This is a genomic window from Dactylosporangium sp. CA-139114, assembly GCF_050955725.1.
Classification (GTDB): domain Bacteria; phylum Actinomycetota; class Actinomycetes; order Mycobacteriales; family Micromonosporaceae; genus Dactylosporangium.
This window is the reverse complement of sequence record NZ_CP192080.1, coordinates 457,270-512,969: the sequence shown is the minus strand read 5'-3', so window position 1 is coordinate 512,969 and position 55,700 is coordinate 457,270. Positions and strand designations below refer to the sequence as shown.

Below are 55,700 nucleotides of genomic sequence, written 5' to 3'. Positions count from 1 at the left end.
CGGCACCTGGACAGGAGTTAGCTGGAGGTCAGCAGGGGAGACGTTCGGCAGGAGGTTGTGATGGAGTCCACGTTCGAAGCGGTCCGCGCCGAGGCGCTCTTCGCTTCCTCGCTGCAGATGTCCGAGTTCCCGGCGGACCCGGCCGTCCGCGCGGCGGTCACCAGCACCTTGCGCCGCATCGGCGCGAAGGGCTGCGCGGCCAACGTGGCGACGGAATTCGGTGACCACCCCGAGTGCGCCACCAACCGCATGGGCTGGGCCCTGCGGATGATCCGCCACGCGTACGCCGAATCCTGCACCCCCGAGGTCTTCGCCCGCCCGAAGAAGGCGGCCATGGCGTAGAGCCAAGGCGAAGAGCCCGAAGAAGCCGGCCAAGGCCAAGTGCCGCGCCAAGACGGCCAAGACGGCCAAGGCGAAGAGCCCGAAGAAGGCGGCCGGCGAGAAAGTCCGAAACGCCAAGAGCTGCGACATTCGTGAAACTCTCACGACCGCGAACCGCCGGCGAACCGGCAGTGAACCGTCAGCCATGAACTGCAAAGCCCCCGCCGAGTGTGCTCGGACGGGGGCTTGCTACTCCTTCGGCCGTGAAGCGGGTCTCGGCCTACGACTTGGGGTGTGTGTCAGACCGCGCGGATGTTGTCGGCCTGCGGCCCCTTCTGGCCCTGCGTGATCTCGAACTCGACCTTCTGACCCTCGGTCAGCTCGCGGTAGCCGGTGGCCTGGATCGCCGAGTAGTGCGCGAACACATCGGGTCCACCGTTGTCCTGCGAGATGAAGCCGTAGCCCTTCTCCGAGTTGAACCACTTCACCGTGCCTGATGCCACGTGTAACTCCTTAGCGACGCCGCCCCGATCCGCACCTCACGGATCAAATTGAAACAGGCACACGCCACGGATGAGACGGTAGCTTGCGCGCTGCAAAAACGCAGCCCCGGTATCGGCATGCGGACCAGATCGACTGTCAAACCGAAATGCACATCCGGCACTTCTGGATACTCAGCGTATTGCACTACTCGACAGTCAGTGATAGAGCGACCAACTTCAACGCCTGACACTCGCGCATGGCGCGACGATCTAGTACAGTCGGGTCAGCTCATCTCGGCCGAACGGACAGTTCGGCGGTGGGGTGCCGTCCAGCAGCGGCGGCGTGACCCCCGGTGGGCGACGCAGGTCTTGCACCGGCGCTCAAGAAACGGGTGCCGAGTAGCGATTCCCGACCGGCGTGGCGGCGTATGCCTTTCTTCCTTCCCGGGCGCAGCACGAGTCTGCGCACAGGCAGCCGACCACGGAAACCGCCGGTCAAGCACCAGAAGGGCCACCAACCCCATGACCACCATCTCCGTCGATCGTGCCATCGACCGCGCCCTCGCCGAGGCCCGTCCCAGCACGCAGGCCGCCGGCGGCGCCGACAACGCCACGAGCACCCGCGCCACCGACGCGCAGGCCCGCGCACTGCTGTCGCTGATGGCCGACCTTCCGGCCGGCGCCGACCGCGACCGCGTCCGGGCCCGGCTCATCGAGCTCTACATCCCGCTCGCCGAATACCTCGCCCGCCGCTTCCGCAACCGCGGCGAGCAGTTCGACGACCTCGTCCAGGTCGCCAACCTCGGGCTGATCAAGTCCGTGGACGGCTACGACCCGTCCCGCGGGGCGGCGTTCACCAGCTACGCGATCCCGATGATCGTCGGCGAGCTCAAGCGGCACTTCCGCGACAAGGGCTGGGACGTGCGCGTCCCGCGCCGGCTGCAGGAGCTGCGCCTGGAGATCAGCAAGGTCTCCGGCGACCTCGCCCAGGACCTCGGCCGCTCGCCGACCGTCGCCGACCTCGCCAACCGGCTCGGGGTCAGCGAGGAGGAGATCATCGAGGGCCTCGACTGCGGGCAGGCGTACCGCGCGCTCTCCCTCGACGCCCCGGCGGGCGAGGGCAGCGACCCGGGCGCGGCCGGCCTCGGCGACATGCTCGGCTCCGAGGACCCGGACATGCAGAACGTGGAGAACCGCGAGGCCCTGCGTCCGCTGCTGGCGAAGCTGCCGGAGCGCGAGCAGAAGATCATCGCGATGCGCTTCCACGGCAACCTGACCCAGTCGCAGATCGCGGCCGAGCTCGGCATCTCCCAGATGCACGTGTCCCGGCTGCTGGCCGCGGCCCTGCGCACGCTGCGCACCGAGCTCAGCGCCGTCGCGGAATAGAGCCGATAGGGGGGATGGAGAGCGGGTGCCCGTCGGGGGGAAATCGACGGGCACCCGCTGCAACTCCATGTCGCCGCGGCTATGAGGAACCGACGATCCCCTGGTGGCTCTGCACGAACTCGGGGACCGTCCTGGAGCGCACGGCCGCCAGCAGGTCGAGCGTGGTCTGATCCAGCGCCTCGGCGCCCGGGTTCTCGCTGGACTGGTGGAACCCGCCGTTGTTCGTCTTGAGCGTCAGCAGCCGGTCGCCGTCGATCCCGCGCATCGCGAAGATCCAGTCGTCCAGGCCGAAGGGGCCGGTGTCGATCGTCATCGCGCGGCCCACGACCTCGAGGACCTTGTTGAGCTTGCCCGGGTTGCCGAGCACCTCCTTGCTGGCGATCTTCTTCAGCAGCGCCTTGATGAACTGCTGCTGGTGGCGCTGCCGGTCGTAGTCGCTGTTGGGCAGCGTCTCGCGCTGGCGCACGAAGTCCAGCGCCTGCCAGGCGTCGAGGTGCTGGTACCCGACCTCGTACACCACCGGCGTCACGCCCTTGATCGGGATCAGCTGGGTGCCGCCGCCCGGCGCGTCGCGCTGCTCGAACGGCGTCTTGGTGTTGCCCTGCGCGTCGTGGCCGATGTGGACCGAGACCGTGCGCTGGTCGACGTACATGTCGACGCCCTCCAGCACCTTGACCACGTCCTGGAATCCGACGAAGTCGACGATCGCGGCCGCGTCGAACGTCACGCCCCAGTTCTGCTTGATGGTCGAGGCGAGCAGCGTGGTGCCGTGCTTGCGCTGGTCCTTGCCGGTCAGCCCGTAGCCGCCCTCGGCGAAAGCGCCGTTGATCTTGTCCTTGCCACCCTTGTAGACGCGTTTGCCGTTGTCGTACCGCGGAATCGAGACCCACGTGTCGCGCGGAATCGAAATCAGGAACGCCATGTCGTGCGAGGCGGGAATGTGCAGGATCAGGATCGAATCGGAGCGGATCGCATCGGTCGGATTCTGGTTCGGCCGCGGGTCGATGCCGATGAGCAGCAGATTCTTCGCGCCGCTGATGGACGCGTGCCGCCCCTGGTTCTCCACCGGCAGCAGGTCCTCGTTGTGCACGCTGCGTGTCGCGAACCCGAACACGGTGTCCTTGACCACGAACGTGCCGCCCGCGACGATCATCATGAGGGCGCCGGCGATGACCAGCGTGCGGGCCCAGACCGGATCCCGCCGACGTTTCTTGCGTTTCTTCGGACGCACCGCGCCGGGCGAAGCCAAGACACCTCCATCACCATCAGTCACTGAGATGACGCCGGAACCGACGGTACCGGTGCGACGCGATATCGTCACCTCCCAGCGGCCGACGCGAATCGACTGACGGGCCAGTAACGGAGCGTGTTTGTGGTGACGGTGATGCGGCCCGAAACCGAGCGGGCGCCGGCGCGGACCAGCCCGAAGACGGTTGCGCTCGCCCTCGTCCTCGCCTGGGTCGTCCCCCTGGCCGCCCACCCGCTGCGCCTCGACGCGCTGCTGCCGCTGCTCGCACTCGCCGGCACGATTGCCGTCCAGCGGGGCGCGACCGGGCTCATCGACCGGTTCGTGCTCGCCTGCGCCCAGCTCTTCGGCGCCGCGTGCGTCTTCGGCCTCGGGCTGACCCTCTGGCCCGGGCACCTGCACCCGACGCTGGTCGCGGGCGTCGCCTTCACCGTGCTCGTGATCATCGCGGCCGTCACCGGCCGCCTGCAGCGCCCGGGCCGGGCCCGCCTCGACGGGTTGCTCGCGCTCGCCGTGGCCGGGGTCAGCGCGGTGTCGCTCATCCCGTACGCCGCGCGCGACCTCGGCGGCCGCCTGGGCCTGCCGCTGGCGGGCGAGGACATCGCCCGGCACTACCTGATCTACGACGTGATCGGGCGCAACGGGGGGTACCTCTTCCTGCGCCCGGAGGCCCTGCGCCCCTTCGTGCCGGACGAGGAGCTCACCGGCATCGCGAACTACCCCCAGGGCCTGCACTTCGCGTACGCGGTGCTGTTCAAGTTCATCTCCTCGACCACCGGGCGCACCTCGGCCGCGGCGAGCGCCGACGCCATGGTGTGGCTGCTCGTCGGCACCTTCCTGCTGCTGGCGCTGGCCGTGCTGTGGGCCGTGCGCCGGCTGGCCGGCCCGGGCACCACGAACGCGCGGCTGCTGCCCGTCCTGCTCGTCGCGGCCGCCTGGCTGGTGCTGGGCGACCCGGTGACCGTGCTGTCCCGGGGGTACCCGAACGAACTGGCCGGCCTCGCCTGCAGCGCGGTGCTGACGGCGATCGTGGTCCGGCCCCTGCACCGCCTCGGCGAGCAGACCGTGACCGTGGCCCTGCTGCTGGTCGGCATCTCGTTCAGCTACCCGCTGTTCCTGCCCTTCGGCGGCCTGGCCGCGCTGTGGTGGATCCGGCGGGCCCGGCTGTGGCGGTTCTGGTGGGGCTGGCTGACCGCGGCGCTGGTCGCGCTCGTGAGCGCGATCGGCCCGCTGACGGCGATGGCCGCCTCCAGCGGCACGCAGCTGCTGCTCAACGGCACGGCCCGGGTGGTGGACCGGCCGGCCACGGCGGCGCTGACCGGGCTCGCGGTCCTCGCCGTGCTCGTGCGCCGGGGACTACGCGCGCCGAGCCACCGGGCCGCCCTGTTCTGCGTCGCGGTGGCGTTCACGCTGGCCGCCGGGCTGGGGCTGTACCAGACCGCCACGATCGGCCGCCCGGTGTACTACTTCGACAAGCTGCTGCACCTGCTGATCGTGGTCTGCCTGTGCGCGCTCGGCGGCCTGGTCCGGTTCCTTCCCGGCCTGTCGGTCGCGGCGCGCGTGGCCGTGGCCCTGCCCGTCGTCGCCGCGCTGGCCGTCGCGGGCGGCGAGTGGCACGCCGAGCCCGTCGCGCCCGGCGTGAAGCTCGCGCTCGGCAAGGACCGCGGCTCCCCCGAGGCCGCCCGCGACGCCCTGCTCATGGCCCGCATGTTCCCCGACGGCGGCGGCGCGGTGAACGTCGATCTCATGGGCAGCCCGTGGCGCAACTGGTCCGCGACGCTGGGCGCGGCGGCGCTGCAGCATCAGTACCGCTACTTCCCGGCCTGGTCCGGGCTGCTGTACCCGGGATCGGCCGGGAAGGCGAGCACGATGGACGATCTGGACCGGCTGGTGGCCCAGAGCCCGGTGCCCGTGCGCTTCTTCGTGCACGACCCGGCGGCGAGCCTGCTCGTTGTCGATGCGCAGCGCCCGCATCGGCCGAACGTGAAGCCTGGTCAGCCGCTCCCGGTGGCGTTCGGCGACCCGGCCGCGCCGACCAATGTCGCGGCGGCCCGTGCGCTGGCTGCGAAATATCCGACGAAAGTGCAGGTCGTGTACGCTACGCCAGCGAACCCATAGGACTCCGTGTGGTGGCGCAGCACCGCAACCGAGACGGATTGGTCATCGTGCAAAGACCCGAGGTCAGCGTCGTTATCCCCACGCGCAACCGGCCTGAGCTGGTGGTGCGTGCCGTGCGCAGTGCGCTGGCCCAGACCCTCACCGACATCGAGATCGTGGTCGTCGTCGACGGCCCGGACCCGGCGACGATCGCGGCGCTGGAGGCGGTCGGCGACGATCGCATCCGCCCGGTCGAGCTGCCCGAGTCCGGGGGCGCGCCGAACGCGCGCAACCGCGGCGTGGACAACGCCCGGGCCGACTGGGTCGCGTTCCTCGACGACGACGACGAGTGGCTGCCGGAGAAGCTCGCCACGCAGCTGGAGCGCGCCCGCGCCTCGGGTGTGGCCCAGCCCATCGTGGGTAGCCGGCTCTACATGCGCACGCCACGGGCCGAGCTGATCATGCCCCGCCGGGTGCCGGCGCCGGGCGAGCCGATCAGCGAGTATCTGGCGGTGCGCCACGGCCTGTTCCACGGCGACGGCTTCATCCAGACCTCGACGATCCTGGCCCCGGCGGCGCTGCTGCGCAAGGTGCCGTTCGCCGACGGGCTGCGACGGCTGCAGGAGCTGGACTGGACCCTGCGCAGCCTGCAGGAGGACGGCGTGGATCTGATCTACGCCGAGGAGCCGCTCGTCATCTGGTACGCCGACGAGAACCGCCCCCGCATCAGCTTCGACGCCCCGTGGAAGCAGTCGCTGGAGTGGCTGCGCCAGACCCGCCCGCGCGTGACCCCGCGCGCCTACGCCGCGCTGGCGATGAGCGTCGTCGGCTCGATGGCCGCGGCCAGCCGCAGCCCGCGGGTCTTCTTCGACCTGCTGCACGAGGCGCGCAAGCACGGCAAGCCGAGCTTCACCGACTACGTCACCTTCCTGCAGGTCTGGCTGGTGCCGGCCGGGCCGCGCCGGGTGGTGCGCGACTTCTTCCTGAGCCGCCGACGAGCAGGAACCAACGCCTGATGATCACCGCCAGGGGACGTGCGGCCTTCGCCGTGGTTGCCGTCGTCGTCGCGCTCCTCGCGGGCGCGCTGGAGTTCACCCGGACCGACTCGATCGGTCAGTCGGCGGCGGCGTTCGCGGGCGGCCTGCTCGCGATGGCCGTGGCCGGCATCGCCCTGAGCCTGCCCGGGATCACGCGGCAGGGGCTGCTGCTCGGCGGGCTCTTCGTGCTCGCGGGCATCCTCACCTGGACGGCGACGAAGCGCCCCGGCATCATCTGGGCCGTCCTCGCGGTCGAGGTGGTCGTCTTCGCGGTGTGGGCGTGGCCGTGGCTGCGCTCGCTGCGCTCCCTGTCGCGGCTCGGCACCGCATGGCTCGGGCTGGCGTACTGGTTCCTCGGCATCGTCGGCGCCGTTCTCGTGGCGCAGTGGAAGGTGGCGGGGCAGCGGGTCGCCTACGCCGGCGTCTTCACCCTCGCCGTGCTCGCGCTCATCGCCCTGAACACCGCCGCCAAGCGCCGCGGCGGCGCGCATGGCAAGGACCTCTCGGTCGGCATGGCCGCCGCGATCCTGCTCGGCATCGCCGCGCTGCTGCTCGTCGGCTCCGGCAGCCTCTTCGACAAGGTCCACGCCATCCCCGACAACGCCTCGGCGAAGATGATGACGGACCGCTTCTGGGGCGGGCCGGGCCTGTTCTACCACCCGAACTCGCTGGCCGGGCTGATGGCCGTGGCCGGCATCCGGATCGGCTTCGACCGCGCGATGGCGTGGTGGCAGCGGCTCGGCGTGGCCGCGCTGGCCGCGTTCGTGCTGTCGATCTGCGAGTCCCGCACCGGCTTCGTCTTCGCCGCCGCGGCCGCGGTCGTGCACCTCGGCGTGGCTCTGTGGAAGCGCCACGAGCACGCCGAGGGCCTCGACCGGCGGTGGCCCGCGCTGGCCGTCCCGTTCGCGGTGATCGCGATCGTGCTGACGCTCGGCGGCGGCTACCAGTGGGTGCTCAAGGACCGCTTCGCCGACAACCCGGGTGACGTGACCAGCGGCCGCACCGACACCTGGCGCCAGGTCTGGGTGGACTGGAAGCACGCCGGGTGGGCCGAGAAGACCTTCGGCGACGCGCGGACCTCCCGGGCCGTGGTCAAGCGCCTCGACGACGGCAACCCGATCGAGGGCCCGCGGCGCCAGCTCAACACCGACAACGCCGCCGTGGGCGCCTTCCGCCGCGGCGGCGTCCTGGGCGCGGTCGCCTTCCTGCTCGGCCTCGCCCTGCTGCTCTGGCACGCGATCCGCCGCCGCCCGGACGGGTCGCTCCCGGCCGCCTGGTTCACCGTCGGCGCCCTGGCGGTGGTCCCGACCATCGCGACCGAGGACTGGCTCATCGGCGGCACGAACGGCGCCATCTGGCTCCTGCTCGCCGCGGGCGAGGCGCGGACGCTGCTGCGCCGCGACGAGCCGGCCGAACTGGCCCCGGAGCCTCAGCCCGCGCCCGCCGTCTAGGCCGGCGGGCCGAGGACGAACGGCGGGGCGAGGTCCGGGTCCTGCACGGGCCACTCGGACACCCGGTTGCCGTCCGGGCGCAGCACCGCCACCGCGTTGCCCACGGGGGCCAGCAGCGTGTTGTCGTCGACCCACACGGCCTCGGTACTCGTGCTGAACGTCTCGGACCGGCCGGTCGTCAGGTCGACGCGCCGGTACTGCCCGGTGCCCCGGTCGCTCGGGGCGACCAGGTAGCGGCCGTCCGGCGAGAAGGCGTACGCGCTCGCCGCGGTCCACACCCGGGCCGGGACCGAGCGGGTCGGGGCGCCCGTCGCGGCGTCGAAGAACTGCAGGCCTCCGGGCAGGTCCCCGGCCTCGCCGAGGGAGCGGTCGGCGACGGTCATGTAGACCTCCCGGCCGTCGCGGGTGAACGCGAGCTCGCACTGGCTGCAGTCGTACTTCGTGTGGTCGAACGCGTGCCGGGTCGCCTGGCCGGTGCGGGCGTCGAAGATCGCGAAGCCGGACTCGCCGGTGTCCTTCACGAGGTAGGCGGAGACCAGGCGGTCGCCGGTCGGGGACCAGCGGATCAGGCCGCCGACGAGGTCGGCGGCCCCGAGCTGCGCCGGCTGGTCGCCGTTGACGTCGACGACCACCGGCGGGTCGGCCGGGTCGTCCTGGCGCAGCGCGCGGTAGCCGGCCGGGGCCACCACCGGCGGCCGCGAACCGGACCCCAGCTGGACGTAGGCGCCCTGGGCGTTGAGGGCCTGGCGACCCGCGCCCATCAGCCGCCAGCCGCCGGGCAAGGCGTGCACGGGCCCCGCGGAGGCGACGGCCGGGGGATGCGCACGCCGGTCGGTGTCGTGGCGCAGCGCGAACGGCAGCAGGATCCCGACCACGGCCGCGAGCGCGCCCGCACCGGCGGCGACGCGCCGGCGGCGGCGGATGCGCCGGCCGCGGGCCATGGCGACGCCGGCGAAGTCGGCGGGAAGGGGGTGCAGGCCGCCGGTCATCTCCTCGACGGTCTCGTGCAACGCGCGGTCGAATCGCATCAGGACCGTCCTCCCACCAGGTCGCCGGACCAGTCCAGCTGCGGCACCAGCTCGCGCAGTTTGGTCAACGCGCGCGCGGACTGGCTGGCCACCGTGCCGGGGCGGCAGGACAGCACCGCGGCGGTCTCCTCGACGGTCAGGTCCTCGAAGTACCGCAGGATGACGACGGCCCGCTGACGCGGCGGCAGCCGTCTGAGGGCGTCGCGCAGCAGCAGCCGCAGCGCGGTGTCGGACTGCATGACCGGCGCCCCGGCCGGCTCCGGGGGCTCGGCGACGATCACCTCGCGGCGGCGGCGCGGGCTGCGCCAGGCCGAGACGAAGTCGTTGTAGATCATGCGGCGCAGGTACGGCTCCGGCTCCTCGATCCGGTGCCAGCGCGCGAACGCCTTGGCCAGCGCCGACTGGACGAGATCCTCGGCCGCGTGCCGGTCGCCGGTCAGCGCGTAGGCGGTCCTGAGCAGCGCGTGGGCGCGCTCGGCCACGAACGCCGAGAACTCTTCCTCCACCGCGGGCACCTCCCTCGCGCACTACACGCGTGGGGGGCCCGAGACCTTTGCATCAGCGGGGACGAATGGCGTAGGTCACCGCGCCCCGGGTCTGCGGGTTCCAGCTCGCCGGGATGTGGAAGCCGCAGCCGTTGGGCGGGTCCACGCAGACGACCGCGTCGACGGACTCGATCGGCGGGGGCGGCAGGTCCGGCTGCAGCGACTGCAGCGACACCAGGTCGTCGCCCTTGAGCAGGATCCACCAGGGGTACTCCCAGGTGTTGTAGCCCTGGAGGATGCCGACGTGCCGGGCCCCCGAGGCGTTGACCGCGTCCGCCGCCCACCGGTAGTCGCGGCCCCAGTCCGGGCGGCGGATGAACCGCTCGTCCATCGTGTCGGTGGTGAACACCGAGCCGGACCCGACCAGCCGCCGCGGCCACCCGACGGTCGCGGCCGCGGCCCCGGCCAGGGCGCCGACCACGAGCAGCCCGGCCATGAGGCGGGCCACCGCTCGGCGGCGGTACACCAGCAGCGGCTCGATCCAGAGCGCGGCCAGGGGCGTGCCCAGCAGGATCAGGAAGACGATGAGCCGGTTGCCCCACGGCTGCCACTTGACCAGCACGACGTAGGCGAGCATGGCCAGCCAGAAGAGGGACGCGTAGACCCGCGCCGGGCCGCGCCGCCACAGCAGGACGGCCGCGCCGATCAGGATCAGGGCGCCCTGCACCGGCAGGGAGACCCGGTCCTCGTCGGGGGGCCATGAGGTGTACGGGTAGGTCGCGCCCCAGTACGTGATGTCGCGCGCGTCCGGGTCGACGCCGATCGCGTGGGCCAGGCCCCGGATCGCGTCCGCGCCCACGGGCCCGGCCGGCGTCTGCAGGGCCGTCTCGGCGATCCGCAGCGCGTTGATCAGCACCGAGGCGGGGTCGTGGCGCTGCATGGAGATCGACTCGCGCAGGTGGCCCGGGCCGAGCGGGTTGCTGTACGTCGTCTCGACGCGCCACAGGTACGGACCGGCGACGAGCGCCATCATGGCCACGACGATGGCGGTGCCGGCCCCGGCCCGCAGCCACTCGCGGCGGCGCACCTGCTCGGCGAACCACCACACGAGCAGGGGACCCGCGGCGAGCAGGCCGGTCGCCTTGGTGAGCAGGGTCAGGCCCGCGGCCGCGCCGAGCAGGACCACCGCCGGCCAGGGGGTCGCGCGCCCGCGCTCGTCGAGCACCAGGGTCGCGACCGCGCCGACCCAGAGGGCCACGACCAGGTCGGTCTGGGTGCTGGTCGCCTCGAGCACGACGATCGGGGTCGTGCCGAAGATCAGCGCGGCGACGAGCTGGGCCCGGCGGTTGCCGCCGAGCTGGGCGGCGATCCGGGACGCGATCAGCGCGCCGGACACGCCCGCCGCGAGCTGGACGAGGTTGTAGAGCGCGTCGCCGCCGGTGAGCAGGCGCAGGTGCAGCAGGATGTACTCCGCGCCGGGCGCCATGGCGAGCTGCCGGTCGATGATCGTGGGGTAGAACTCCACCCCGCCCTGGGCCACCCAGTGCTCGATCTTGGGCAGGTGGTAGGTCTGCGAGTCGAAGTTGTTCGGCGGCGCCATCAGCGCGATGACGAGATCGGCCAGGAACAGCCCGCCGAGCGCGACCGCGACCACGCGCTCGAGCCGGTCGGCGCCTCCCCAGAAGTCCCGCAACTTCGGGTGGAACCCGGCGAGGCGGTGCCGCCCGAGCCGGCCGACGGCCAGGGCGGCGACCGCCCACAGCGCGATGACCACGGGCCGGTTCAGCCAGCCGAGCGCCGAGAGGAGCTCGACCAGCACGACCGCCGCGGTGCCGAAGACGACGCCGGCGCGAATGAGCAGGAGTCGGGTCGGCGCAACGGGCACCGGCGCAGGCTACCGAACTTTCCTGAGAGCACTACAACCGCTCGACGACGCGGCCCCGGCAGCGGTTGCGGGTGTCGAAGATGTACTGCGCGTGCTCCTCGACGAGCGAGTAGTCGAAGTCGTCGTGGTCGGTGAGCAGCACCACCGCGTCCGCGGCCATCACCTCGACCGGGGTGAGATCGACCAGCGTCACCCCGCCGAGGCTGCCCACGTCGCGGGGCAGGGCGTGCGGCTCGACCGCGCGCACGTCGGCGCCCAGGTCCACGAGCAGCTCCGCGACCGCCCGGGCCGGGGACTCGCGCAGGTCGCCGACGTTGCTCTTGTACGCCAGCCCCAGCAGGAGGATCCGGCTGCCGTTGACGGGTTTGCAGCGGGTGTTGAGCCCGGCGGCGATCCGCTGCACCACGTAGCGGGGCATGCCCTCGTTGACGTCGTTGGCCAGCTCGATGAACCGGAACCGCTGCCCGACCTCCCGCTTCACCTGCCACGACAGGTACGAGGGATCGATCGGCAGGCAGTGCCCGCCGACGCCGGGGCCGGGGTCGAAGGCCATGAAGCCGAAGGGCTTGGTCGCGGCCGCCTCGATGGCCTCGCGCACGTCGACGCCGAGCTGGTTGGCGACGATCGCGAGCTCGTTGACCAGCGCGATGTTGATGTGCCGGAACGTGTTCTCGAAGAGCTTCGTGAGCTCGGCGGTGCGCGGGGCCGACACCGGTACCGTGCGATCCACGAACCGCTCGTAGAACGCCTTGGTGGCCGCGAGCGAGCTCTCGTCGATGCCGGAGACGAGCTTCGGCGTGTTCTCCAGGTGCCACGTCGGGTTGCCCGGGTCGATGCGCTCGGGGCTGTAGCCGAGGTGGAAGTCGTCGGGGGTGCGCAGCCCGCTGGCGTGCTCCAGCAGCGGCCGCAGCACCTGCTCGGTGGTGCCCGGATACGTGGTCGACTCGAGGATCACCGTGCAGCCGGGGCGCAGGTACGGCGCGATCTGCAGCGCCGCGTGCTCGATGTGGCTGATGTCGGGCACCCCGTCGGTGAGCGGGGTGGGCACGGTGATCGCGCAGGTGTCGAAGCCGGCCGCGTCCGCGTAGTCGTCGGTCGGGCGGTAGCGCCCGGTCTCCAGCGCCCGGGCGAGGCGCTCGTCGGAGATGTCCTCGACGAACGAGAGCCCGGCGCCGAGCGACTTGATGCGGTCCGTGTCGACGTCGAGCCCGACGACGTCGTCGCCCGCCTCGACGGCGCGGATGGCCAGCGGCAGGCCGACGTACCCCTGCCCGATGATGACGACTTTGCCCATGATCATCCTATCCGGGAAGCACTCGGCCCGCCGGGCGAGCAACACCCGACGGGCCATGGAGGCACTGCAGAAAGCGTCAGTTCGTGCGGCGGCGGCGCAGCGAGATCCAGCCGCTGCCCACCAGCGCGGTGAGCCCGAGGATGCCCGGGATCAGGTCCGCACCGTAGGTCTTGTGCTGCTGCGGGGCGGCGAGGGTGGTCTCGTTCGCCTGGAGCTTGAACGGCGACCAGCCGCTGCGGAACGGCCCGTAGAAGCCGACCGGGCGGTCGTGGCCGTCCCAGTGCCCGCGCACGCGGCTGGAGGCCAGCGGCGTGCCGTCGAAGATGTCGTCCGGCCAGCCGCCCCAGTTGAAGTGCTGGAGGTCCTTGACGCGCACGGTGGCCTTGAGCGTCTTGTGCGACTTCTTGCCGGTCACCTTGATGACCGCGTATCCGGGCGCCTCGAATCGGATGCGGGCCGAGAAGCGGCCCTCGTCGTCCGCGCGGCGGTCGCCGTTGATGAGGACGTCGCAGGGCTCCCCGTCGGCGTTGCGGTAGTGCACGTTGATGCCGATCGGCTCGCCGGCCATGAAGCTGCGCCCCTGGAGCCGGACCGCGTCACCGACGGAGATCGACGCGGCGCTCACCCGGATCTGCGGCGCGGGCGCCGGGTACGAAGCCTCCGGGGCGGCCTGGGCGCTGGTCGGCGCGCCGAGCACGGCCGCCGCGACGACGGCACCGGCAAGGCCGGCCAGTGTTGACAGCGACGTTCTTGTTCGGGCTCGCATGACTCTCCCTTTCCTCTCCCCGGGAATTACGGTAAACCCGCATTAGGTGTGAACCGGACTATTTCTCGCAACTCGGGCCAGGTTGCAACCGAGTCGTCCACGGCGAGACGCCCGGCGTCGTGATGAGCCGCGGCTCCACGGCCCCCTTCGTCCCCGTCGGACCCGAGACCAGATCCACGACGAGGGTGCTCTTCGCCCCGGGCGCGAGGTCCACGGCCAGCACTGCGACCTCGCGGCCCTTCTCGTAGCCGGTGCCGAAGTCGACCTCGGCGCCGTCCTGCTTCGCCGCGATGGGCGAGCCGCCGCTCGGGGCGTAGACGAGCACGTTGGTGCGCAGGACGCCCTCCCCGGCCAGGCCGAGGCCGAGCACGCTGCGCGGCAGGCCGCTGCCGGGCGCGGTGGAGCCGAGCTCGACGGTCAGCCGCAGCGGGCGGGTGCCGTCGTCGAGGCAGCGACCGGCCTCCAGCGTGACCGAGTGGGTCAGGTAGTAGCCGAGCTTCGCGCCGGTGCCGTCGTTGAGGAACACGCCCACCGTGGGGTGTTCGCCGTCGTCGGCCGGCAGGGTGCCCGCGAACGGGGTCCGGGCGATCTCGGCCTGCTCCTCGGGGTGCGCGCTCCAGGCCAGCAGCCGCCGCTCGTCCGTCGCCCGGGTCAGGGCCTGCACGACGCTCCGGCTCATCGGCACGCCGGCCATGAGCTTGTCGAGCACCGCCTTGGCCGCCCCGGCGAAGAAGGCGTCCTGGTCCGGCTCGGCGGCTATCTTGAGGTACACGTCGGACAGCAGCTGCCGCACCGCCGTCGCCCCGGTCAGCTGCGCGCCGCCGGGCAGGTTCACCGGGCCGGTCGCGCCGAGCAGGTAGGCCAGCGCCACCGGGTCCGTGGCGAGCACACCGTCGACGGCGCGGCCGGAGCGCCGGCGGTACATCTCCCGGATCAGCGCGGCCGCGGTCGGGAAGTCGGGGGTCAGGTTCACGTCGGCCGGGTAGGTGCCGAGCCGGTTGGTGAACAGGTCCTCCTGGTCGGGGTCGAGCGGCAGCACCGGCGCGTCGAAGTCGCGCAGCGTCTTGGCCGCGGTGCCCTGCTCCACGAGGGAGATCCGGCCGTGGTCGGTCTGCACGACGGCGAAGGCGCCGGGCATGCCGCCGGTGGCGCGGGCCTCGGCGAGGTTCTGGAACAGCACGAGGTAGGTCCGCGGCCCGTCGGCCCCGAGCAGCGCCGGCAGCAGCTTGGCGGCCTGGGCGGCCGGGTCGAGCATCGGCACGACGCGGTCCAGGCCCGCGTCGACCTGGTGCAGCGCGGTGCGCACCCGGGCGTCGAGGCCGTCGCGGTCGAGCCCGGCGAGCCGGTGCCGGGCGGCCCTGGCGACGACGGCCGCCTCGGCGATCCGCGGCGCGGTGCCCGCCACCGACTTGAGCCGGGTGGCGTCGCCGTCCATGGCGGCGCTCATGCCGTCGGCGGCGTCCAGCAGCGGCGGCAGCACCTCCCGGGCGAGCGCGTCGATCGCGTCGGCGACCGCCCCCACCGCGGTGAGGTCGTCCCCGGCCACGGGCAGGCGGCTGCCCAGCCACCAGCTCGGGCCGTGCGCGTCGGCCCGGGCCGCGCCGGTCTGCCGTTGCAGATCCGCCGTGGTGCGCCGGGCCGCGGCCAGATCCCCGGCGCGCAGCTGCGCCTCGAGGTCCCCGACCAGCGTCGCGGCCCGCCGCAGATGCCCGGCCGCGTCCGCGCCCACCGTCGCCAGGCGCAGCCCGAACCCGGCGAGCACCACCAGCACGACCACGGCCGCGGCGACGATGCGCCTTCTCCGGGTCCGCAGCAGGCGCTTGAGCTGTTCAATCGGCACCGCTGACCACCTCCTCGACTCGATCGGGGGCGGTGAGGACACGCAGGGCGCGGTAGAAGTCCGCGCGCCGTCGTTCGAGGGTCTCGGCGGCGTAGGCGCGGGCCCGGCCGAGGTTGCGGGCCGAGGCGGCGGCCATCGCGGCGGGGTCGGCCGCGAGCGCGGTGATCGCGCGGGCCAGCGCCACCGGGTCCCCGGGCGGGACCAGGCGGGCGCCGCTGAGCAGCTCGGGCACGCCGCCGACGGCGGAGGCGACGGCGGGCAGGCCGCGGGCCATCGCCTCGATCAGGGCCCGGGGCAGGCCCTCGGTGCGCGAGGGGAGCACGAAGAGGTCGGCGTCGTCGAGGAACAGGCGCACGGGCGCGCCGGGCGGGACGGCCCCGGCGAAGGAGACCCGGCCGCCGAGCCGGCGCTCGCGCACCAGCCGCTCCAGGTCGGCCCGGCACCGGCCGTCGCCGACGTGCACCAGGCTCGCCTCGATGCCGGAGGCGGCCAGCAGCGGCAGCGCCTCGATGAGCGTGTCGATCCCCTTGTACGGCTGCTCCAGCGAGCCGACGGTGACCAGCCGCAGCGCGACGCGCGCCGAGCCGGTGTCCCGCCGGGGCGCCTCGGCGAACGCGGCCTGCTCCAGCTGGATGCTCGAGTAGGCGGCGGTGACGGCGCCGGGCGCGGCCGGGTAGCGGGCCTGCAGCGCGCGCTCGGTGACGTAGGCGACCGCGGACGCGGCCCGGCACTGGGCGCGCAGGCGGCGCGTGAACCACCAGCGCAGCAGCGGCCGCAGCGGGTGCCGGGAGGCGCCGGGGGCGAAGACGTCGTGCGGGTCGCCGACGACCTCGAGCCCGAAGGGCGCCGCCCGCAGGCGCTTGCGCAGCAGCGTGCCGATCGCCGAGGGCACCCGCAGCAGCACGGCGTCGCCGGGCGCCACGGCGTCGCGCAGCGCACGCCTGATGCGCGGCAGCCGCAGCAGGTAGCGCCCCGGGCCGACGTAGTGCGGGAGCGGGTGCACCTCGACCCCGTTGCCGTCGACGCGCCGGGCCTCGGGCGGGTGGCCGGGGCGCTCCTCGCAGCGGGCCACCACCCGCACCTCGCCGAAGACGGCCCGGTACCGCTGCCAGAAGTCGTTGGGCGCGCCCGTCGTGGACCAGACGGCGCCGTCCGGGGTGCGCAGATACCGCTGCTCGGTCGTCACGACGAGACGCATGCGGGCTCCTCATCGTCGTGCGCCGCATCATGGGCACGAGCCGAGTCATGGGCACGAGCCGAAACCATCCGGATCACGCCGAAGAAGAGCGCGCCGTAGACGACCGTCTTGAGCAGCGACTGGCTCTCGCCGCGGAAGCCGTACATCCAGGCGACCGTGAACAGGATGCTGGCGTAGGCGTAGACCGGCGCGCGGTCCACGCGGTTGACGAGCCAGCGGTGCACGGCGGTGAGCAGCGTGAAGAGCACCGGGATGCCGGCCAGCCCGAAGTTCGCGTACGCCTCCCCGGTGAGCGAGAACCCGTAGCCGGAGTCGCTGCCGGGCGCGTACCGGTCCACGAGCCACTGCGCGAGCGGGGTCTGGCGCTGGCCCGGGATCAGGTTCACCAGCGCGTGCAGGTAGCTGGCGCCGTGCATGTAGGGCTCCGTCGACGGCACGTGCCCCATCACCCAGGTGTCGACGAACAGCACCGAGCCCTGGTTGAGGATCGCGCTCGCGTCCGAGCCGCCCGGCGAGGCGCTCCCCCGCAGCGCGAAGATGGCGGTCGCGCCGAGCAGCAGCCCCGCGCCCCACAGCACCGAGCGCGGCACCAGGCGCTCGGTGCGCACCAGCTCCCGGTGCAGGACCAGGGCGAAGAGCACGAAGACGAAGTCGCGCTCGCCGGTGGCCAGGCAGTAGGCGATGTAGGCGCCCAGGTTGACCCGGTAGGCGAACCGGCCGGTCGAGCTCTCCTGCGCGACGAAGTACAGAGCGCAGGCGCACATCTCCAGCAGCAGGTAGTCGTAGTGCAACGGGCCGGCGACGGCGATGCGCTCCAGCTTGTTGCCGGCCAGGAACGCGGGGCCGCCCCAGGCCAGGACCCCGAGCGCGTAGAGCGCCAGCAGCGCCAGCACCGCGGGCACGAGCGGCATGCGCCGGCCGGTCTCCAGCTGCTGGATGGGGTCGCGGATGTCGCGGCGCTGGCGCAGCAGCAGCCCGGCCGCGGCGACCCCGGCGAAGGCGAGCAGGAGCCCGAGCGCGGCCCGGCCGATGAGCAGCGTGTTCGTGCCGAAGTAGATGGCGCCGCCGAGCAGGTGGCTCACCACCGGGCCGAAGCCGAAGAGCAGGAAGTACGCGGCGAGGTAGGGCAGCATGTCCCGCCGGCCCCCCGCGAACAGCAGCACCGGCACGACCAGGGCGGCGAGCCCGGCCGACCACCAGGGCTGCGCCGCGAGGTCAAAGGGCACGCCGCAGCACCTCCCACTTCAGCGCGCAGTGCACGAGCGCGGCGACCGCGGTGGCCCACGCCGCCCCGAGCACCCCGTAGCGGGGCACCAGCAGCAGCGCGCCCAGCCCGGCGGCGAGGAGCACGGCCGCGTTCACGGCGAGCTGGCCGGTGAAGCGGCGGGCGGCGGAGAGGCCGGCGTCGAGCACGAAGCAGAGACCGCCGAGCACGGTGGCCAGGGTCAGCACCGTCAGCACCCGGCCGCCCTGACCGGATGCGCCGGCGTACTGCTCGCCGTACAGCCGCCGCAGGATCTCGGAGCCGAAGAGCCACGCGGCCCACACGCCCAGCCCGCCGGCCACCCCGACGCCGAGCAGCGACTGCCACAGCAGGCCGCGGAAGCCGGCCGGGGTGCCGTGGACGCGCAGCTCGGTCAGGCGGGGCAGCAGGGTCTGGGCGATCGCGGAGAAGAACACGTTGCCGGTGAGCACGAGGTACCCGGCCGCGGCGAACACGCCGAGCGCGGTGGCGCCGAGGCGGTGCTCGAGGGCGTACCGCGGCACGTTGACGGTCAGCGAGGAGAGCCCGGAGGCCAGGCCCAGCGGCAGCGCGGTCCACAGCAGCTCGGCGACCCCGCCCGCGGCGCGGTGGGTGTGCTGCCGGACCCGCGGGTCCGGGCGGTTGCGGAAGCGGCCCGCGAACGGCGCGCAGCACATGAGCCAGGTCAGCGCGGACGCGGCCGCGGAGCCGGCGGCGGCCCACGCGATGCTGCTGGTGCCCCAGAGCAGGGCCGCGACCAGCGCGACGGTCAGGCCGCCGTTGACGAGCTGGGCCGCCGCGATGCTGCGCTGGTCGTGGTGGCGCTGGAGCAGGCCCAGGTAGATGTCGCCGATGCCGTCGAAGGCCTTGGCCGCACCCACCAGGAGTACGACCGCCGGGGACAGGCCGAAGGCGATCACGATCGCCGAGATCACGCCCATGGCCACGCCCATGCCGACCAGCCGGACGCTCAGGTAGCGGCGGAACGGGTGCTCGCCGTTGGGGTCCGTCACCAGGACCGTGCGCAGCGACAGGTTGGCCAGCAGCACGACCGGCGCCCCGATCGCGAGACCCAGCGCGTAGTCTCCGACCATGGCGGGCGTGCCCAGGCGGGCGACCACCACGAGCACGAACCACTGACACAGCGCGTAGCCGCCGTTGCCGGCCATGCTCCAGGCCAGGTTGCCCGTGAAGGACGGCCGCCGGACGGGGCTGGTGCGGTGCCTGGTCGTCGTCATCGCGCGGCGTTCTCCAGGACGTCCGCGACCGCGCGGGCGGCGGGGCGCTGGGCGAACAGGCGCTCGGCCCGCTCCCGGGCCAGCTCGCCGCGGCGGGCCAGGGTGCCGGCGCGGAAGTCGGCGTACGCCTCCCGCAGCGCGCCCAGCAGCGCCTCGGGGTCGTCGCGGGGCACCACCCAGCCCGACGCCGGATCGACGGTCTCCGGCAGCGCGCCGGCGTCGGAGACGATGCTCGGCACCCCCATGGCGGCGGCCTCGACCGCGGCGCCGTGGTTCTCCGACAGCGACGGGCTCACGCTGAGGTCCGCGGCCGCGTAGCAGTCGCGCACGTCGAGGACGGACTCGTGCCAGTCGATGCTCGGGTCGCCCGCGACGTCGAAGCGGGCCAGCAGCTCGCGCCGGTGCGCCGCGCCGGCCGCGTCGAAGCCGCCGCCGAGCAGCACCAGCCGCGCGTCCGGGCGGTCCCGCGCGAACGCCTTCCAGGCGGTCAGGAGCACGTCGTGGCCCTTCACCCCGCGCCCGGGGCGGATCAGGCGCTTCGGGGCGTAGACGTAGGCGACCATGCCCACCACGAACGTGTCGTCGCCGGCGCCGAGGGCCTCGCGGGACGCGGCCCGGTAGGCGGGCGAGGGCGGGGTGAACTCGTCGGTGTCGACGCCGTACGGGATCGCCGGGGTGCGCTCCTCGGCCAGGCCGATCCCGCGGTACAGGCGGGCGATGTGCTCGCTGCCGCCGATGACCACGTCGTCGAGCCGGCACAGGAAGCGCTCCACCGACCGGATCAGCGGCGACTCCAGGAACAGTGGGCCGGGGACCATGTGCACCTTGGCCGCACCGAGGCCGAGGGCGGCCAGGCGGCAGGCCAGCGCGGAGGCGTACAGGTGGTAGTGCAGCACGTCGGGGTCGATCCCGCGCAGCTGGCGGCGCAGCCCGAGCAGGCCGTTCAGGGTGGCGGGTGACGGGCGGAAGCGGAAGTCGAACGCGGACTGCACCACGTCGACGCCCCGGTCGTGCAGCGCCTTGCGCAGCCGCCCCTCGTGCCCCGGCGGCAGCACCGCGACCACCTCGTGGCCGCGCTCGCGCAGCTCGTCGACGTGCGGCAGGGTCCAGCGCCCGCCCTCGTCCGTCTTGAGGACCAGAGCCACCTTCATGTCGCGGGTACCCCCTTGACGGTCGTCTTCGCGTCGACGTCCCGGGTCACGCAGGCCCCGGCGCCGACGGTCGCGTCCGCGCCCACCCGCAGCCCCTGCAGCACGCACGCGGTGGTGCCGATGAGCACCCCGGGGCCGATGTGGCAGTCGCCGGAGATCGCCGCGAGCGGATTGACCTGGACGAAGTCCTCCAGCACCGAGTCGTGCCCGACGGTGCAGTTCTGGTTGAGGTGCACGTGGCGGCCGACGGTGACGTTGGTGGTCACCCGGGCGCCCGCGAACGCCACGAACCCCTCGCCGAGCACCGCGTCGGCGCCGATCGTCGCCGCCGGGTGCACCAGGGTCGCCGCGGCCAGCCCGTGCAGGCGCAGGTCGTCGTCGATGCGGGCGCGGATGCGCGGGTCGCCGATGCCGATGACGTAGCCGATCGAGGGCCGCTCGTCGCTGAGCCGGGAGCTGGGGCCCAGGAACGGCACCCCGAGCGCGGCGATGCGGTCGAGGTTGCGCTGGCTCGGCCCGTCGTCGACGAAGCCGCGCACGGGCATCCCGGCCGCCCGGGCGATCATGAGCAGCTCCCGCCCGTGCCCGCCGCAGCCGACGATGACCAGACCGTTCTTCATCGCGGGAGACCTTCGAACTCGTGGGCGGTGGCCGCCCCCTGCGCGGTGATGCCGTCGCGGCGCAGCACCGTGCGCACGGTCTCGGCGAGGATGCGCAGGTCCAGCCCGAGCGACCGGTTGCGCACGTATTCGAGGTCGTAGGCGAACTTCTGCTCCCAGCTCAGCGCGTTGCGCCCGCGCACCTGGGCCAGGCCGGTGATCCCGGGGCGCACGTCGTGGCGGCGAAGCTGCTCGGCGGAGTAGCGCTCGAGGTACGCCATCGGCAGCGGCCGCGGCCCGACCAGGCTCATGTCCCCGCGCAGCACGTTCCACAAGGTCGGCAGCTCGTCGAGGCTGGACGCGCGCAGGAACCGCCCGGCCGCCGTGAGCCGCTCGGCGTCCGGGCCCGCCCCCTCCCGCATCGAGCGGAACTTGACCAGCGTGAACGGCTCGCCGTGGCGCCCGGCCCGCTCCTGGCGGAACAGCACCGGACCGCCCAGGGTGGCGCGGACGAACAGCGCGGTGGCCGCGATGACCGGGGCCAGCACGAGCGCGGCGGCCGCGGCGGCGAGCAGGTCGAGCGGGCGCCTCATCGCGCGTCCAGGAAGTCGCCGATCGCGTCGAAGACCCGCCGCTGGGCGTCGTCGCGCATCCCGGAGCCGCTGGGCAGGTTGAGGCCGGTGGCGAAGAGCCGGTCGGCGACGCCGGTGAGGGCGGCCCGGTGGCCGCGGAACACCGGCTGGGCGTGCATCGGCTTCCACACCGGCCGCGTCTCGATGTCGCGGGCGGCCAGCCACGCGCCGAGGTCGGCGGCGGACCAGCCGGCCCGCTCGGGCTCGACGATCAGGGTGGTGAGCCAGCAGTTCGCGTTGGGGTCGTGCTCACCCAGCAGGCGGGTGCCGTCCGTTGCCGCGAAGATCTTGGCGTACCGCTCCCGCAGTGCCCTGCGCCGCCCGATCATCTCGTCCAGGCGGGACAGCTGGGCCCGGCCGAGCGCGGCGAGCAGGTTCGACAGGCGGTAGTTGTAGCCGATGTCGCGGTGCTCGTAGTGCGCGACGGGCTCGCGGGCCTGGGTGGCCAGGTGCCGGCAGCGGGCCGCGAGGTCCTTGTCGCCGGTGACGACCATGCCGCCGCCCGAGCTCGTGATGATCTTGTTGCCGTTGAACGACAGCGCGGCCGCGCGGCCGAAGGAGCCCGCCGGCCGCCCGTCCCGGCTCGCCCCGAGCGCCTCCGCGGCGTCCTCGATCACGGGCACCCCGAGGTCGGTCAGCGACGCGTACTCCGCGACCGAGCCGAACAGGTCCACCGGCACGATCGCGCTCACGATCCGCCCCTCGCGCCGCAGCTCGGCGACGGTGGCCGCGGTGAGATCGGGGTCGAGGTTGCCGTCGCCGGGCAGGCTGTCCACGAAGACCGGCTCGGCACCGGTGTAGACGACCGCGTTGGCCGTGGCCGCGAACGTCAGCGTCGGCACGATCACCGCGTCGCCCGGCCCGACGCCGATCGCGAGCAGGGCCAGGTGCAGGGCCGCGGTGCCCGAGCTGACCCCGACGGCGTACGCGGTGCCGCACCGGCGGGCGATCTCGGCCTCGAAAGCGTCGAGATCCGGGCCGACGGGCGCGACCCACCCGGACCTCAGCGCGTTGACCAGATAGCGCTCCTCGACCCCCGAGACGTCGGGCGCCGAGAGAAAGATCCGCGTGTTCACCACACACCCCCGCTGGAGTCGGCCCTGATGCTGTTCGTCTGCCGGGCCAACCGGTGCCGCTCCGCGATGGCCGAGCGGCTGGCCCGCGCGCTCGGCCTGGACGCCACGAGCGCCGGCACCCACGCCGTGCCGGGCCTCGAGATGCCCGAGCACGCCGAGACCGTCCTGCGCGAGCACGGCGCGGACCCGTCGGACTTCGTGAGCCGCCGCGTGGTGCCGTCGCTGCTGCTGGCCGCGCCGCTGGTGCTGACCGCGTCGCGGGCCGAGCGCGCGCACTGCGTGAGCATGGCCCCGGCCACCGCGGGCCGGACGTTCACGCTGCGGCAGTACGCGCGATACGTCTCGGCGCTGCCGCCCGGGCCGGTGTCGCTGCGGGACCTCTCCGCGGTTCGCGGTCGGCTGCAGCCCGGCACCCCCGCCGACGACGACCTCGAGGATCCCTTCGGCGGCCCGATCGAGGGCTTTCGCGAGTGCGCCGCGACGATCGAGGGCATCCTCAGGCTCCCCGCGTTCCGGCCTTGACCGGCTGGGGCTCCTCGTCGACCGGCTTCACCGGGCCCGCGGGCAGGGCGCGCGGGGGCCGGTGGGCGCCCTCGTGGGGGCCGTAGTACGCGTAGGTGTAGCCGTCCCCGTTGCCGCCCTTGGCCCCGTTGAGCACGCAGCCGAACAGCCGCGCCGAGACCGCCTCGATCGCCTCGACGGCCGCCTGGGCCTGGGTGACCGTGGTCCGCCCGGCCCGCGTGACCAGCACCGCCCCGTCGGCCCGGCTGGCGACCACGGCCGCGTCGGTGACCACGAGCAGCGGCGAGGTGTCGACCACGACGTACTCGAAGTCCTCGCTGACCTCGGCCAGCAGCCGGGTCATCTGCTGGGAGCCGAGCAGCTCGCTCGGGTTGGGCGGGATCGTGCCGCTGGGCAGCACGTAGAGCTCCTGCTCGCCCCAGCGCTGCACCGCCGTGTCGACGTCGACCTGCCCGACGAGGACGTTGGTCAGGCCGACCGCGCCCTCCAGGTCGAGATACTCGGCGAGCTTCGGGCGGCGGACGTCGGCGTCCACGAGCAGCACCCGGTGCCCCGCCTCGGCGAGCACGATCGCCAGGTTGCACGCGATCGTGGACTTGCCCTCGTCCGGCAGCGCGCTGGTCACCACGACGCAGCGGGCCCGCCGGTCCGGGTCGACGAACTGCAGGTTGGTGCGCAGGTGCCGCATCGCCTCTCCGCGCGGGGACCACGCGGCGTCCTCGACGAGCAGGGGCGACTCGACGGCGTGGGCATCGTGCGGTACCGCGGCCAGAATCGCCTTCTTCGTGGCCTGCCGCAGCGCCGCGACCGAGCGGATGCTGTTGTCCAGCAACTCCCGCAGCACCGCGGCGGCGGCCCCCGCGACCAGGCCGAGCAGGAGCGCGATCGCGAAGTTGCGGGCCGGTCGGGGGCTGATGGGGTCGGTACTGACCGAGGGCCCGGTGACCACGTCGACGCGCACGGTCGGGTTGGTGCCGCCGGGCGGGGTCTCCAGCGTCGCCACGAGCGCGGCGAACTTCGTCGCGACCGCCTCGGTGACCCGCAGGGCCCGCGCGCTGTCGGTGTCGACGACGGTGACCTCCAGCAGCACCGTGTCCGGCACCGTGCGCGCGCTGATCCGCCGGCGCACCCCGGCCGCGTCGAGGCCGACGCTCGGGTCGGCGGCGACCGCCGTCGCGAGCCGGTCGCTGCCGACGAGGTTCACGTAGGAGCGGGCGCGCTGCTGCGAGAACAGGCCGCCCTGGTAGGCGTCGGTGACCCCGCTGCTCGGGGTGCTCACGAAGAAGGTGACGCTCGCGGCGTAGGTCGGCGCCGTCTGCGCTGTCAGCACCACCGCGGCGACCAGCGCGAGGCACGCCGTCGTGGCCACCAGCCACCAGCGTTTCCGGACCGCGCTGACGTAGTCGCGCAGCTCCATACGCCATGACCTCCCGTAGCCGTTAGCTCAACACAGCGTGACATCTCGGCCGGGGGTTCGGGAGCGATACGGGCTTTTACGCCGAAATGGGACGGTTATTCATGAAGAATCGTCGCGTGGACGATCACCGACCCGCAGGGCCCGGGCACTGGCCGGCCGACCTGTACGCCTGGACCGGAGGGCTCGCCCTCGCCGCGGCCCTCACGCATCCGCCCCTGCCCGCCGCGGCGGGAACGATCCTGCTGGCGGCCGCCCTGCACTCACTCGCGGCGTGGCCGATCCAGCTCTACCGGCGGCGGTACGAGCGCGCCTCCATGAGTGAGCTGCGGGCGCTCGTCGCCACCGTGGTGATCGCCGGCGGCCTGCTGACCGCGCTCGCGCCCGTCTCGCGGGTGATCCCGCTGCTCGGCGGCGCGGCGGCCCTGACCGCCATGGTGGCGATCCGCTGGACGCGGCTCGCCCGGCGGCCGTCGCGCGCGAGCGAGGGCGTCCCGGTGCTCATCTACGGCGCGGGCGCGGCCGGGCACCGGCTGCTGCGGGCGATGTCGCGGGACCCGCACTGCCGCTACCGCCCGGTGGGCTTCCTGGACGACGACCCGCACAAGCGCCGGATGCGCATCTGCGGCATCCCCGTGCTCGGCGGCCGCGGCGCCCTGCGCGCGGCGCTCGCCGCGACCGGGGCCGAGGGCGTGATCTTCGCCGTGCGCAACGAGGACGGCTCGCTGCTGCGCGCCTTGCGCAGCGATCTGTCCAATATTTCCGGATATTTCGTGAAGGTGCTGCCCTCGCTCGACGCCTCGCTCGACCTGGACCAGGTGCGCGACGTCCAGCTGGCCGACCTGCTCGGCCGGCGGCAGATCGAGACCGACCTCGCCGCGATCGGCGACTACCTGACCGGCCGCCGGGTGCTCGTCACCGGCGCCGGCGGCTCGATCGGCTCCGAGCTGTGCCGCCAGCTGCACCGCTTCGCGCCGGCCGAGCTCATGATGCTCGACCGCGACGAGTCCGCCCTGCACGCGGTCCAGCTCTCCATCCACGGCCGGGCCCTGCTCGACGACCCGTCGCTGATCCTGGCCGACCTGCGCGACGCGGCCACCATCCGGCGCGTGTTCGAGGACCGCCGGCCCGAGGTGGTCTTCCACGCGGCCGCGCTCAAGCACCTCACGCTGCTCGAGCGCCACCCCGCCGAGGCGCTGCAGACCAACGTGCTGGGGACGCTGAACGTGCTGGAGGCGGCCGCGGCCACCGGCGTGCGGCGGCTGGTCAACATCTCCACCGACAAGGCGGCCGCCCCGACCAGCGTGCTGGGCTACTCGAAGCGGATCACCGAGCGGCTGACCGCGCACCACGGCTTCCTCAACGTGCGCTTCGGCAACGTGCTGGGCAGCCGGGGCTCGGTGGTGACCGCGTTTCGCGCCCAGATCGCCGAGGGCGGCCCGGTCACGGTGACGAGCCCGGACGTGACGCGGTACTTCATGACCATCCCCGAGGCCGTCGAGCTGGTCATCCAGGCCGCGGCCATCGGCTCGGGCGGGGAGGCGCTGGTGCTCGACATGGGCTCGCCGGTGCGCATCGCCGACCTGGCGCGCCAGCTCATCGGCGACGCGCCCGTCGAGATCGTCTTCACCGGCCTGCGCCCGGGCGAGAAGCTGCACGAGGAGCTGTTCGCCCCGGGCGAGGCCGACGTGCGGCCGCTGCACCCGCTCATCTCGCACGTCCAGGTCCCGCCGCTCGACCCGCGGCTGGCCCGGGCCCTGCGCGGGGACGGGGCCGCGCTCGTCGGCGCGATGGCCGACCTGTGCGTGGTGCCCGCGCTGCCGGCTATTGCGGCGCCGGCGTTGCCTGACCTTGAAACTGCCGCGCGTACCAGCTGACCGTCTCGGCCAGGCCCTCGTCCAGCGGCACCGGGCCGTGCCCGGGGAACAGCTCCTGCAGCCGGGTCGAGTCGGCCTGGGAGTCGCGCACGTCGCCGGGGCGGGCCGGGTCGAAGACCACCTCGACCGGCCGGTCGACCAGGATGCGGATCTTGTCGACCAGCTCCAGCAGCGAGGTCCGCGTGCCGAAGGCGAGGTTCACCGGCGTCGGGCTGGTGACCCGGCGCACGGCGGCGTCGGTGAGCAGGCGGGCGACCGAGCCCACGAACGTGAAGTCCCGCGTCTGGCGCCCGTCGCCGTGCACGTGGACGGGCTGGCCGCGCAGGGCGGCGTCGGTGAAGGTGGGGATGACGGCGGCGTACGCGTGGCCGACCGACTGCAAGGGCCCGTACACGTTGAAGAACCGCAGCGCGAGCACCGGCAGGCCGTAGGTGGCCCCGTAGGCGAGGATCGCGGACTCGGCGGCCAGCTTGCTCGCCGCGTACGGGCTCTGCGGCCGGGTCGGCAGCTCCTCGTGCTTGGGCAGCGTGCGGGTCGGCCCGTACACCGAGGACGAGGACGCCGCGATGATCGGGGTGCCCCCGAGCCGGCACGCCTCGAGCACGTGCATCGTCCCGTTGGCGTTGACCAGGTGGCTGCGCATCGGATCGGCGACCGAGCGCGGCACGCTGGGCCGCGCCGCGAGGTGCACGACGACGTCGGCTTCGCCCACGGCCGCGTCGATCGCGGGCCGGTCGAGGATGCTGCCGACGACCAGTCGCGCGTCGACGCCGTCGAGGTTGCGCTCGCTGCCCGTGCTGAGGTCGTCGAACGCGACGACCTCGGAGACTCTTGGGTGCGCGGCCAGCTCACGGCACAGATTCCCGCCGATGAACCCCGCCCCGCCGGTGACCAGAACTCTCATCGTTGCAGTTCAACGCGCCCGAAGCCGGACAGATACCCCCTTCGCCGTATTTCGGACTTTTCGGCGACCCCGGCTGACCGTTAGACGGACGCCACACGTGCGCGCGAAACGGTTTCCGGCCCCGATCCGGCACGGACCGGGGCCGGGCACGTTCCTAGCGGCGGACGAGCGCCGCGGTGTCGATCCGGAACGGGAACGGTTCATCGGCGATCAGCACGTCACCGCTCGAGATCACCGCGTGCTCGACATAGTGAGTGCCGTCGAGCCGATACGCGCGGAGTGCAATACCGCCGGCCTCCTGTTCGACCAGCAGGTACCACTCGATCCTGGCAGCGGCGTAGAGCTGCAGCTTGACGAGCCGGTCGGCGGCCGCATCACCGGGCGAAACGACCTCGGCGACCAACCGCACGTCAACGGACTCGACCAACGCACCCTCGTCGTCCGTGTCCGCGACGACGACGTCCGAAATGACGATCCTGCCCGCCGCGAGACGAACGTTGACGGCCTCATAGACCCAGAGGCCCGCCTCGGCCGCCGACTGGTCGAGCGCATTGGCGAGGCGCCGCGAGACATGCTGGTGACGCGTGCTGGGCGCGGGGCTCACCAACAGGCTCCCATCGATCAGCTCGATCCGGTCCACGGTCTCACCCAGTGCGAGGTAGTCACCTTCGCTCCATGGGCCGACGTGCTCAAGCACAGCGACGCTCATTCCGGACCACCTCCCACCGACGACCACTTCAAGCCTCTCACGCAAACCCCGGACCGGGCTGCCCCGCTAGATGGACGCCAGGCGGGGCAGGATCTTCTCGGCCAGGCCGTTGGCGAACTCGACCGGGTTGCGGTCGGGCATGGTCATGACCTCGGTGATGCCCAGCGCCTTGAAGGACTCGACCTCCTTGAGCCAGGCGTCCGGGTCGGTCAGGGCCGGGCGCGTCACCAGGGCGGTCTTCACGATCGACTCGTAGTCGCGGCCCTCGGCGGCGCAGTGCTCGCGCAGCACGTCGAGCTTGTGGGCCACGTCCTCGGCCGAGGTGCCGAAGAGGTTGCAGGCGTCGGCGTACTTGGCCACGAGGCGCAGCGTCTTCTTCTCGCCGCCGCCGCCGATCATGATCATCGGGTGCGGGGTGCTGATCGCGGCCGGGGAGTTCAGGATCTCCGTCAGCCGGTAGTGGGCGCCCTCGAACGTGCCGCCCTCGCCGCTCCACATCCGCAGGCAGATCTGCAGCGTCTCCTCCAGGCGCTCGAAGCGCTCGGCCATCGGCACGACCGGCACGCCCAGGCCCCGCTGCTCCCGCTCGTACCAGGAAGCGCCGATGCCGAGCCGCGCGCGGCCGCCGGAGAGCACGTCCAGCGTGGTGACGATCTTCGCGAGGAGGCCCGGGTGGCGGTACATCACGCCGGTCACGAGCAGGCCCAGCGTCATCTTCTGGGTCAGCGCCGCGACATACCCGAGGGTCGTGTACCCCTCGAGCATCGGCTCCTCGGCCGGCGCGTACTGATCCATCTGGAAGTAGTGATCCATGACCGTGAAGGAGGCGACCCCGGCCTGCTCGGCGACGAGCGCCGTCTCGCGCAGCGTGGGCGCGATGGCCACGGGCTCGGCGGGGTTGGAGAAGTTCCAGTAGTGCAGACCCAGCTTCATAGGCCCATTCTTACGCGCTCGGCGACGGCCCCGCCGCGATCCGCCCGCACCCGTTTCCCTCAGCGGCCGGAGGCGTCGAGTTTCCCTCGGTCGCCGAAGGCGTGGAGGACGTCGAAGTCGAGCCCGTCCGCGCGGGCCAGGTAGACCGGCGGGTCCACGTGGCGGCCGCGAACGGTGAGCCTGCCCCGGCCGCCGGTGATCGTCGTGCCGTCGGCCGCGGCGTCCATGGCCGCCGGGTGCAGGCCGCCGGCCCTCGACGCCAGGGCCGCGAGCAGGCGTACGCCGTCGTAGCAGGCCTCCGCGTGCCCGTTGAGGACCGGGGCCTGCCAGCCGTACCGGTGCGTGTAGCGCTCGACGAAGGCCAGGCCCGCGTCCGTGGCCACGGCGCCGAAGTAGCCCATCGTCGCGTACAGCTCCCCCGTGTCGTCCCCGCCCGCCGCCAGCAGCCCGTTCTCCTCCAGCGCCGCGCACAGCCGCGGGGCGCGCAGCCCGGAGCCGGCGTAGGCGCGGTTGAAGGCGGCCAGGTCGCTGCCCACCAGCGTCACCAGGACGGCGTCGGCCCGGCGGCGGGCGATCAGGTCCAGCAGCGCCTGCGGGTCCAGCGCCCCGAACGGCACGTACCGCGCGGCCACGACCCGGGCCTGGGCCGCCCGCAGGTAGGCGGTCGCCGCGTGGTGGAGCATCCGCGGCCACACGTAGTCGTTGCCGATCAGGGCCCAGCGGCGGGCGCGGCGGTGCCGGACCAGCCAGTCCATCGCGGGGCGGACCTGGCTCGCGGGGGTCTCGCCGAGCAGGTACACGCCCGGGGAGCGCTCGCCGCCCTCGTACGGGGGCGTGAAGACGTACGGGACCCGGCCGCGCAGGGCGCTCACGGCGGCCACGCGCACGTCGCTGGTGTGGGTGCCGACGACCGCCGCGATCGCGCCCGAGCGGGCCAGGTCGGCCAGGTCCTCGGCCACGTCGGCGGGGGGTCGGCCGGCATCGAGCAGGACCAGCTCCATCGGACGGCCCAGAAGACCGCCGGCCGTGTTGAGCTCGGCCACGGCGAGCCGGGCGCAGTTGAGCACCGCCGGCGCCATCATGCCCAGCGTGCCCGACGTGGGCACGGCCAGCGCCACGCGCACGGCGCCGCCCGGCTCGGGCGGGAGCAGCCGCGCCTCGAGCGGATCGGAGATGACCCGGACCTCGTCCACGCGCCGAGTATCTTTCCAATGGCGGGCGGGCGGAAGGGTGACCATGGTGGATGCGGTCGGGCTGCGGTCCCACCTCGGATACGTGCTGAGCGAGGCCGAGCGCGCGGTCAACCGCGGCCTCGCGGCGGCGCTGTCGGAGGAGGGCGTCTCGATCGAGCAGTGGCGCATCCTGCAGGCGCTCTCCGACGGGCGCGGGCACTCGATGGGCGACCTGGCCGAGGCCGCGCTCATGCCGCACCCGACGCTGACCAAGGCCGTCGACCGGCTCGTGGACGGCGCGCTGGTCTACCGCCGCCAGGACCCCAACGACCGCCGGCGCGTCGCGGTGTATCTCTCCGAGTCCGGCACCACGCTGCTCGGCCGCCTCGACCACACGGCCACGGCCCACCACCGCGCGGTCGAGGCCGCGTTCGGCGCCGCCCGGGCCGAGCGGCTCATGCGCGAGCTCACCCAGCTCATCGAGACCGTCCGATGAGGCGCACGGCGACGGTGCTGCACGCCGCCGCCGTGCGCCCGCTTGTCATCCGGTCGGCGGCGCAGACCGTCCCGCGCTGACGACAACGCTGCTGCACCCGGCCCGCTACCTTAGGTGGACCAGCCCGGCGACGGGCTGACGGGAAGGCAGTGATCCGCCGGGCGCACCATTCTTGGTCGCCGAATCGGCCCGGCGGGGAGCCAGTGGCGAAACCGGCCCCGGACAACTGTGTGTGTTCCATGGGGATCCGGCGTGTCGTGACGCTCGAATCTCCGACGCATCCGCTCACAGCGCAAGCCGCGTACCCCGCGGTCGCTGCGCCGTGCCCGCACGCCCCGGAGGAACCGTCGTGCTCAAGAAGGTCGTCATCGGCATCGCCGCAGCGGTCTCGGCCGGCGCGCTCGCTCTCGGCATCGGGTTCGGCATCGCGACCGACCGGGGCTCCGCCCAGCACGCGCCAACGGCGGAGAGCCGGCCCGCGAAGGACGGCGAGATGCCGGCGCCACCCGCGCCGCCGCAGCTCAAGCCGTCCGAACGCGTCGTCGTCATCGGCAAATAGCACCAGTACCGCCACCGAGATTCGGGAGAGCTCGTGTTCCAGTCCAAGAAGCAGAAGATCGCCGCCATCGGCGCGACCGCCGCGGCCGTCCTCGTCGGCGTCGGCGCCACCGCGTACGGCGCGGTGCCGGACTCCGGCACCGGCGTGATCACCGGCTGCCGCGACACCAGCAGCGGCGCGCTGCGGGTCATCGACTACCAGGGCGGCCAGCGCTGCAAGAGCGGCGAGAAGCAGATCCAGTGGAACAACCAGGGCCCGAAGGGCGCGACCGGCGCGACCGGCGCGACGGGTGCCACCGGAGCCAAGGGCGCGACCGGCGCCACTGGTGCGACCGGTGCCACTGGTGCGACCGGTGCCACGGGAGCCACGGGTGCGACCGGCCCCAAGGGCGCGACGGGTGCCACGGGCGCCCAGGGCGCGACTGGCGCGACCGGCGCTCAGGGTGCGACCGGCGCCAAGGGCGAGAAGGGCGACACCGGCGCGGCTGGTGCCCAGGGCGCGCAGGGCGCTCAGGGCGAGAAGGGTGAGACCGGTGCCACCGGAGCCCAGGGCGCGCAGGGCGAAAAGGGCGAGACCGGCGCGGCTGGTGCCCAGGGTGAGAAGGGTGAGACCGGCGCCGCCGGTGCCACCGGTGCCCAGGGCGAAAAGGGTGAGACCGGCGCGGCTGGTGCCCAGGGCGAGAAGGGCGAGAAGGGCGACACCGGGGCCCAGGGCGAGCAGGGCCTCCAGGGCATCCCCGGCGTCAACGGCCAGGACGGCGCCCCCGGCCCGCAGGGTGAGAAGGGCGAGAAGGGCGACACCGGCGCGGCCGGCGCCCAGGGCGAGAAGGGCGAGACCGGGGCCACCGGGGCCCAGGGCATCCCGGGCATGCCCGGCGCCAGCGCGTACGACGTCGCCAAGTCGGCCGACCCGAGCATCGGCTCCATCGAGGAGTGGCTGCAGTCGCTCATCGGCCACGGCACCGACGGCAAGGACGTCTACCAGACCGCGCGCGACAACGGGTACACCGGAACCGAGGCGGAGTGGCTCGACTCGCTCAAGGGCGCGACCGGTGCCCAGGGCGCCCAGGGCGAGCAGGGCCAGCAGGGCGCCGCGGGCAAGGACGGCGCGGCGGGCGCGGCCGGCAAGGACGGCACCGCGGGCAAGGACGGCGCCAACGGCAGCTCGATCCTCACGGGCGCGGGCGCCCCGGCCGCGACCCTCGGCTCGGTCGGCGACGTGTACCTGAACACGACGGACTTCTCGATGTACAAGAAGACCGACGCGAGCACGTGGGCCTCGATCGGCAGCATCAAGGGCGCGACGGGCGCCCAGGGTGCCGCGGGCGCCACCGGTGCCACGGGCGCCCAGGGCCCGGCCGGTGCCGGCTACACGAAGGTCACCGCGACCTCGGCCACCACGGTCACCTCGACGGGCGCGCGGACGTACACCTTCTCCTGCGCGAGCGGCGTGGTCCTCGGCGGCTCCATCGCGATCAACTCGGGCAGCCTCTCGCAGTCCGCCTCGAAGCGCGACGAGACCGACGAGTCCGGCAAGAGCTGGGTCTTCACGATCAGCCGGGCCGGCAGCGGCTCGGCGAGCTTCACCCCCACCCTCTACTGCGCCAGCTGACCAAGCACCCCCCACGGGGCCCCGGCTCGACACCTCGGAGCCGGGGCCCCTCCATCAAGCCAGAAAGGCGAACCGTGCGGATTTCGGTGAAGCTGGTGGGGTCGGCGGTCGTCGGCACCCTCGCCGCGAGCGGACTCGGGACGGTGGCACACGCCGCGGCCCCGGGCATCGCGGCGGTCACCCCGAAGGGCGGCAGCACGGGGGTCGTGACCTCCGTCAAGCCGACCGTGACGTTCAACGACGCGACCGACCCGGCCTCGTTGCGGTACTCGTTCGTCAAGACCGCCGGCGGCGCGGCCGTGGCGTCCTACTACACGTACGACGCCCCGACGCACACCTTCACGCTCGTCCCGCGCACGGCGCTCGCCGACTCCACGCGGTACACGATCACGGTGAAGGTGAAGGGCACCTCCGGCGTGCTGAGCGACCAGTACGTGTGGTCGTTCACGACCGGCGTCACCGACCGCACCGCCCCGACGGCCCCGGGCGCGCCCAGCGTGACCGACGTGACCACGACGGGCGCGACCGTGAGCTGGGCGGCCTCCACCGACGACACCGGCGTCACCGGATATCAGCTCTTCGACGGGGCGGCCACGGCGCCGATCGCCACGCTGACCGGCAACCCGCCCGCGACCACCACGACGCTGTCGGGCCTCACGCCCACGACCGAGCACTCGATCACGGTGAAGGCCGTCGACGCCGCCGGCAACGTCTCGCCGGCCGGCGCCGCGGCCGCGTTCACCACCCTGACCCCGCCGCCCCCGCCGGACGTGACGCCGCCGAGCACCCCGGGCGCGCCGGTGGTGGGCGAGCTCACCTCGGCCGGCGTGGCGCTGTCGTGGGCGGCGTCCACCGACGACCGGGGCGTGGTGTCGTACCGCATCACCGGCGGCCCCGCCGTGCAGAGCGTCACCGCGACGAGCGCGACGATCACCGGCCTGACCGCGAAGACCTCCTACTCGTTCACCGTCGAGGCCCTCGACGCGGCCGGCAACGTCTCCGCCGCCTCGCCCGCGACGCTCGTGACGACCCCGGCCGCGCCGCTGGTCAACGCGCGCGACGGCGCCGGCGTCCCGGGCGCGACCGGCAAGACCCTGGTGCTCTACGACACCACGGGCCCCTACGGCTTCCTCGGCGAGCAGTACGCCATCGCGACCGCGCAGCTGGCCTCGCACTTCGGCGACTGGACGGCCCAGCCCGTCGTGGACTACTCGGCCGGCGAGCTCGACGCGTACCAGGCCGTCATCTACATGGGCTCGACCTACGACGAGCCGATCCCGGCCGCCTTCCTCGACGACGTGACGGCCACGAGCAAGCCCGTCATCTGGGTGTACGACAACATCTGGCAGCTGACCGCGCGCGACCCGAACTTCGCCGCCAACCGCGGCTTCACGTGGACGCAGTTCGACGTCTCGGCGGTGTCGAAGGTCAACTACGAGGGCCGGACGTTCACCCGCGACCCGCAGAACATGGCGGGCATCATGGGCACGACGATCTACGACACCACTAAGGCCAGCCCGATCGGCACCGCGGTGCGCGACACCGACGGCTCGGCGTTCGACTGGGGCGTGCGGGCCGGCAACTTCACCTACCTCGGCGAGGTCCCGTACGCGTACATGGCCACCAACGACCGGTACGTCGCCTTCGCCGCGCTGCTGGAGCAGACCCTGTCCAGCTCCACGGTCGAGCGGCACCGGGCCCTGGTGCGCATCGAGGACGTCGGCCCGGACGCGGACCCGGACGAGCTCAACGCGATCACCACCTACCTGTCGAGCCGGAACGTGCCGTTCACGGTCGCGGTGTACCCGCGCTACGTGGACGCCAAGGGCGCGAACACCAACGGCGTGCCCGAGAGCTACACCCTCGCGGACCGGCCGCAGGTGGTCGCGGCGCTGAAGAACATGCAGGCGCACGGGGGCACGCTGCTGATGCACGGGTACACGCACCAGTACGCGGCCAAGGACAACCCGTACAACGGCGTGAGCGCGGACGACTTCGAGTTCTACCAGGCCCACGTGGACCCGGCCACGAACAACGTCATCTACGACGGCCCGGTCACGGAGGACTCGCAGGCCTGGGCGCAGTCGCGCATCGACGCCTCGTTCCAGGCGTTCGCGGCGGCCGGCCTGGCCAAGCCGACGATCTTCGAGTTCCCGCACTACGCCGGCTCCGACCCGGACAACCGGGCGGTCGCCGCGACGTTCTCGACGCGCTACGACCGGGGGCTGTACCCGTCCGGCGCGCTGCGGGGCGCGACGGTGGACAACTCGCGGATCATCGGGCAGTTCTTCCCGTACACGGTGCGTGACATCTACGGCGTGCTGACGTACCCGGAGAACCTCGGCAACATCGAGCTGGAGCCGTACAACAACCACCCGGCGATGCTGCCGGCCGACCTGGTCGCGTCGGCCCAGCTCAACACCGCGGTCAAGGACGGGGTGGCGAGCTTCTTCTTCCACCCGTACGTGGACGTGAGCTACCTGAAGGCGACCGTCGAGGGCATCCAGGCGGCCGGCTACACCTTCGTCCCGGCGTCATCGATGTAACACCGAGCGGCAGGATCGGGGCGGTCCCGGGAATTTCGGCGAAAGCTGAAACGGGGCCGCCCCTTCCGGCCGTCTAGCTCTCGCGACGATTGGAGCACTGACTGGTGAACCGCGACGACGAGGTGGCGTACCGGGAGTTCGTGACCGTGCAGATGGATCAGCTGCGCGGGCTGGCGTACCTCACCTGCGGGGACTGGCAGCTGGCCGAGGACGCGGTGTGCACGGCCCTGGCGAAGCTGTACGCCCGCTGGCACAAGGTCGACCGGCCGGAGAGCTACGCCCGCACGATGGTGGTTCGGGCGGCGGTCGACGAGGTCCGGCGGCCGTGGTGGCGTCGCGAGCAGGCGGTGGGCGACGCCATGCCCGAGCCCGCCGTGCGCGACGGCACGCCGGACGTCATCGATCGGGTCACGGTCCTCGACGCGCTGCGCACCCTGCCGGTGCACCAGCGCGCGGTGCTGGTGCTGCGGTACCTCGAGGGCCGGACCGTGCAGGAGACCGCCGAGGCGCTGCGGTGCCCCGAGGGAACCGTCAAGACCCACACGGCGCGCGGCCTGGCCAAGCTGCGCGAGCGGCTCGACGTCGCCGAACCCCTGGGCACCATCACGGGATCCGGACATATCGAGAGGGCGTCATGACCCAGAACATGCAGGACTTGCTGGCGCAGGCGCGCACCGACGCCCTGGCCGAGGCGCCGCCCATGCGCCGCGAGGTCGAGGACTTCGTGACCGCGGGCAAGCGGCGCCGCACCCGGCACCGGCTGCTCCAGGGCGGCGGCGGGGCGGCCGCCCTGCTCATCGCCCTGGCGCTGGTGCCCGTGCTGTCGTCCCCGTCGCCGGCCCCCGCCCCCGTCGCGGCCCCCGTGTCGTATCCGGACACCGGGTGGACCTACGGGTTCAAGGGCTACAAGACCGGCGACTTCACGGTCACCGCGCCGGAGCACATCACGCCGGGCTACCAGGAGCTCTACGTGCAGCGCGGCCAGGAGACGTCCGACCTCTACGGCGGCAACGGCAGCGACGTGGTCGCGTCCTCCCCGCTCTACAGCGCGAACATCACGGTGTACCGCCCCGGCGTCTTCCAGCCTTCGCGCTTCACCGGCGGCGAGGCGGTCACGGTCAAGGGCCGGCCGGGTCTGTTCAAGCAGAGCCTCAAGTACATCGACTCCTCCGACCTGGCGCCGGGCGTGGCGCTCGCCTGGCAGTACGCGGACAACGCGTGGGCGGTCGCGAGCTCGGTGGTGCGGGGCGAGTACAACAAGGCCGAGCTGCTCCAGCTCGCCTCGGGCCTCGCGCCCTCGGCGGCGACCCCCGCGACCGTGGCCATCAAGACGTCCTTCGCGCCGGCCGGGTACACGCTGGTCTCCGCCGGCCGCACCGACGACTTCCCGAGCGGCGCCTCCTACATGGCGGCGAGCATCCGCCTGAGCAGGACCGCACCGTCGTACGTGTCCCTGACGGAGCCGATCGACGCCTCGACGGGCCACGGCCCGACGGTGCGCATCGCCCTGTACCCGGTCGAGTTCACCGACTCCACGCACCGCAGGCCGGGCGGCGCGTCCTTCTGCAACGCCGGCGACGCGAACCTGTGCTTCCGGATGACCGCCGACGGCAGGTACCTGGCCGAGATCTACGCCGGCGGCGGCGCGGCGATCCCCCAGTCCGACCTGCTCAAGACCCTGGACGGCCTGCAGTTCGCGGACCCGGAGCAGCCCTCGACCTGGTTCCCGGTCGCCTGAGCCCCGGGCTGCGGCGGACCCGGCACCCGTTGGGGTGCCGGGTCTTTCGCGTCAGGTGCCGGGTCTTTCGCGTTCCTTGCGGGCGCATCGGGGGACAGATCTGCACCCTTTTCGCACCTAGCCTGGTTTTGTACCGATTACCTGGCGGAGCAGAAGCGGGGTTGCCCAGTGGCCACGATCGTCGACAAGCCCTCGAGCACGACCACTCCCACCGCACCGGCTCCGCGCCGGGGCCGGCTCGCCCTGGCCGGCATGGCCCTGGCCGCCGTGGCGGGCGTCGCGGGCTGGCAGGCCCCGACCGCGATCGCGGCCCTGACGAAGCCGCCGTACCTCGGCGAGAACGCGGACCAGGTGGCCACGAAGCTGGCGTGCACCGGCTACACCCGCTCGACCAAGCACGACAACGCCGTCTACGACTACCGCGACCAGGGCACCTGCACCTTGAACGGCGTGGTCGTGACGATCACGACGTTCGACACCGTCGCGGACGGCAAGACCTTCGACGCCGTGATGTCGGCGGTGATCCCGGTGCTGCACCCGACGTGGTCGGGCGCGTCGTACGCTTCGGGCGACGGCTGGAACGTGGCCGACACGCGCAACCTGACGCCGGAGATCGCCACGGAGGTCGTGACGCGCCTCGGCACCGGCGCCACGCACGTCATCCCCGCCGGCGCATCCTCCTAATCCCCACACAGCACCCGCTCCCACGGTTGTTTAGCTCCGGCTATAGTTGCGATGTGGCCACGGGGGCCGGCAAGTCGGTGGACGATCAAGACGACGACGGACGTGCGCGAGTGGCTTCGCTCGCTGCGGCGGTCGGACGAGGATACATTTCGCTCCGTCAACGCGGCGCTCGACCTGCTTGCCGAACGCGGACCCGGGCTCGGCCGTCCGCTGGTCGACACACTGCAGGGATCCAGCGTGGGCAACCTGAAGGAACTCAGACCGAGATCCGGGCGGGATGTCGCGATTCGGATCCTGTTCGTCTTCGACCCCTGGTCACAAGCGATACTGCTCGTCGGTGGGAACAAGGCCGGCGACTGGTCAGGCTGGTACAAGACGGCGATTCCGGTGGCCGAGGTCGCCTACGAGAGTTGGCTCGCGCTCGAGAGGAAGCGGAGGGAGGACTCATGACCGAGTTCCACGACTGGCAGGACATCCGTGCCGAACTCCACGACGGAGACGACGAAGCGCTAGCCGTGGAGCGGGCTCGCACCGAGGCGTGGGTCAGTGCCTTCCATCTCGCCGAGGAGCGCAAGCGGCTCGGTCTGACGCAGCGCCAGGTGGCGGACATCATGGGCGTGACGCCCGGCCGGGTGAGCCAGATCGAGAACGGCGATCTGGACGTGAACGAGGTCGCGACCTTGGGCCGCTACGCCCAAGCGCTGGGCGCTCGCATGCGGATCATCTTCGACTACGGTGACGATCTCCGTCAGATCGCCTGATGCCGGCCTGACGAAGCGGGCGTGCGCCAGGCCGGCCGAGGCGCTACTCGGTGGTCGCGGGCAGCGGGCGGACGGCGCTCGCGACGAGGGACGCGACCGCCATGAGGACCGCCACGGCGGCCAGGGCCCGCACCACCGTGATGTGGTCGCCCAGGAAGCCGATCAGCGGCGGGCCGCCCAGGAAGGCGCAGTACCCGATCGACGCGACCACGCTCACCCGCGGCGCCGCGAACGCCGGGTCGTCCGAGGCCGCGCTCATCCCCACCGGGAAGCCGAGCGACGTCCCCACGCCCCACAGCAGGGCGCCCGCGAAGGCCAGCGGCGTGTTCGGGCCGAAGACGAACAGCAGCAGCCCCGCGACGGTCAGGACGGCGAGGGCCCGGACCACCGGCACGCGGCCGTAGCGGTCCAGCAGGTTCGGGCCGAACCAGCGGCCGGTCGTCATCGCGGCCAGGAACACCGCGAACGCCAGGGTGCCCACCGCCGCCGGGGCGTGGTAGCCGTCGATCACCGCGATGCCGATCCAGTCGATGCCGGTGCCCTCCGCGAAGGCGAAGGCGAGCACGAACACGCCGACGAGCAGGGTGCGCGGCTCGCGCCAGAAGCGCAGCGTGTGCGCCAGGCCGCCCTCCGCGGGCGCGTCCGGGGAGGCGCCGTCGGGCATGAAGTTGCGCACCGCGTACGCGGTGCTCGCGCCGACCACGAGGGCCGTCAGGGACAGGTGCAGCGTCACCGGCACGTGCATGGCGACCATGGCCGCGCCGAGGAGGGCGCCGGCGACGGTACCGACGCTGAAACCGGCGTGGAATCGGGCCATGATCGAACGGCCCACCGCGCGTTCGACCACCGCGCCCTGCACGTTCATGGCGACGTCCCAGGCGCCGTTGGCGAAGCCGAACAGCACCAGGCTCAGCACCACGGGCACGACGCCGAAGTGGTAGCCCGACGCGGCGCCGGCCAGGGCGAGCATCAGCAGCAGCGCCATCGTCGCCACGGTCTTGCGCGAGCCGAAGCGGGCGACGATGTGGCCGGACGCGAGCAGCGAGACGATCGAGCCGGCCGCGATCGAGAGCAGGACGAGGCCGAGCTTCGAGGGCTCGAGGTGCAGGGCGTCGCGGATCTGCGGGATGCGCGAGGCCCAGCTGGCCATGGCCACGCCGGACCAGATGAACGCGGCGTAGGTGGCCCGGGTGGCGGGGCGGGGGTCGGCGGTGACGGGGGTGGAGAGGGTCATGGACTTCCGATCGTTCGGTCGACGATGGCGCGGATGTCCTGGCGGGACACCGGCCCGGTCGACAGGGTCTTGTGCATGACCAGGCCCTCGATCAGGGCGTCGATGCCCCGGGCCGTGGTCGGGTCGACGAACCGCTCGAGCACGGCCCGGCTGGCGCGCATCCAGGTCTCGGTGATGTCGCGCAGGGCGGGCTCGCGCACGGCGGCGAGGTACAGCTCGTAGGCGACCGCCCAGTCCGACGCGTCCGCGCCGGCGTCGCCTTCGATGAGGTCGGTGACCGCTTCGACCAGGGCTTCACGGGTGTGTACGTCGCGAAAGTGCGCCTCGTAGATGACCGACATGCGCTCGGCGTGGCGGCGGAACGCCTGGCAGCGCAGGTCCTCGAGGCTCGTGAAGTGGTACGTCAGCGACCCCAGCGGCACGTCGGCCGCCTTGGCGATGAGGCGGTGGGTCGTGCCCGCGACCCCGTGCTCGGCGATGACCGCGACGGCCGCGTCGATGATGCGGTCCTTGCGGTCGGGATCGTGGCGCCGGACGGACATCTCAGATCTCGCGGATGACCCGGGCCGGGTTGCCGACGGCGACGACGTTGGCGGGCAGGTCCTTGACCACGACCGCGCCCGCGCCGACGACGGTGTTCGCGCCGATGGTGACGCCCGGGCAGACGATGACCCCGCCGCCGAGCCAGACGTTGTCGCCGATGGTGATCGGCGAGGCGGCCTCCCACTTGGCGCGCCGCGGCTCGGGCTCGACCGGGTGCCAGGCGGTGAGCAGCTGCACGTTCGGGGCGATCTGCACGTCGTCGCCGATCGTCACCCGGGCCACGTCGAGGCAGACGAGTCCGAAGTTGACGAAGGTCCGCGCGCCGATGAAGGTCTGGAAGCCGTAGTCGAACCGCACCGGCGTGCGGAGATCGGTCTCCTCGCCGAGCCCGCCGAGGAGCTCGGTGAGCAGCTCGCGCCTGGTCGCAGCCTCGGCGGCGGGCAGCGCGTTGATGCGGTGGGTCAGGTCCTGCGCGCGCAGGTAGTCCCGGACGACCTCCTCGTCCGCGATGTACAGCTCCCCGTCCAGCATCCGCTGGCGCATGGACTTCTCGGTCATGTGTACAAACGTACGCGAGATGTGTACGCCTGTACACAAGCCTTGGCGCCGACGAACGGACATGCCGCCCGTCGGGGTATAAATCAGAAAAGTCGCGGCGCACAGCGCCCGACTTTTCGATCAAGCATCCGTGAACGTCTCGGTGCCGAGGACTCGCAGCAGTTCCAGGCGCTCCCGGGCGTCGGCGTTCGCCGGGGTCAGCACCAGCAGCTGCTGCCCCAGGTCCGGGGTCACCAGCGTCTCGCAGTCCAGCGTGATCGGGCCCACCCGCGGGTTGACCAGCGTCTTGCGGTCGGCCCGGCGCACCGCCACCGCGTGCTCCTCCCACAGCGCGCGGAAATCCTCGCTCTCGGACCGCAGCCGCTCCACGAGCTCGGTCACGTCCGCGTCGCCCGCCCGGCGGCCGGCCACGGCGCGCAGGTCGGCGACGTGCTGGCGGGACTGGCGGTCCCGGTCGTCCTCCGGGTGGACGGCGCGGGCCTCGGGCTCGGTGAACCAGCGGTAGGTCGCGTAGCGGCGCAGGCCGGTGAAGCGGGTCAGGTCGCCGGAGAGCAGCAGCGCGGCCCGGTTCTGGGCCAGGATCTCCCCCAGGTCGGACATGACCAACGCCGGGGTGCCGGCCAGCAGGTCCAGCATGCGCAGGAGGCCGGCCCGGGCCAGCCGCGCCACGCCCTCGGCCGGGGGCGGGCGGTGCCCGGCGAGGTGGAAGAGGTGGGTGCGCTCGTCGTCGCTGAGGCGCAGCGCCCGCGCCAGGGCGGCCAGCAGCTGCGTCGACGGCTGGCTGCTGCGGCCCTGTTCGAGGCGCACCACGTAGTCGACGGACATGCCGGCGAGCATCGCGACCTCCTCGCGGCGCAGGCCCGCGGTGCGGCGGCGGGGACCGTCGGCCAGGCCCACGTCGGCCGGGTGGATGGCCTCGCGGCGCCGGCGCAGGAAGTCGGCGAGCTGCTCACGCTGCATGTGCTCCATGGTGCCCCTTCGCGCCGGCGCAGCCAGGGAGCGTCGCTCCCACGATGCACGCTCCGCTGCCGGGGAGCCGGGATCGAGGGCATCGTCGAAGCCATGCAGACACGACAGTTGGGAACGGCCGGGCCGGTGGTCTCGGCGCTCGGGCTCGGGGCGATGGGGTTGTCCGGCGAGGCGTACGGGGCCAGCGACCGCGGCGAGAGCATCGCCACCGTGCACGCGGCGCTCGACGCCGGCATCACGCTCATCGACACCGGGGACTTCTACGGCATGGGCCACAACGAGCTGCTGCTCGCCGAGGCGCTGCGCGGGCGGCCGCGGGACAGCTATGTGCTCAGCGTGAAGTTCGGGCAGCTGCGCGGGCCCGGGCCGGTGTTCGGGCCGCAGGACAACCGGCCCGAGGCGGTGCGGAACTTCCTCGCGTACTCCCTCAACCGCCTCGGCGTCGAGTACGTCGACGTGTACCGCCCCGCACGGCTCGACCCCGCGGTGCCGATCGAGGACACCGTGGGCGCGATCAAGGAGATGGTCGAGGCCGGCTACGTGCGCCACCTCGGGCTCTCCGAGGTCGGGGCCGAGACCATCCGCCGCGCGCACGCGGTGCACCCGGTCGCCGACCTGCAGATCGAGTACTCCCTGCTGTCCCGCGCGGTCGAGGCCGAGGTGCTGCCGGTCCTGCGCGAGCTCGGGATCGGGATGACGGCGTACGGCGTGCTGGGCCGCGGCCTCATCTCCGGCCACTGGAGCGCGCGGCGCCCCGCGGAGCCCGGGGACTTCCGCGTCCACACCCCGCGCTTCGCGCCCGGCAACGTCGAGCACAACCTGGGGCTGGTCGAGGCGCTGCGCCGGGTCGCCGCGGCCAAGGGGTGCACGGTCGCCCAGCTCGCCATCGCCTGGGTCGCCGCGCAGGGGCCGGACATCGTGCCGCTGGTCGGCGCCCGCACCCGCGAGCGGCTGTCGGAGGCGCTGGCCGACGTGTCGTTGTCCGCCGCCGACCTCGCCGAGATCGAACGGGCGGTCCCGGCCGGCTCGGCCCGCGGCGACCGGTATCCGACGGCGTTCATGGACAGCCTGGGAGTCGGCAACTGATTGCGCCACCCTCGGACGTCGGGATTCCTGGCGGGAGCGACGGTCAGATACTGACGCGGCCCGAGCCATCAGGCTCTTCGGCTTGTGTCTCATGTGGACGGTTCTTGAGGGCCCACTCGACGGTCGGGGGCATGGCCGCACCGGCGAGCGCGAAGGCGACGGCGAGCAGGAGCCAGCCCGGGTCGCCCCAGCCGAGGGCGAGCGTCGTGACGACGATCGGGGCCAGCATCTGGCCGAGCTGCATGCCGATGGCGTACGCGCCCTGGTACTGCCCGTGCTTGTCCGACGGCGACAGCCCGAACGAGATGCCCCAGCCCGACGCCGAGTGCCACAGCTCGCCCACCACGTGGACCAGCGCGCCCGCCATCAGCAGGGCGATCGTGACCGCGTGGTGGGCGTGGCCCGACAGCGCGTAGAGGCCGCACGCGACCAGCAGGGTCAGGCCGGCGCGACGGGCGGCCCGGGCGGCCCCCCGCGGCTCGTCGGTGCCGCGGGCCGCCCGCACCTGCAGGAGCACGACCGCCGTGGTGTTGGTCAGGTACACCGCCGCGATCAGCCACTCCGGGGCGTCGGTGCGGTGCGCGATCCACAGCGGCAGCCCGACCTCGAACAGCCCGAAGTGCGTCGACAGCAGGCCGTCGAGCAGGACGAACACGAGGAACGGCCGGTCGCGCAGGGCGACCAGGCGCGGGGCCCCCGGGGTGTGGACCTGGCGCGGGATGGGCGCGAGGCGGCTCGCCAGGGCCGCGGCGACGAGGTAGGTGAGCGCGTCGCCGAGGATGAGCACGACGTAGGCCGCGCGGGTGTCCATCGCCAGGGCTACGCCGCCCAGGGCCGAGCCGAGCGCGATGCCGACGTTGGTGACGGAGCGCAGGTACGCACGGGTGCGTACGCGCTCCTCCGGCGGGACCGCCCCGCCGATGACGGCCCCCTTGGCGGCGCGCTGGGCGGCGTCGGCGATCGCGAGCGGGGCGCCGATCAACAGGTACACCCACACGCTGTGCACCAGCGCGAACGCGGCGGTGCCGAGCGCCTGGGCGAGCAGGCCGGCGACGTAGACCTCCCGCGCGCCGAGCCGGTCGGCGACGTAGCCCATCGGGGCGCTCGCCACCATGCACACCAGGCCGGTCACGGTCAGGGCCAGGCCCGTCTGCGCGATCGACAGGCCCGCGAACCGGGTCAGGTACAGCGCGCTCGACACCATCCACAGGCCGTTGCCGGCGGTGTTGACGAGCGAGATGAGCGAGAGCAACCGCAGCGGTGGCATGGCGACACTCTAACAAGACGTACGTACGGTTTGCTAGACCCGTCAATCTCAACGTGCCCTTAACAGATCGTTGGGTCTTGTTGGTGTCCGTTGACACCCGTTCGCGCCGCCCCGGAAGCTGAGAGCGCTCTCACGATCCGACCTAGGAGTTCCCGTGCGATTGAGGACGAAGCTGCTCGGCGCCGCGGCCGTGGTCGCCGCCGCGATACCCGTGGCCATCGCCGCCCTGCCCTCGGCCCAGGCGGCCGGACCGTCGCTCCTGCCGTTCACCGTCACGAACTCGACCGGGCGCGGGGACGCGGTCTACCTGTACGTGCTCGGCACCAACCTGAGCACCGGCAAGCTCGGGTACGTCTCCGCCAACGGCACGTTCACCCAGTGGTCCTCCGGCACCAACCCGCCCATGCCCGCCCCGGACGTGTCGATCCCCGGCCCGGCCAACGGCGGCAGCAAGACGATCCAGCTGCCCAAGAACCTCTCCGGCCGCGTCTACATGTCGCTGGGCGAGCGGCTCAAGTTCTTCCTGACCCCCGACGGGCTGGTCCAGCCGGCGCCGTGGGCCTCGGGCGACCCGAACCACGACATCCTGTTCGACTGGAGCGAGTTCACGTACAACAACGACGGGCTGTGGCTCAACAGCTCGCAGGTCGACATGTTCGCGGTGCCGCACGCGGTCAGCGTCACCGGCGCGAACGGCGCGACCTCGACGACCGGCGCGCTCAAGACCGACGGGCGCCAGAACGTCATCAACCAGCTCAAGGCCCAGGCCGGCTGGGGCAACACCGTGGTGACCCGCTCGGACGGCACGGTGCTGCGGGTGCTCTCGCCCGGCAAGGCGGCCGACGCCGGGCTGTTCAGCGCGACGTACCTCGACCCGTACATCGCCAACGCCTGGAACGCGTACACCACCAAGACGCTCACCGTGGTGCCCTTCACCGACCAGCCGAACGTCAAGTACTTCGGCCGCACCAACGGCACCGTGATGACCTTCACGAACGCCTCCGGCCAGCAGGTCGCCTCGTTCAACCGGCCCTCCACCGCCAACGTGTGGGGCTGCGACGGGGCCCTCGGCGCGCCCAACGACCAGGTCGTCGGGCCGATCGCGCGCACCCTCTGCGCGGCGCTGCACCGCAGCACGCTCGGCACCATCGACACCCAGCCGGGCGGGACCGCGGCCGACTTCTACAAGAGCGCGCTCACGAACCACTACTCGCGGATCGTGCACGCGAACATGGCCGACGGCCGGGCTTACGGCTTCGCCTTCGACGACGTGCAGAACCAGGAGTCGCTCGTGCACGACGGCGACCCGCGCGCGGCCGGCATCACGCTGTCGCCCTTCACCGGCGGCGGCAACACGGGCGGCGGCGGGAACACCGGCGGCGGCGGCAACACCGGCGGCGGCACCACCACCCCGCCGCCCACCGGCGGCGGCACCAACAGCTCGGTGAAGTCGATCGCCAGCAACTGGAACAACAAATGCATCGACGTGCCGAACTGGAACTTCTCGGACGGCCAGCGCCTGATCGTGTGGAACTGCACGGGCGGCACCAACCAGAGGTGGAACTTCGTCGACGGCTCGCTGCGCACCGAGAACGGCAAGTGCATGGACGTCGCCTGGGGCGCCTCGGCCAACGGCACCGCGATCCAGATCGCGAACTGCTCCGGCAACGCGGCCCAGAAGTTCGTGCTCACCGCCGCCGGCGACCTGGTGAACCCGCAGGCGAACAAGTGCGTCGACATCAAGGACTGGAACCCGGACAACGACGCGCTGCTGCAGCTGTGGGACTGTGCCGGCACGGCGAACCAGAAGTGGCACACGGTCTAATACCCATGTGACCCACGTCGAGATTTACACGGACGGCGCCTGCAGCGGAAACCCGGGACCGGGGGGCTGGGGCGCCGTCCTGCGCTACGGCACCGTCGAGAAGGAGCTGTGCGGCGGGGAGGCGACGGCGACCACGAACAACCGCATGGAGCTCACCGCGCCGATCCGCGCGCTGGAGAGCCTGACCCGGCCCGTGGTCGTGCACCTCTACACCGACAGCTCCTACGTGCGCAACGGCATCACCGCCTGGGTGGCCCGCTGGAAGCGCAACGGCTGGCAGACGAGCGACCGGCAGCCGGTCAAGAACGTCGACCTGTGGCAGGAGCTCGACGCGCTCGTCGCCAAGCACCAGGTCGAGTGGCACTGGGTCAAGGGCCACAACGGGCACCCGGAGAACGAGCGGGCCGACCGCCTGGCCGCCAAGGGTCTGCGTCTGGCCACCGGTCGTCCTGCTCGGTAGTGCCGCGTTCACGCTCGGTGCGATTGCCCGCATCTGGGGGGCCTGGCGGCAGGTTGCACCGCTGCGATGCATTCCGTCCGGAAGCACGGCACGGTACGGTCAACGGGTGAAGGTCGAGCGGCACTGGTGGAACGGCGTCCACGGTCCGCGTGGTCGCCGCGACGTATATCTGAGCACCGACGGGACCCAGTGGGAGGTCCTGGCGCAGACCGGCGGCGCCTCCGGCCCGTCGAAGACCCACCACTGCCCGAGCCGGGCGGCGGCGGAGATCCTCGCCAACGCCTGGATGGGCGGCCGCCCCGAGTGGCGCGAGCTCGCGGCCTGAGCGGCTAGAGGGAGTCCACGAACCGGCCCATCCGTTTGACGGCCTCCTCCAGCAGCGGTAGCGCCGTCGCGTAGCTGCACCGCACGTGGCCCTCGCCGCCCGGGCCGAAGACGCTTCCGGGGACCACCGCCACCCGCTCCGCCTGCAGCAGGCGCTCCGCGAACGTCTCCGAGTCCAGGCCCGTCGAGCGGATGGACGGGAAGGCGTAGAAGGCGCCCTGCGGCTCGTGGCACGTCAGGCCGATCGAGTTCAGGCCCTTCACGAACAGGCGGCGCCGGCGGTCGTAGTCGGCCACCATGTCCGCCACCTGGCCGTCGCCGGAGCGCAGGCCCTCCAGGGCCGCGGCCTGGGAGACGTGCGGGGCGCACAGCATCGTGTACTGGTGGATGCGTCCCGCCAGCTCCAGGATGAACGCCGGGGCGCACACGAACCCGACCCGCCAGCCCGTCATCGCGTGGGCCTTGGAGAAGCCGCCCAGGATGATCGACCGGGACGGGGCCACGGACGCCATGCACGTGTGCGGCGCGTCATAGCTCAGGCGCTCGTAGATCTCGTCCGAGACCAGGTACAGGTCGTGGCGCTCCGCCAGGTCGGCCAGGGCCTCCAGGACCGCGCGCGGCTGGATCGCGCCCGTCGGGTTGGACGGCGACGAGACCAGGATCGCCTTCGTGCGCGGCGTGATCGCCCGCTCGATCTCGTCGATCAGGATCTCGAACGACGGGGACGACGGGACGTACACGGGGGTGCCGCCGGCGAAGGTCACGCACGGGCCGTACGCCACGTAGCACGGCTCGGGGATGATCACCTCGTCGCCGGTGTCGAGCAGGGTCCGCATCACCAGGTCCAGGCCCTGCGACACCCCGGCCGTGATCAGGCACTCGGAGACGGCGTCGAAGGTCACACAGAACCGGCGGGCGAGATCGTCGACGATGGCCGTGCGCAGCTCGAGCAGGCCCGCGTTCGAGGTGTACGTCGTGTAGCCCTGCTCCAGCGCGTAGATCCCGGCCTCGCGCACGTGCCAGGGCGTCACGTAGTCGGGCTCGCCCACGCCCAGGGAGATGACGTTGTCCATGGTCGCCGCGATGTCGAAGAACCGCCGGATCCCCGACGGCGGGCACGCGGCGACGATCGGGTTGAGCGGCTTCACGGCGTGACCGGGAGGCGTCGGTCGACCTCGGCGGTCGCGTAGAGCTCGTCGTCGTCCTTGTAGGTCTTCATCACGAAGTGCGTCGCTGTGGCCGTCACCCGCTCGATCGTCGAGAGCTTCTGCGCCACGAAGTCGGCGATGTCGTGCATGCTGCGCCCCGTGACCACGCAGCGCAGGTCCTGGGCGCCGGAGACGAGGTACACCGACCGCACCTCGGGAAATCGGGAGATCCGCAGCGCGACGTCGTCGAAGCCCAGGCCGCGGGCGGGCATCACGGCGACGTCGATGAACGCGGTGATCACCTGTTCGCCGCTGAGCTCACGCAGCCGGTCGGCGTCGACGACGGCCTTGTACCGGCGGATCACGCCCTGCTGCTCCCAGGCCGTGATCTGTGCCCGCACGCGGTCGACGTCGATTCCGGTCAGGTCCGAGATGCGCTCCGGCGTCGCGTGGGCATCCTTCCTGAGGATCTCCATGATCTCTAACACCGGGCAATCTTACTGTCCGTGCAGCGGCGCACTCCAGACTAGTATTCGCCGAATGGACCCAGTCTCGGTCGCCGAGGTGGCGTCGATCGTCGGCGGAACGGTGCACTTCCCCGGGGAAGAGCGCGCGGTCGGCAGCGTCGCCATTCACTCGGACCGGTTGCAGGCCGACAGTCTCTTTTTCGCTCTTCAGGGTGTCACGGACGGTCACCGATTCGTGGCGCGGGCGCTCGCCAACGGGGCCATCGCCGCGGTCGTGGACCGGCGCCGGCTGGACGAGTTCGCCGGGCAGACCGTGATCGCCGTCGACGATCCGCTCGCCGCGCTGCAGGAGATGGCGGTGTGGTGGCGGCGCCGGCTCAGCTCGACGACGTTCGTGGCGGTCGTCGGCAGCAACGGCAAGACGCTCACCAAGGACGCGCTCGTCGGGCTGCTGGCGGGGCATCGCACGACGTACGGCAGCCCGGGCAGCTACAACAGCCAGCTCGGCGTGGCCCTGTCGGTGCTGCAGTGCCCGGCCGACGTGCCGGTCGCCGTGATCGAGGCGGCCGCGACCGAGCCCGGCGAGATGGCCCGCCTCGCGCGGATGGTCGACCCGCGCGCGGTCGTGTTCACCAACCTCGGCCGCAGCGGGCAGAGCTTCGGCAGCCGCGAGGAGCACGCCCGCGAGCTGCTGAGCATGGCGGCCGGGCTGCCCGAGGACGGATGGCTGCTCATGGGCGAGCAGGACGCTTCGGTGCACGCCATGGCCCGGCAGATCTCGAAGGCGCGACTGCTGCCGGCCGGGGACCCCGCGCTGCCCCGGCTGACCAGGCTGCGGCACGTCGAGCGCTCCTCGCTGGTCCGCGCCGCGCTGCCCGGCGGCACGGAGGAGGACCTGCTGGTCGCGACCCCGTCGCCGGAGGTGCTCAACGACCTCGAGCTCGCGATGGGCGCCGCGACCCTGCTCGGGATCGCGCCGGCCGACCTGCTCGCGGCGGTCGCCGACTACACGCCGCCGTCGACGCGCATGCAGATGTGGCGCCGCCCCGACGGCGCGACGGTCGTCGGGGAGCTGGCCAACACCGACCCCCTCGCGCTGAGCAGCGCCCTGCGCACGGCCCGGTCCCTCATGGGGGCCCAGGGCCGCACCCTCATGATCATCGGCGATCCGCTGACCGGCCTGACCGCCGAGGGCGCCGACGCGATGGCCCGGTGCCTGCGAGCCGAGAACGTGCGGCTGGTCTGCGGCCTGGACGACGAGGCGCACGGCCTGATCGAGGCCGCGCTCGCGGGCAGCGAGGTGCCCGTGCACCGCTTCCCGGACGAGGACCGCATGCGCGCGTTCGTCGCGACCGAGCTGCGCCCCGACGACGTGGCGCTGGTGCACGTACCACGGGACACCATGGTCACCGACTCCTGGATGCACCTCGTGGAGGCCGCGGCCGCGACCCGGCTCTACGTGGACCTCGCGGCCGTCCGGGACAACGTCGCCGCCTTCCGCAAGCTCGTGGGCCCGCACACGCGGCTCATGGGGGTCGTGAAGGCGGAGGCGTACGGCACCAATCCCGTCACGGTCGCGCACACCCTGCGGGAGGCGGGCGTCGACTGGCTCGGCGTGGCCACCGCGGACGAGGGCGTCGCACTGCGCCGGGCGGGCGTGCAGATGCCGATCCTGGTCTTCCTCGCCGTGCCCGGCGACCTCGAGCGGCTGGTCCGGCACCGGTTGACGCCGTCGCTGTACTCCGTGGAGATGTACGACGCCGCCAGTCGCGCCGCCGCCGTGAGCGGTCGCCGGCTGGACGTGCACGTCGAGGTGGACTCGGGGATGCACCGCAGCGGGCTGTATCCGGAGGCCGCGATCGAGCTGCTGGGCAAGCTCAAGGGCAGCGAGCACCTGCGGCTGGCCGGGCTCATGAGCCACCTCGGCTGCCCCGACGACCCCGCCGAGGACGACCTGACCCGGGAGCAGCTCAAGCGCTTCGGCTCGGTGTGCGCGGCGGCGGACGAGATGGGTTTCGAGGATGTCGTACGGCACACCGCCGCCACGGCCGCCACGATCCGCTTCCCGGAGGCGCGCTACGACATGGTGCGCATCGGCATCGGCCTCTACGGCCTGCAGCCCTCGACCGCGACCAGCAGCCTGATCAGCCTCACGCCGGGCGTCGGCCTGGTGTCGCGGATCGTCGAGATCCACGACATGGCGCCCGGGGAGCGGGTCGGCTACGGCGGCCTGTTCCGCGCCCAGTCCCCGGACACGCGGATCGCGCTCATCGCCGCGGGCTACTACGACGCCGTGCCGCGCGCCTTCCGCAAGGTCGGATACGTGCTGGTCAACGGCCGCCGCTGCGAGATCGCCGGCACGATCTCGATGGACTCGATGGCGATCGACATCACCGGCCACCCGGACGCGGAGGTGGGCTCGGACGTGCTCATCTTCGGGCAGTACGCGGGCTTCTCGACCCCGATCGAGCAGGCCGCCGCGGCCATGGACACCGTCTCGCACGAGGTGCTGACCCAGGTCGGCCCCCGCGTCCAGCGCATCTTCACCCAGCACTGAGGTATTCGCGAACGGCCGCGGCGAAGGCGCCGGCGGGCAGCGTGCAGCTCCCGCCGGCCGGCTCGCCGGTGCCGCGCAGGGCCGGCGGCACCACCTCGGCGATCCCCTACTCGGCGCCCACGGCTACGAGTGGCTGGCGAGGTCCAGGATGCGCTCGAGGATCTGACGCGGGGGAACCGGCGGCTCCTCGGCCAGGCCCTGGTGGTAGAAGACCGTCGCCGGGGTCAGGCCCGGCAGGGAGTTGGCCTCGATGATGATGACCTCGCCCGTCTTGCGGTGCATGAAGGCGTCGATCCGGCCGTACCCCTCCATGCCCAGCACGTTCGCCGTCCGCGCGATGCGTGCGCGCACGGCGTCGACCGCCCCGGGCTCGACGCGGCCCAGCGGGGCGCCGGGCGGGGGCGTGATGTTGATGCCGGTGCCGCCCATGAACTTCTCCTCGAGCGACAGGATGCCCGCGCTCGCCACGGTGATCGACGGGTTCATGGCGACCATCGCGCCGCGCGGGCCGATCACGCCGACCGTCACCTCGATCCAGCCGGTGTCGCGCTCGCGGCCCCAGATCAGCTCGGCGTCGCCCGAGTGGTCCTCGACCCGCACGTCGTCGGTGTCGATGTAGTCCTCGAAGAGCAGGTGCTGGGGGCGGCTGGTCGGCATCTCGACCAGCTGGTCGGGGCCGAGCAGGGAGAACCCGGCGCCCTTGATGCGCCTCGCGCCGGCGTTGATCAGCTCCAGGTAGCGCTGCAGGTCCGAGGCGTTGCCCAGCGGCAGGATGCCGGCCGAGCAGCCGTCGTCCAGGGGCTTGACGACCACCCGGGTGTCGGTGACCTCGGTGATGATGTCGTGCCAGAGGGTCTCGATCACCGACTCCTCGACCGACGGGGGGACGTCGACGCGGACGCGGCGGGCGGTGTGGATGCCCTCGCTCTGCAGGGTCGCGACGACCTTGCCGGTCTCGTACTTGTCGGCGCACAGGCGGGACGCGGCCGGGCCGGAGCCGTTGTACCGGATGCCGTGCGCGTCCAGCAGCTCCTGCAGGGTGCCGTTCTCGCCCGCGCCGCCGTGCAGGGCGATGAAGACGAGCTCGTGACGGTCGAGGAACTCCTCCATCGTCAGCTGTACCGGCGGCGCGACGGACGTGCTGCGGGCCTCGGCGGGCAGCCGGAGGCGCTCGATGATCCCCTCGGCGAGGCGGCGGCGGCGCTCCTCGAGGCGCAGGCCGTCGCGGCAGGCGTACACGATCTCCTCGACGGAGTGGCGCAGGGCCGACGAGTACGACAGCTGCCAGACGGAGCCGTCGGGCGACAGGAGGTACGGAATCGGCGCGTACTTCTGGGAGCGGGCCAGCTTCAGCCACACGTTGGTCCCGCTCAGCACCGACACCTGACGCTCGGCCGTGGCGCCGCCGAAGAGCACGGCCACCGGCTCGCCGGTCTGGATCGTGGTGTCGTAGGGCGCGGTGAACTCGAGACCGTTGCGGTGCGCCGCGGCGCGCAGGACCTCGCGCAGGACGTCGGCGTGGGTCATGCCGAGCTGCGCGGCCTGGACGAACAGGAAGCTGTTCTGCTCCATGCCGCTGATCACGTTGACGTCGGAGACGAGCACCGTGCCGTCTTCCTCGAGCCACGCGTCGATGCGGGCGAAGTCGCGCAGGCCGAGGGTCTTGAACACGGCCTCGGCGGTGGCCTGGATGCGCGCGACCGTCTCGTCGTCCCGGGGCGGCGGGCAGTGGTAGTGCGAGTCGTTGCTGGCCAGATACTTGCGGCGGTAGTCGAAGATCTCGTCCTCGGTCGCCTGGTTCTGCAGCTCGATCTCGACCGGGATGAGCGCGACCGGCCCGTCGGGCCCGTCGAGCACGATGGTGGTCACCTCGACGCCGTGCATCCGCGGCTGGATGACGATGCGGTCGTGGCGGGTGCGCAGGGTGCGCAGGATGTCGGTGGCCGCGGCGCGGTCCCGGGCGACGAAGACGTCGATGCTGGAGCCGCCGGTGGCCGGCTTCAGCACCAGTTTGGCGACGTCCGGGAAGGCCTCGGTGACGACCCGCTCGGCCTCGGCGTCGGACATGGCGGCGTCGACGAGCACCGAGGGCACCGCGCCGATGCCGGCGGCGTCGAGGGCCTGCTTGGCCTTGTACTTGTCGAAGGCGGTCGCGCACGCCTCGGCCCCGGTGCCGACGAAGGGCACCCCGGCCTTCTCCAGCAGCGCCTGGACCTGCCCGTCCTCGCCGAACTCGCCGTGCATGCAGGGAAAGACCAGCCCGGCCGTGCGCAGGCGGGCGATGAGCTCGTCCTCGGTGAGCGGCCGGCCCTCGTGCGCCAGCTTGAAGTCGAAGTCGCTCGGGGTGTTGCAGTAGAGCAGCCCACGGGGGATGGAGTAGGGCCGCACCTGGCGGTCGAAGAAGATGATCTCGGTCAGATTGACGACCGCGCCCTCGAGGTGGTCCGCTACGGAGCGTGCGGAGTTGAGCGAGATCCCGCGCTCCTCGGACGGGCCGCCCAGCAGCAGCGCAACGTCGACCATCGTTTCCTCTTCATGTGGGCCACTTGAACGGGCCTTACCCTACACCGGGCATGTGTCACGCACTGTCGGCAAACGGAAGAGCAGCGCGGGACAGCGCAACGCGAACACAGTCGATACGGTCTGCCGCAGGTGTGCATTCGCCGCCGCGCGGGCTGGCGCAGTCACATCATTACTCTCCGCAGCGGCCACGCTCGCCACCGACCCCCAACCGGATCCACCTGGAGATCCGAGACGCTTACGCCCATGCGCCGCAGGTCATAGTCCGGAGGTCGTAGCGCCACCTTGCGAAGTGGGAGGACGGCGGTTCGAATCCCGCCGATCTACCCTTCCCGGCTCGCGTGCCACCGCCGACGGAGTGCGCGAATTCGCGTGAACGGGCACCTCGCCGACGGTGCGGTGCGCGTTCGCGCCAGCCTGCGCGAATGGGCAGCGTGGGAACCGGGCTGCACTATTCTGCGCGGCGTGGCGGACGTGTTCGAGATTCTGGTGACGCTCAACCTGAGCGCGGAGATTCCCGGCGACGAACTGGCGGAGCTGCGCTGGCACCTCGGGCTCGGCCAGCGACCCGAGGTCCTGCCGCTCACCGGGTCGTTCGATCCCGAGCCGGTGCTCGCCGAGCGCGGGGCCGCGTGGAGGGTGGGCGGGGCCGTGGTCGGCGAGCTGGCCGAGCGCGGGGAAGGGTGGGCCCTGACCGCTCTGCAGGAGGTACACCCGGATGAACTTCCGACCCTGCACGCCCTGCTCACCGGCGTCGCCCGGCACGCGGATCAGGTCGGGTTCGCGGGGTTCGTGCGGTTCTACGAGGACGATGCGCCGCAGTCGTTCACGGTGAGCGGCGGGCAGCTCGCACTGCCCGCCGCCGTGACCGGCTACTTGTAGGTGATGTCCGAGGACTTGAAGTTGCAGTGGCCGTCGCCCATGCCGTCACCGAGGTACTTCGGCTCGCTGCCCTTCGCCACGCCCGTGTACTCGGCGCAGACGTGGATCCCCGACGAGTTCGTGACGGTCACCCGGGTCAGCGTGGCGGTGTCGCCCCAGTTGGTGTTGATGCCGACGACGTACTTCGTCTTGTCCAGCAGCACGTTGTCCACGGTCACGTGGCGCTCGTAGTGGTTCGTGCAGTTGCCGCAGCCGCGGTAGAGCTTGCCGATGTCGCTGGCGTAGAAGCCGCTGATGTGCACGGTGCCGTTGCCGTTGTGCTGGAACACCTTGTCGGTCGCCGACTTGGCGCCGCCGCCGATCACGTAGGAGTCGCCGCCGCCGGTGCCCAGGAACGTGGCCGCGTCCTCGCCCACGTCCTCCCACCACACGTTCTGGATGGTGCAGCGGCCGAGGCAGTGCACGCCGTCACCCGCGGGCGAGCCGATGATGACGTTCTTGAGCGTCGCGCCGTCGGCGAGCTCGAACATCGGGTCCTGGCTCTCGCTCTGGCCGCCGTCGCCGATGCAGCAATAGCGCTTCATGCCGCCGTCGAGCGAGCCGCTCACCTTGATCGTGCCGCTCACCGAGACCGAGCCGGTGCTGCTCGGCCACGAGCCGGTCGGGGTGCTCCCGCCGCCCGACGTCGGGGTGCTGCCGCCGCCCGCGCCGAGCTTGACCAGCTGCCACTGCTGGTTGGCGCCGTCGAGGTTCTGGTAGCCGTCGAGCTTGGCACCGTCGGCGGTCGACCACCCCCAGACCTCGATGACCTTGTTGCTGTGGCGGTTGACGAAGCGGACGTACCCGTTCGCCGAGTCCTGCAGGCGGAAGTGCTGGGTCGTCGAGCCGCTGTCGGCGTTCTGCACGAGCTGCAGGCCGTCGGTGGCGTTGGGCAGGTCGAGGACCTTGCCGCTCATCACCGACCTGATCTTGTAGTAGCCGGAGCCGGCGTCGACGAACTTCCACTGCTGGACGGCGAGATCGTTGCGCGACCACTGGTTGACCGGCGCGCCGTCGTTCGTGGCCCAGTTGTAGACGTCGATGACCTTGCCGCTGTTGCGGTTGACGAAGACGTACGTCGCGCTGGTGTCGACGGTCGCCGCGGAGGCCGAGTTCGTGGCGACCAGCGTCACCCCCGCCACCGCGACGACGCCGGACGCGGCCGCGAGTGCGAGCCGCACCCGCCGCCGCGTGGGACTGGATTGCATCTGCTCCTCCGTTCAGGGGAAAGCGCATTCCTGAACGGGGACCGTAGACGGGTTTCGAAATGTGCGTCAACGGCCTGCAACAAGCCTGCAACGCGCCCACGGAATGTGACGTCACATCGGCGAGAGTCGCTGTAAATTACACCGCGTGCTGACCGTCGGCGTGGACCTCGCGGCCGCCGACGAGCGGACCGCGCTCGCGGTGCTGGAGTGGGAATCCGGCCGCGCCACCGTG

52 protein-coding genes (1 of these 52 running past the window's edge) are annotated in these 55,700 nt (G+C 72.5%); 23 read left to right on the top strand and 29 right to left on the bottom strand.

The window, feature by feature from the left end:
• The first annotated feature begins 60 nt into the window (after positions 1-60).
• Positions 61-342: a hypothetical protein gene (locus tag ACQP2P_RS02365; protein ID WP_433612818.1), complete on the top strand. Its 282-nt coding sequence runs from the start codon at positions 61-63 to the stop codon at positions 340-342.
• A gap of 278 nt (positions 343-620) precedes the next feature.
• On the opposite strand, the gene ACQP2P_RS02360 is transcribed toward ACQP2P_RS02365, so the two are convergent.
• Complete coding sequence (locus ACQP2P_RS02360; RefSeq protein ID WP_190251213.1) at positions 621-824, bottom strand: cold-shock protein; 204 nt, start codon at positions 822-824, stop codon at positions 621-623.
• Between the two features lie 501 nt (positions 825-1,325).
• Here ACQP2P_RS02360 and ACQP2P_RS02355 point away from each other — a divergent pair.
• Positions 1,326-2,189: an RNA polymerase sigma factor SigF gene (locus ACQP2P_RS02355; protein WP_433612816.1), complete on the top strand. Its 864-nt coding sequence runs from the start codon at positions 1,326-1,328 to the stop codon at positions 2,187-2,189.
• A gap of 79 nt (positions 2,190-2,268) precedes the next feature.
• On the opposite strand, the gene ACQP2P_RS02350 is transcribed toward ACQP2P_RS02355, so the two are convergent.
• Complete coding sequence (locus ACQP2P_RS02350; RefSeq protein WP_433612814.1) at positions 2,269-3,438, bottom strand: LCP family protein; 1,170 nt, start codon at positions 3,436-3,438, stop codon at positions 2,269-2,271.
• 135 nt (positions 3,439-3,573) lie between these two features.
• Here ACQP2P_RS02350 and ACQP2P_RS02345 point away from each other — a divergent pair, with 135 nt between their 5' ends.
• From ACQP2P_RS02345 to ACQP2P_RS02335, 3 genes are all read left to right on the top strand, one after another.
• Positions 3,574-5,553, top strand: coding sequence for a hypothetical protein (locus ACQP2P_RS02345; protein ID WP_433612812.1), 1,980 nt, complete (start codon positions 3,574-3,576; stop codon positions 5,551-5,553).
• 113 nt (positions 5,554-5,666) lie between these two features.
• Positions 5,667-6,548, top strand: coding sequence for a glycosyltransferase family 2 protein (locus ACQP2P_RS02340; protein ID WP_433612810.1), 882 nt, complete (start codon positions 5,667-5,669; stop codon positions 6,546-6,548).
• Positions 6,548-8,020, top strand: coding sequence for a hypothetical protein (locus tag ACQP2P_RS02335; RefSeq protein ID WP_433612808.1), 1,473 nt, complete (start codon positions 6,548-6,550; stop codon positions 8,018-8,020). The genes ACQP2P_RS02340 and ACQP2P_RS02335 overlap by 1 nt, the downstream gene beginning before the upstream one ends.
• Here ACQP2P_RS02335 and ACQP2P_RS02330 read toward each other — a convergent pair.
• The 13 genes from ACQP2P_RS02330 to ACQP2P_RS02270 are packed head-to-tail and all read right to left on the bottom strand — an operon-like array spanning position 8,017 to position 22,455.
• On the bottom strand, positions 8,017-9,048 hold the full coding sequence (locus ACQP2P_RS02330) for a hypothetical protein (RefSeq protein WP_433612806.1): 1,032 nt from the start codon (positions 9,046-9,048) through the stop codon (positions 8,017-8,019). The genes ACQP2P_RS02335 and ACQP2P_RS02330 overlap by 4 nt on opposite strands.
• Positions 9,048-9,554, bottom strand: coding sequence for a SigE family RNA polymerase sigma factor (locus tag ACQP2P_RS02325; protein WP_433612804.1), 507 nt, complete (start codon positions 9,552-9,554; stop codon positions 9,048-9,050). Before ACQP2P_RS02325 ends, ACQP2P_RS02330 begins: the two co-directional genes overlap by 1 nt.
• 52 nt (positions 9,555-9,606) lie before the next feature.
• Positions 9,607-11,418: an ArnT family glycosyltransferase gene (locus tag ACQP2P_RS02320; protein WP_433612802.1), complete on the bottom strand. Its 1,812-nt coding sequence runs from the start codon at positions 11,416-11,418 to the stop codon at positions 9,607-9,609.
• A gap of 31 nt (positions 11,419-11,449) precedes the next feature.
• Positions 11,450-12,769, bottom strand: coding sequence for a nucleotide sugar dehydrogenase (locus ACQP2P_RS02315; RefSeq protein ID WP_433612800.1), 1,320 nt, complete (start codon positions 12,767-12,769; stop codon positions 11,450-11,452).
• A 19-nt stretch (positions 12,770-12,788) separates the two neighbouring features.
• Positions 12,789-13,478, bottom strand: coding sequence for a hypothetical protein (locus ACQP2P_RS02310; protein WP_433612798.1), 690 nt, complete (start codon positions 13,476-13,478; stop codon positions 12,789-12,791).
• A 58-nt stretch (positions 13,479-13,536) separates the two neighbouring features.
• Entirely contained in the window at positions 13,537-15,318 is a 1,782-nt protein-coding gene (locus tag ACQP2P_RS02305) for a DUF4012 domain-containing protein (protein WP_433612796.1), read from the bottom strand.
• Positions 15,308-16,516 carry a glycosyltransferase gene (locus ACQP2P_RS02300; RefSeq protein ID WP_433612794.1) on the bottom strand — a complete coding sequence of 403 codons (1,209 nt, stop codon included), beginning with the start codon at positions 16,514-16,516 and terminating at the stop codon, positions 15,308-15,310. The genes ACQP2P_RS02305 and ACQP2P_RS02300 overlap by 11 nt, the downstream gene beginning before the upstream one ends.
• Positions 16,501-17,742, bottom strand: a complete 1,242-nt coding sequence (locus ACQP2P_RS02295; protein ID WP_433612792.1) for an O-antigen polymerase — start codon at positions 17,740-17,742, stop codon at positions 16,501-16,503. The genes ACQP2P_RS02300 and ACQP2P_RS02295 overlap by 16 nt, the downstream gene beginning before the upstream one ends.
• Positions 17,732-18,997, bottom strand: a complete 1,266-nt coding sequence (locus ACQP2P_RS02290) for a lipopolysaccharide biosynthesis protein (RefSeq protein WP_433612790.1) — start codon at positions 18,995-18,997, stop codon at positions 17,732-17,734. The genes ACQP2P_RS02295 and ACQP2P_RS02290 overlap by 11 nt, the downstream gene beginning before the upstream one ends.
• Entirely contained in the window at positions 18,994-20,148 is a 1,155-nt protein-coding gene (locus tag ACQP2P_RS02285) for a glycosyltransferase (protein WP_433612788.1), read from the bottom strand. Before ACQP2P_RS02285 ends, ACQP2P_RS02290 begins: the two co-directional genes overlap by 4 nt.
• On the bottom strand, positions 20,145-20,768 hold the full coding sequence (locus tag ACQP2P_RS02280; protein ID WP_433082542.1) for an acetyltransferase: 624 nt from the start codon (positions 20,766-20,768) through the stop codon (positions 20,145-20,147). The genes ACQP2P_RS02285 and ACQP2P_RS02280 overlap by 4 nt, the downstream gene beginning before the upstream one ends.
• A complete protein-coding gene (locus ACQP2P_RS02275; RefSeq protein WP_433612785.1) occupies positions 20,765-21,340 on the bottom strand; it encodes a sugar transferase in 576 nt (191 codons plus the stop codon). The genes ACQP2P_RS02280 and ACQP2P_RS02275 overlap by 4 nt, the downstream gene beginning before the upstream one ends.
• Entirely contained in the window at positions 21,337-22,455 is a 1,119-nt protein-coding gene (locus tag ACQP2P_RS02270) for an aminotransferase class I/II-fold pyridoxal phosphate-dependent enzyme (protein WP_433612783.1), read from the bottom strand. The genes ACQP2P_RS02275 and ACQP2P_RS02270 overlap by 4 nt, the downstream gene beginning before the upstream one ends.
• A gap of 27 nt (positions 22,456-22,482) precedes the next feature.
• Here ACQP2P_RS02270 and ACQP2P_RS02265 point away from each other — a divergent pair, with 27 nt between their 5' ends.
• Positions 22,483-22,977 carry a low molecular weight phosphatase family protein gene (locus ACQP2P_RS02265; protein ID WP_433612781.1) on the top strand — a complete coding sequence of 165 codons (495 nt, stop codon included), beginning with the start codon at positions 22,483-22,485 and terminating at the stop codon, positions 22,975-22,977.
• Here ACQP2P_RS02265 and ACQP2P_RS02260 read toward each other — a convergent pair.
• Entirely contained in the window at positions 22,952-24,394 is a 1,443-nt protein-coding gene (locus ACQP2P_RS02260; RefSeq protein ID WP_433612779.1) for a polysaccharide biosynthesis tyrosine autokinase, read from the bottom strand. The genes ACQP2P_RS02265 and ACQP2P_RS02260 overlap by 26 nt on opposite strands.
• 116 nt (positions 24,395-24,510) lie before the next feature.
• Here ACQP2P_RS02260 and ACQP2P_RS02255 point away from each other — a divergent pair, with 116 nt between their 5' ends.
• Positions 24,511-26,268, top strand: coding sequence for a polysaccharide biosynthesis protein (locus ACQP2P_RS02255; RefSeq protein ID WP_433612777.1), 1,758 nt, complete (start codon positions 24,511-24,513; stop codon positions 26,266-26,268).
• On the opposite strand, the gene ACQP2P_RS02250 is transcribed toward ACQP2P_RS02255, so the two are convergent.
• From ACQP2P_RS02250 to ACQP2P_RS02235, 4 genes are all read right to left on the bottom strand, one after another.
• Positions 26,216-27,172 (bottom strand): NAD-dependent epimerase/dehydratase family protein, encoded by a 957-nt coding sequence (locus ACQP2P_RS02250; RefSeq protein WP_433612775.1) that lies wholly within the window; start codon positions 27,170-27,172, stop codon positions 26,216-26,218. The genes ACQP2P_RS02255 and ACQP2P_RS02250 overlap by 53 nt on opposite strands.
• A gap of 154 nt (positions 27,173-27,326) precedes the next feature.
• Entirely contained in the window at positions 27,327-27,881 is a 555-nt protein-coding gene (locus ACQP2P_RS02245) for a Uma2 family endonuclease (protein WP_433612773.1), read from the bottom strand.
• Positions 27,882-27,947: 66 nt separating this feature from the next.
• Positions 27,948-28,814: an LLM class F420-dependent oxidoreductase gene (locus tag ACQP2P_RS02240; protein WP_433612771.1), complete on the bottom strand. Its 867-nt coding sequence runs from the start codon at positions 28,812-28,814 to the stop codon at positions 27,948-27,950.
• A 59-nt stretch (positions 28,815-28,873) separates the two neighbouring features.
• On the bottom strand, positions 28,874-30,007 hold the full coding sequence (locus ACQP2P_RS02235; RefSeq protein WP_433612769.1) for a substrate-binding domain-containing protein: 1,134 nt from the start codon (positions 30,005-30,007) through the stop codon (positions 28,874-28,876).
• A 43-nt stretch (positions 30,008-30,050) separates the two neighbouring features.
• On the opposite strand from ACQP2P_RS02235, the gene ACQP2P_RS02230 reads away from it, so the two are divergent.
• The 9 genes from ACQP2P_RS02230 to ACQP2P_RS02190 all read left to right on the top strand — a co-directional run bounded on the left by ACQP2P_RS02230 (position 30,051) and on the right by ACQP2P_RS02190 (position 38,381).
• On the top strand, positions 30,051-30,482 hold the full coding sequence (locus ACQP2P_RS02230; protein WP_433612767.1) for a MarR family winged helix-turn-helix transcriptional regulator: 432 nt from the start codon (positions 30,051-30,053) through the stop codon (positions 30,480-30,482).
• A 349-nt stretch (positions 30,483-30,831) separates the two neighbouring features.
• Positions 30,832-31,041: a hypothetical protein gene (locus ACQP2P_RS02225; RefSeq protein ID WP_433612765.1), complete on the top strand. Its 210-nt coding sequence runs from the start codon at positions 30,832-30,834 to the stop codon at positions 31,039-31,041.
• A 33-nt stretch (positions 31,042-31,074) separates the two neighbouring features.
• On the top strand, positions 31,075-32,652 hold the full coding sequence (locus tag ACQP2P_RS02220; protein WP_433612763.1) for a hypothetical protein: 1,578 nt from the start codon (positions 31,075-31,077) through the stop codon (positions 32,650-32,652).
• An 86-nt stretch (positions 32,653-32,738) separates the two neighbouring features.
• On the top strand, positions 32,739-35,198 hold the full coding sequence (locus ACQP2P_RS02215) for a DUF2334 domain-containing protein (protein ID WP_433612761.1): 2,460 nt from the start codon (positions 32,739-32,741) through the stop codon (positions 35,196-35,198).
• A 104-nt stretch (positions 35,199-35,302) separates the two neighbouring features.
• Positions 35,303-35,836 carry a SigE family RNA polymerase sigma factor gene (locus ACQP2P_RS02210; protein ID WP_433612759.1) on the top strand — a complete coding sequence of 178 codons (534 nt, stop codon included), beginning with the start codon at positions 35,303-35,305 and terminating at the stop codon, positions 35,834-35,836.
• Positions 35,837-35,844: 8 nt separating this feature from the next.
• Positions 35,845-36,936: a hypothetical protein gene (locus tag ACQP2P_RS02205; RefSeq protein WP_433612757.1), complete on the top strand. Its 1,092-nt coding sequence runs from the start codon at positions 35,845-35,847 to the stop codon at positions 36,934-36,936.
• A 168-nt stretch (positions 36,937-37,104) separates the two neighbouring features.
• The gene (locus ACQP2P_RS02200; RefSeq protein ID WP_433612756.1) at positions 37,105-37,620 is read left to right on the top strand and encodes a hypothetical protein; all 516 of its coding nucleotides are present in this window, start codon (positions 37,105-37,107) and stop codon (positions 37,618-37,620) included.
• 51 nt (positions 37,621-37,671) lie between these two features.
• On the top strand, positions 37,672-38,070 hold the full coding sequence (locus tag ACQP2P_RS02195) for a type II toxin-antitoxin system RelE/ParE family toxin (protein WP_433612754.1): 399 nt from the start codon (positions 37,672-37,674) through the stop codon (positions 38,068-38,070).
• Positions 38,067-38,381 carry a helix-turn-helix domain-containing protein gene (locus ACQP2P_RS02190; protein WP_433612752.1) on the top strand — a complete coding sequence of 105 codons (315 nt, stop codon included), beginning with the start codon at positions 38,067-38,069 and terminating at the stop codon, positions 38,379-38,381. The genes ACQP2P_RS02195 and ACQP2P_RS02190 overlap by 4 nt, the downstream gene beginning before the upstream one ends.
• Before the next feature lie 43 nt (positions 38,382-38,424).
• On the opposite strand, the gene ACQP2P_RS02185 is transcribed toward ACQP2P_RS02190, so the two are convergent.
• The 4 genes from ACQP2P_RS02185 to ACQP2P_RS02170 form a co-directional block, all read right to left on the bottom strand.
• Complete coding sequence (locus ACQP2P_RS02185; RefSeq protein ID WP_433612750.1) at positions 38,425-39,615, bottom strand: MFS transporter; 1,191 nt, start codon at positions 39,613-39,615, stop codon at positions 38,425-38,427.
• Positions 39,612-40,157 carry a TetR/AcrR family transcriptional regulator gene (locus tag ACQP2P_RS02180; RefSeq protein WP_433612748.1) on the bottom strand — a complete coding sequence of 182 codons (546 nt, stop codon included), beginning with the start codon at positions 40,155-40,157 and terminating at the stop codon, positions 39,612-39,614. Before ACQP2P_RS02180 ends, ACQP2P_RS02185 begins: the two co-directional genes overlap by 4 nt.
• A gap of 1 nt (position 40,158) precedes the next feature.
• Positions 40,159-40,716, bottom strand: a complete 558-nt coding sequence (locus ACQP2P_RS02175) for a sugar O-acetyltransferase (protein WP_433612746.1) — start codon at positions 40,714-40,716, stop codon at positions 40,159-40,161.
• Between the two features lie 120 nt (positions 40,717-40,836).
• A complete protein-coding gene (locus ACQP2P_RS02170; RefSeq protein WP_433612744.1) occupies positions 40,837-41,676 on the bottom strand; it encodes a helix-turn-helix transcriptional regulator in 840 nt (279 codons plus the stop codon).
• A gap of 102 nt (positions 41,677-41,778) precedes the next feature.
• Here ACQP2P_RS02170 and ACQP2P_RS02165 point away from each other — a divergent pair, with 102 nt between their 5' ends.
• Positions 41,779-42,771 (top strand): aldo/keto reductase, encoded by a 993-nt coding sequence (locus tag ACQP2P_RS02165; protein WP_433612742.1) that lies wholly within the window; start codon positions 41,779-41,781, stop codon positions 42,769-42,771.
• Positions 42,772-42,814: 43 nt separating this feature from the next.
• Here the strand turns inward: ACQP2P_RS02165 and ACQP2P_RS02160 are convergent, their stop codons facing one another.
• Entirely contained in the window at positions 42,815-44,038 is a 1,224-nt protein-coding gene (locus ACQP2P_RS02160) for an MFS transporter (RefSeq protein ID WP_433612740.1), read from the bottom strand.
• A gap of 154 nt (positions 44,039-44,192) precedes the next feature.
• On the opposite strand from ACQP2P_RS02160, the gene ACQP2P_RS02155 reads away from it, so the two are divergent.
• The 3 genes from ACQP2P_RS02155 to ACQP2P_RS02145 all read left to right on the top strand — a co-directional run bounded on the left by ACQP2P_RS02155 (position 44,193) and on the right by ACQP2P_RS02145 (position 46,648).
• Positions 44,193-45,863 carry a glycoside hydrolase family 64 protein gene (locus tag ACQP2P_RS02155; RefSeq protein WP_433612738.1) on the top strand — a complete coding sequence of 557 codons (1,671 nt, stop codon included), beginning with the start codon at positions 44,193-44,195 and terminating at the stop codon, positions 45,861-45,863.
• 7 nt (positions 45,864-45,870) lie between these two features.
• Complete coding sequence (rnhA, locus tag ACQP2P_RS02150; RefSeq protein ID WP_433612736.1) at positions 45,871-46,323, top strand: ribonuclease HI; 453 nt, start codon at positions 45,871-45,873, stop codon at positions 46,321-46,323.
• 106 nt (positions 46,324-46,429) lie between these two features.
• Positions 46,430-46,648, top strand: a complete 219-nt coding sequence (locus ACQP2P_RS02145; RefSeq protein WP_350610008.1) for a hypothetical protein — start codon at positions 46,430-46,432, stop codon at positions 46,646-46,648.
• Between the two features lie 4 nt (positions 46,649-46,652).
• On the opposite strand, the gene ACQP2P_RS02140 is transcribed toward ACQP2P_RS02145, so the two are convergent.
• The gene (locus tag ACQP2P_RS02140) at positions 46,653-47,795 is read right to left on the bottom strand and encodes an aminotransferase class I/II-fold pyridoxal phosphate-dependent enzyme (protein WP_433612733.1); all 1,143 of its coding nucleotides are present in this window, start codon (positions 47,793-47,795) and stop codon (positions 46,653-46,655) included.
• Positions 47,792-48,283 carry an Lrp/AsnC family transcriptional regulator gene (locus ACQP2P_RS02135; RefSeq protein WP_433612731.1) on the bottom strand — a complete coding sequence of 164 codons (492 nt, stop codon included), beginning with the start codon at positions 48,281-48,283 and terminating at the stop codon, positions 47,792-47,794. The genes ACQP2P_RS02140 and ACQP2P_RS02135 overlap by 4 nt, the downstream gene beginning before the upstream one ends.
• 52 nt (positions 48,284-48,335) lie before the next feature.
• Between ACQP2P_RS02135 and alr the strand changes: the two genes are divergently transcribed.
• Positions 48,336-50,819: an alanine racemase gene (gene alr, locus ACQP2P_RS02130; RefSeq protein WP_433612729.1), complete on the top strand. Its 2,484-nt coding sequence runs from the start codon at positions 48,336-48,338 to the stop codon at positions 50,817-50,819.
• 123 nt (positions 50,820-50,942) lie between these two features.
• Here the strand turns inward: alr and ACQP2P_RS02125 are convergent, their stop codons facing one another.
• Positions 50,943-53,342 (bottom strand): hypothetical protein, encoded by a 2,400-nt coding sequence (locus tag ACQP2P_RS02125; protein WP_433612727.1) that lies wholly within the window; start codon positions 53,340-53,342, stop codon positions 50,943-50,945.
• A gap of 462 nt (positions 53,343-53,804) precedes the next feature.
• On the opposite strand from ACQP2P_RS02125, the gene ACQP2P_RS02120 reads away from it, so the two are divergent.
• A complete protein-coding gene (locus ACQP2P_RS02120; RefSeq protein ID WP_433612725.1) occupies positions 53,805-54,221 on the top strand; it encodes a hypothetical protein in 417 nt (138 codons plus the stop codon).
• Here ACQP2P_RS02120 and ACQP2P_RS02115 read toward each other — a convergent pair.
• The gene (locus tag ACQP2P_RS02115; protein WP_433612723.1) at positions 54,212-55,468 is read right to left on the bottom strand and encodes a pectate lyase; all 1,257 of its coding nucleotides are present in this window, start codon (positions 55,466-55,468) and stop codon (positions 54,212-54,214) included. The genes ACQP2P_RS02120 and ACQP2P_RS02115 overlap by 10 nt on opposite strands.
• Before the next feature lie 145 nt (positions 55,469-55,613).
• On the opposite strand from ACQP2P_RS02115, the gene ACQP2P_RS02110 reads away from it, so the two are divergent.
• On the top strand, positions 55,614-55,700 hold the beginning of the coding sequence (locus ACQP2P_RS02110) for a DUF429 domain-containing protein (protein WP_433612721.1). The gene runs 636 nt beyond the window's last position; only the first 87 of its 723 coding nucleotides appear in the window; the start codon lies at positions 55,614-55,616; the stop codon falls past the right edge of the window.

What these genes read in the sequence shown, in the direction of transcription:
- ACQP2P_RS02365 (WP_433612818.1), top strand. Translation starts at nt 61, where the DNA reads ATGGAGTCCACGTTCGAAGCGGTCCGCGCCGAGGCGCTCTTCGCTTCC.
- ACQP2P_RS02355 (WP_433612816.1), top strand. Translation starts at nt 1,326, where the DNA reads ATGACCACCATCTCCGTCGATCGTGCCATCGACCGCGCCCTCGCCGAG.
- ACQP2P_RS02345 (WP_433612812.1), top strand. Translation starts at nt 3,574, where the DNA reads ATGCGGCCCGAAACCGAGCGGGCGCCGGCGCGGACCAGCCCGAAGACG.
- ACQP2P_RS02335 (WP_433612808.1), top strand. Translation starts at nt 6,548, where the DNA reads ATGATCACCGCCAGGGGACGTGCGGCCTTCGCCGTGGTTGCCGTCGTC.
- ACQP2P_RS02330 (WP_433612806.1), bottom strand. Translation starts at nt 9,048, where the DNA reads ATGCGATTCGACCGCGCGTTGCACGAGACCGTCGAGGAGATGACCGGC.
- ACQP2P_RS02315 (WP_433612800.1), bottom strand. Translation starts at nt 12,769, where the DNA reads ATGGCCCGTCGGGTGTTGCTCGCCCGGCGGGCCGAGTGCTTCCCGGAT.
- ACQP2P_RS02310 (WP_433612798.1), bottom strand. Translation starts at nt 13,478, where the DNA reads ATGCGAGCCCGAACAAGAACGTCGCTGTCAACACTGGCCGGCCTTGCC.
- ACQP2P_RS02300 (WP_433612794.1), bottom strand. Translation starts at nt 16,516, where the DNA reads ATGCGTCTCGTCGTGACGACCGAGCAGCGGTATCTGCGCACCCCGGAC.
- ACQP2P_RS02290 (WP_433612790.1), bottom strand. Translation starts at nt 18,997, where the DNA reads ATGACGACGACCAGGCACCGCACCAGCCCCGTCCGGCGGCCGTCCTTC.
- ACQP2P_RS02285 (WP_433612788.1), bottom strand. Translation starts at nt 20,148, where the DNA reads ATGAAGGTGGCTCTGGTCCTCAAGACGGACGAGGGCGGGCGCTGGACC.
- ACQP2P_RS02280 (WP_433082542.1), bottom strand. Translation starts at nt 20,768, where the DNA reads ATGAAGAACGGTCTGGTCATCGTCGGCTGCGGCGGGCACGGGCGGGAG.
- ACQP2P_RS02275 (WP_433612785.1), bottom strand. Translation starts at nt 21,340, where the DNA reads ATGAGGCGCCCGCTCGACCTGCTCGCCGCCGCGGCCGCCGCGCTCGTG.
- ACQP2P_RS02265 (WP_433612781.1), top strand. Translation starts at nt 22,483, where the DNA reads ATGCTGTTCGTCTGCCGGGCCAACCGGTGCCGCTCCGCGATGGCCGAG.
- ACQP2P_RS02260 (WP_433612779.1), bottom strand. Translation starts at nt 24,394, where the DNA reads ATGGAGCTGCGCGACTACGTCAGCGCGGTCCGGAAACGCTGGTGGCTG.
- ACQP2P_RS02250 (WP_433612775.1), bottom strand. Translation starts at nt 27,172, where the DNA reads ATGAGAGTTCTGGTCACCGGCGGGGCGGGGTTCATCGGCGGGAATCTG.
- ACQP2P_RS02245 (WP_433612773.1), bottom strand. Translation starts at nt 27,881, where the DNA reads ATGAGCGTCGCTGTGCTTGAGCACGTCGGCCCATGGAGCGAAGGTGAC.
- ACQP2P_RS02240 (WP_433612771.1), bottom strand. Translation starts at nt 28,814, where the DNA reads ATGAAGCTGGGTCTGCACTACTGGAACTTCTCCAACCCCGCCGAGCCC.
- ACQP2P_RS02230 (WP_433612767.1), top strand. Translation starts at nt 30,051, where the DNA reads ATGGTGGATGCGGTCGGGCTGCGGTCCCACCTCGGATACGTGCTGAGC.
- ACQP2P_RS02205 (WP_433612757.1), top strand. Translation starts at nt 35,845, where the DNA reads ATGCAGGACTTGCTGGCGCAGGCGCGCACCGACGCCCTGGCCGAGGCG.
- ACQP2P_RS02195 (WP_433612754.1), top strand. Translation starts at nt 37,672, where the DNA reads ATGTGGCCACGGGGGCCGGCAAGTCGGTGGACGATCAAGACGACGACG.
- ACQP2P_RS02190 (WP_433612752.1), top strand. Translation starts at nt 38,067, where the DNA reads ATGACCGAGTTCCACGACTGGCAGGACATCCGTGCCGAACTCCACGAC.
- ACQP2P_RS02185 (WP_433612750.1), bottom strand. Translation starts at nt 39,615, where the DNA reads ATGACCCTCTCCACCCCCGTCACCGCCGACCCCCGCCCCGCCACCCGG.
- ACQP2P_RS02180 (WP_433612748.1), bottom strand. Translation starts at nt 40,157, where the DNA reads ATGTCCGTCCGGCGCCACGATCCCGACCGCAAGGACCGCATCATCGAC.
- ACQP2P_RS02175 (WP_433612746.1), bottom strand. Translation starts at nt 40,716, where the DNA reads ATGACCGAGAAGTCCATGCGCCAGCGGATGCTGGACGGGGAGCTGTAC.
- ACQP2P_RS02170 (WP_433612744.1), bottom strand. Translation starts at nt 41,676, where the DNA reads ATGCAGCGTGAGCAGCTCGCCGACTTCCTGCGCCGGCGCCGCGAGGCC.
- ACQP2P_RS02165 (WP_433612742.1), top strand. Translation starts at nt 41,779, where the DNA reads ATGCAGACACGACAGTTGGGAACGGCCGGGCCGGTGGTCTCGGCGCTC.
- ACQP2P_RS02160 (WP_433612740.1), bottom strand. Translation starts at nt 44,038, where the DNA reads ATGCCACCGCTGCGGTTGCTCTCGCTCATCTCGCTCGTCAACACCGCC.
- alr (WP_433612729.1), top strand. Translation starts at nt 48,336, where the DNA reads ATGGACCCAGTCTCGGTCGCCGAGGTGGCGTCGATCGTCGGCGGAACG.
- ACQP2P_RS02125 (WP_433612727.1), bottom strand. Translation starts at nt 53,342, where the DNA reads ATGGTCGACGTTGCGCTGCTGCTGGGCGGCCCGTCCGAGGAGCGCGGG.
- ACQP2P_RS02115 (WP_433612723.1), bottom strand. Translation starts at nt 55,468, where the DNA reads ATGCAATCCAGTCCCACGCGGCGGCGGGTGCGGCTCGCACTCGCGGCC.